Here is a 57,671-nt window from a genome sequence, read left to right on the forward strand (position 1 = left end):
TGCACGAGGGCCTCGGCGATCGCGGCGGTGAGGCCGAGGTTGCCGTCGATCTGGAACGGCGGATGCGCCGCGAACAGGTTGTCGTAGACCCCGCCGCGATGCGCGCCCGCGTCGTCGGCGGCGGGACGCAGCGTGAGCCCGACCAGCTGTTCGACCCGCGCGCCGTCGCGGAGCCGCGCCCACATCGCGGCGCGCCAGGCGAGCGCCCAGCCGCTGGATTCGAGGCCGCGCCCGCGGATCGAGGTCGCGGCGGCGTCGGCGAGGTCGGGGGTGGCGTCGGGCGTCACCTGCGCGAAGGGGAACAGGCCGACCAGGTGCGACAGGTGTCGGTGCTCCGGCTCCGCCTCGACGCGGGGCCGGTCCCATTCCAGGACGGCGCCGTCCGAGCCCACCTGCGGATCGGGCAGCAGCGCGGCGAGTCGGTCGAGGTCCGTCTGCCAGGGGGCGTCGACCCCGAGTGTCGCCGCCGCCTCCGTGCACACCCGCGCGAGCTCGCGCACGAGCGCGACGTCCATGGTCGCGGACTGCGCGACGGCGCGCGGGACGCCGGCCGCGTCGAGGTAGTGGTTCTCGGGCGACGTCGACGGAGCGGTGCGCGCGACGTCGTCGCCGACCTCCGCCCACGACAGCACGAACCGCGCGGCGCCCTCCAGCGCCGGCCACGCCGCGCGCAGCTCGGCGAGGTCGCCGCGGAACGCGAACGCGTCGGCGTGGTGCAGCACGAGCCAGACGCCGCCCCACGGCCAGAACGCCCACGCCGGGTCGCCGTGGCCGTCGCCGACCGGCGCGGCGAAGCCCCACGCGTCGGAGTTGTGGTGCATCGCCCACCCCGAGACCCCGTGCAGCTCCTGCGCGACGCGCGGACCGCTGGTCTCCGCCACTCGACGCACGAAACGCAGCAGCGGCTCGTGGCACTCGCCGAGACCGGTGACCTCGGCCGGCCAGTACGCCATCTGCAGGTTGATGTTCGTCGTGTACGCGCTCGACCACGGGCCCGGCAGCTCGGCGTTCCAGATTCCCTGCAGATTCAGCGGCACCCCGCCCGGCTGCGACGAGGCCATCAGCAGGTAGCGGCCGTAGTGGAACGCGAGCGCGGCCAGCGACGGCGGCGGGGCCCCGTGTGCGCGCGCGATCCGATCGGCGGTGTCGTGGGTCCCGTCGGAATCGGCGTGCGGGACCTCGAGTGCGCACCGCCGGTACTGCGCGCGGTGCGCGGCGAGGTGGGCGTCGAGGTCGACCGGCGCAGCCGCAACCTCGCGCGCCCGGATGACGGCATCCGACCCGTCGCCCGGCAGTCCCGGCAGCGACGGAGACGTCGCCGTGCCGATCGTGAGCACGTGCACGGATGCGGGTGCCGTCACGAGTTCGCCGTCGTCCACCGTGTGGGCGCCGGCGGTGGCGACGACGACGGCGCCGATGCGTCCGCGCTGCGCGTCGTACCGCACCGGTTCGGCGGGGCTCTCGTGGCCGGGAGCGACGTCGACGGGCAGCATCCAGCGGCCGACGAGCGGGGCGGATGCCGCCTCCGCCGGCGTGGGCTCAGCCGCAGGCGCATCCGCCGTCGCGGGGGCGAGCAGGCTCCCGAGACGCACGCGCAGCGTGACGGGGCGGTCGGCGGTCACGCGGTGCACGAGCGCCCCGGTGACCCGGTCGGCCCAGGTCTCGTGCCGCACGACCGCGCCGTCGTCGCCGTAGCGGTGGGCGGCGACGCCGGTGTCGAGGTCGAGCGTGCGCACGTGCGCGCCCCCGGCGCCCGCGCCGTCGACCTCCAGTTCGAGCCAGGCGAGGGGCAGGTAGGCCTGCGCCCACGGCGCCTGCTGCCGTCGGATGCGCTCCTCGGCGCCCGCGACGTCGCCCGCGTCGAGGGCGGCGCGGATCGCGGCCAGCGCCGCGGGTCCCTTCTCATCGATGCCCGCGAGGGGGTCGGTCTCCGCCGTGCCCGACCAGGCGGTGGCGTCGTTGAGCCAGAGTCGCTCGCCGCCGCGACGCCCCTCGCACATTGCGGCGCGCACGCCGTTGCCGACCGGCAGCGCGTCGGTCCAGCGCTGCGCCGCGCGCGTCGAGCGCAGCGTGTGGAGGGCGGCGTGGGCCGCGGCTGACGTCATCGTCACTCCTTCTCCGCGGATGCAGGACGCGGGGTCGTGTGGCTAGTATATGGTGAAATTGTTGAAGCGCTTCGACAGTTCGCCGACGGCGGCGACTGCGAGCAGACGGACACGAGCGAAGAAGCGTCCCATGCACGAGAACCCCCCTCCCGCCGGAGCGGAGCGCTTCGCCGCGCTCACCGCCGACCGCGGCATCCTTTTCGGCGGCGACTACAACCCCGAGCAGTGGCCGCGGGAGACCTGGCGCGACGACGTCGCGCTCATGCAGCGCGCGGGCGTGAACCTCGTCACCGTCGGCGTCTTCAGCTGGGCGATGCTCGAGCCGACGCCCGGGGCGCGCGACTTCGGCTGGTTCGACGAGGTCCTGGACCTCCTGCACGAGGGCGGAATCGCCGTCGATCTCGCCACCCCGACGGCGTCGCCGCCGCCGTGGCTCGGCATCCGGCATCCCGAGACCCTCCCCGTCGACCGCGACGGCGTGCGGCTGGTCGCCGGCTCCCGCAACCAGTTCGCCCCGGCGTCGCGCGTCTACCGCGCCGCAGCGCTCGCGATCACCCGCGACCTCGCCGAGCGCTACCGCGACCATCCGGCGGTGCGGATGTGGCACGTCGGCAACGAGTTCGGCCAGCTCGACCACGGTAATGAGGCCGCGCGCTCCTTCCGCGACTGGCTCCGCGCCCGCTACGGCACGATCGACGCGCTCAACGCGGCGTGGGGCACGGCCTTCTGGTCGCAGCGCTACGCCGACTTCGACGAGATCCTGCCCCCGCGACGCGCGCCCTACCTCATCAACCCGACGCAGTCGCTCGACTTCCGGCGGTACACCTCCGACGAGCTGCGTGCCTGCTACCGCGAGCTGCGCGACGCGATCCGCGCGACCGGCGCGGCACAGCCGATCACGACGAACTTCATGGGCCCGTTCCACCACGCCGACTACTGGACGTGGGCGGACGACGTCGATGTCGTCAGCGACGACCAGTACCCCGACCCCGCCGACCCCGACGCCCCGGCCGACATCGCCTTCGCGCAGGACCTCGTGCGTGGACTCGGCGGCGGCGCCCCGTGGGTGCTGATGGAGCAGGCGATCAGCGCCGTGCAGTGGCGGCCGCACAACCTGCCGAAGACCCCCGCCCGGGCGCGGCTCGACTCGCTGCAGGCGGTCGCCCGCGGCGCCGACGGCATCTGCTTCTTCCAATGGCGGCAGTCCACCGCCGGGTCGGAGGCGTTCCACTCCGCGATGCTGCCGCACGCCGGCGCCGACACCGACGTCTTCGCCGGAGTGTGCCGGCAGGGCGCCGACCTGCAGCGACTGCGCCCCGTCGTCGGCGGCCGGATCGCGGCGCGCACGGCGCTGCTGTGGGACTGGCCGTCGTGGTGGGCTGCCGACGAACCCGCGCGCCCGACCACCCGCCTCGACTCGCTCGCCGAGACCCAGCGCTGGTACCGGGCGCTGTGGCGCCGGGACGTCGCGGTCGACGTGGTGCGCCACGGTGCCGATCTGAGCGCCTACGACGTCGTCATCGTGCCGCACGCCTACCTGCTCGAACCGAATGCGGCGAGCGCGCTGGCCGATGCCGCCGCGCGCGGCGCGCAGGTCGTGATCGGGGCCTTCAGCGGGGTCGCCGACCGCAACGCCCACGTGCTCGCCGGCCGTTCGCCCGCTCTCCTGCGCGAGATGCTCGGCGCGAGCGGCGAGGAGTGGGCGGGACTTCCCGACGGCGGCGTGCCCGTCGCGCTCGCCGCTCCCGCGCTCGCCGCCGCCGGCGGCTCGGATGCCGCTCCCTTCGCCGGTGCCGCGACCGCCGGCATCCTGGCCGACAAGCTGCGCAGCGACGGCGCCGAGGTGCGCGCGACCTTCGCGTCCGGCGACCTCGCCGGGCGCCCGGTGATCACCCGCCACGGCGGCGCCTGGCACGTGGCCGCCGTGCTCGGCGATGACCTGCTCGACCACGTGATCGGCGAGGTGCTCGCCGCCGCGCGGGTCGCCGGCGCCGTCGACGGCCTGCCGCCGCACGCCGAGGCCGTGCGCCGCGGCGACGCGCTGTTCCTGCTCAACCGCGGCGACGCTCCGGTCGTCGCCCGCGTTCCCGGCACCCACACCGACCTCCTCACCGACGAGACCATGCACGACCTCGTGACGATCGCCCCCTGGGACGCACGAGTCCTCATCGAAAGGCACACCCCGTGAAGTTCACCGACGGCTACTGGCTCACCCGGCCCGGCATCACGCCCCTCTACGCGGTCGAGGTCGACGACATCCGGGTCGACGCCGCGGCCGGCACCCTGACGGTGTACGCGCCGACGACGACCATCCGCCACCGCGGCGACACCCTCAACCGGCCGATGATGACGACGACGTTCTCGTCGCCCGCCCCGGGGGTCGTGAAGGTGCGCGTGCAGCGGCACGCCGGCGCCGCGCACCGCGGCCCCGACTTCGCGGTGACCGGCGTGGACGGCTTCGTCCCCGACGTGCGGGCCGACGAGCAGGAAGGCGTGCTGGATGCCGGCGACCTGCGCGTGCGCGTCACCCGCGGGGGCGCGTGGCACGTCGCGTTCGAACAGGGCGACCGTGTGCTGACGACCTCGCTGCCGCGCTCGATCGGGCACATGACGGGGGAGGGCGCGCCGGGCGTGGCCCCCACGTGGGTGCACCAGCAGCTGTCGATCGAGCCGGGAGAGCGCGTCTACGGCTTCGGCGAGCGCTTCGGCGCCTTCACCAAGAACGGCCAGGTCGTCGACACGTGGAACGCCGACGGCGGCACCTCGAGCGAGCAGGCCTACAAGTCGGTGCCGTTCTATCTCACGAGCCGCGGCTACGGCGTGTTCGTCGACAGCCCGGATGCGGTCTCGTTCGAGGTCGGCTCCGAGGTGAACTCCCGCGTGCAGTTCTCGGTGCCGGGGGAGACGCTGGACTACTACGTCATCGCCGGGCCCGAGCCCAAAGACGTGCTGCGCCGCTACACCGCCCTCACCGGTCGCCCCGCCCGCGTGCCGGCCTGGTCGTTCGGGCTGTGGCTGACGACCTCGTTCACGGCCGCGTACGACGAGCAGTCGGTGACCGAGTTCGTCGACGGGATGGCGCAGCGCGACCTGCCGCTGTCGGTGTTCCACTTCGACTGCTTCTGGATGCGCGAGTACCAGTGGACCGACTTCGAATGGGACTCCCGCACCTTCCCCGACCCCGACGGTCAGCTCGCGCGTCTGCACGAGAAGGGCCTGAAGGTCTCGGCCTGGATCAACCCCTACATCGCGCAGCGCTCCGCCCTGTTCGCCGAGGCCGCGGAGAAGGGCTACCTGCTGAAGACCGCCGACGGCGGTGTGTGGCAGTGGGACCTGTGGCAGGCCGGCATGGGAATTGTCGACTTCACGAACCCCGATGCGGCCGAGTGGTACGCCGGGCACCTGCGCCGCCTCGCGCGGCAGGGCGTCGACAGCTTCAAGACGGACTTCGGCGAGCGCATCCCCACCGAGGGCGTCGTGTGGCACGACGGGTCCGACCCGCAGCGCATGCACAACTACTACCCGCAGCTGTACAACGAGGTCGTCTTCCGCGTGCTCGAGCAGGAGCGCGGCGCCGGCGAGGCGGTGCTCTACGCGCGGTCGGCGACCGCGGGCGGCCAGCAGTTCCCGGTGCACTGGGGCGGCGACAACGACTCCACGCTGCTGTCGATGGCCGAGACCCTGCGCGGCGGACTGTCGCTCGCGATGAGCGGATTCGGCTACTGGAGCCACGACATCGGCGGCTTCGAGGGCACCCCGGATGCCGGTGTGTTCAAGCGCTGGCTCGCCTTCGGGCTGCTCTCCTCCCACTCGCGGCTGCACGGCTCGAGCACCGTCCGCGTGCCGTGGGCGTTCGACGACGAGGCCGTCGAGGTGACGCGTCGCTTCACGACGCTGAAGCTCCGTCTCATGCCGTATCTCGCGCGGGTCGCCGAGGAGGCCCACACCGACGGCGTCCCGATGATGCGGCCGCTCGTGCTCGAGTTCCCCGGCGACCGCGCCACCCACGACGCCGACGTGCAGTACCTGCTCGGCGACCGGCTGCTGGTGGCCCCCGTCTTCACGGCGTCGGGTGACGTCGAGTACTACCTGCCCGAGGGGCGGTGGACGTCGCTGCTGCACGGTGATGTGGCCCAGGGCGGCCGCTGGGTGGGCGAGAACCACGGGTACGACTCGGTGCCGCTGCGCGTGCGCCCCGGCACCGTGCTCCCGTGGGGTGCGCGCGAAGACCGGCCCGACTACGACTGGGCCGACGGCGTGACGCTGCGCTGCTTCGCCCTCCCCGACGGCTATGACGCCGAGACCGTCGTCCCCGGCCACGCCGGCGCTCCCGCGACGACGTTCCGCGTGCGTCGGGAGGGCACCCGCATCACGGCGACGTCCGCCGACGCGCGGGCGGGCTGGAGCCTGCAGCTCGGCGAGGAGTCCGTCACCGCCGACGGTGCCGGTGAGCTGCAGATCGAGGTGCCGGCATGAGCGGCGAGGCGTTCCGGCGCACCGACGTGCCCGTCGCGGACCGCGCCCGCGATCTGCTCGGGCGGCTCACCCGCGAAGAGCGCATCGCGATGCTGCACCAGGCGATGCCCGCGATCGACCGGCTCGGCATCCGCGCGGCCCACACCGGCTGCGAGGCCCTCCACGGCCTCGCCTGGGTGGGCACCGCGACGGTGTTCCCGCAGCCGGTGGGCCTGGCGGCCACGTGGGATCCGGCCTTCGTCACCCGGGTCGCCGAGGTCGTCTCGACCGAGGTGCGCGCCAAGCGCGCTTCGGGCGTCGACGTGGGACTGAACGTCTGGGCGCCCGTGGTCAACACGCTCCGGCATCCGCTGTGGGGGCGCAACGAGGAGGGCTACTCCGAGGACCCGCATTACACGGGCCAGCTCGGCGCCGCCTACAGCCGCGGCCTGCGCGGCGACCACGAGCGCGTCTGGAAGACCGTGCCCTCGCTCAAGCACTTCCTGGGCTACAGCAACGAGACCGACCGCTCCGCGACGTCGTCGGAGATGTCGCTGCGCACCCTCCACGAGGAGGAGCTGCCCGCCTTCCGCGACGCGATCGAGCGGCAGGCTGCCGGCAGCATGATGCTCGCCTACAACCGGGTCAACGGCACCCCCGCGCACACGCAGCCCGAGCTCGTCGCCGAGGCGCGCCGCTGGAGCGACGAGTCGATCGCGATCGTCTCGGATGCCGGTGCTCCCACGTTCCTCGTCACCATCCAGGGAGCCCAGCCCGACCAGGTGCACGGCGCGGCGGCGCTGATCACCGGCGGCATGGACTCGTTCACCGACAACGACCAGAACGCGCAGCCCACGATCGGTTACGTGACGCAGGCGCTCGACGACGGGCTGCTCACGGATTCCGACGTCGACCGGGCGGTGCGGCGGCTGCTCGAGATGCGCGTGCGCACCGGCGAGTTCGACGGCGACGCCGACCCGTACGCGGGGATCACCGCCGACGACCTCGACACCTCCGCCGCGCGCGAGCTCGCCCGCGACGCCGTCGCCCGCCAGGTCGTCGTGCTGCGCAACGACCGCGGCGTGCTGCCGCTGGCGGATCCGGCATCCGTCGCCGTCGTCGGACCGCTCGCCGACCTCGTGCTGACCGACTGGTACTCGGGGACGCCCCCGTACGCGATCGGGATCGCCGAGGGTGTGCGGGGCCGGTACCCGGCGGCGCGCGTCGAGACGGTCACCGGCGCCGACACCGTCGCGCTGCGCGCACCCTCCGGCTACGTCGCGGCCTCGGCCGACGGCGCCGTCGTCGACGCGGTCGCCGCCGAGCGGTCTGCGGCGACGCTGTTCGACGTCACCGACTGGGGTGACGGCATCCTGACCCTCCGCTCGCACGCGAGCGGACTGCTGCTGACCGGCGGAGCCTGGCCGATGCGCGCCGACGCATCCCGGGTGGGCGGCTGGGTCGTGCAGGAGAGCTTCCGCCGGCACGTGCACCCCGACGGCACGTGGTCGCTGCTGCACCTCGGCTCGGGCCGCTGGGTGCGCGTCGTCCGCGAGGTCGGACTGCTCGTCGCCGAGGCCGTCACCCTCGACGACGCGACCCGCTTCGCACCGGAGACCGTCGCCGTGGGCCTCGACGAGGTCGCGCGCGCCGCCGAGGCGGCCGACGTCGTGATCGTCGCCGTCGGCAACGACCCGCACCTGTCGGGACGTGAGACCGCCGACCGGCCGCACCTGCTGCTGCCCGCGGCGCTCACCGACATCTGGCGCGCCGCGCGCACCGCCAACCCGCGCAGCATCCTCACGGTCGTCTCGAGCTTCCCCTACGTGCTGGCCGGTGCCGCGGATGCCGAGACCGTCGTCTGGTCGAGCCACGCCGGCCAGGAGCTCGGTCGCGGACTGCTCGACGTGCTCTCCGGCGACCGGGAGCCCGTCGGGCGCCTCGCCCAGTCGTGGCCCGCCGACCCCGCGCAGGCCGGTGACCTGTTCGACTACGACACCCGGCGGCAGCAGGCGACGTACCGGCACCAGCCGGAGCCCTACGCGTTCGCGCTCGGTCACGGGCTCGGCTACGGCAGCGTCGCGTACGCCTCGGTGGCGCTGGATGCCGCGTCGGTGCCCGCGCCGGCGCCCACCCACCGGCATCCGCTGCTGGATCCTCGCGCGGACGAACGCGTCGTCACCGCGACGGTGACGGTGCGCGGCGACGCCGACCGGGCCGTCGAGGAGCTCGTGCAGGTGTACGCCCTCGCGCCCGGGCTTCCGATCGCCGCGCCGCGCCGACTGCTGCTCGGCTACGCGCGCGTGCGGGTGGAGCCGGGGGAGGAGCGCACCGTCTCGGTGTCGTTCGCCGTCGCGCGCCTCGCGGTGTGGGACGACGCGCTGCGCCTGCCGGATGCGCCGGCCGACTGGCTGCACGAGGGCGCGCTGCGCGTGCAGCCCGGCACGTACCGGATCGCCGCCGGCGGCTCCGCCGACGCCCTGCCCGTGTCGACGGAGCTCGTCGTCACGCACTGACCCCGGGCGCGCGCGTGCCCGCGGATGCCCGCGGGGCGCGTGTGCGTGCCTGTGCGGGTGGTGGGGCGGGCCGGTGCCGGTCAGGCGGCGGGGAGCAGCACCCACACCCGGGCGCCGCCGGCGGGGGCGTCGTCGATGCCGATGCCGCCGCCGTGCGCGCTCACGATGTGCCGGCACGTCGACAGTCCGATGCCGAGGCCCGGTGCCTCGGTGTCGGAGCCGCGGGCGAGCAGCTCGAAGACGCTCTCGCGCTCGTCGGCCGGCACGCCGGGGCCGTTGTCGTCCACGGTCACGAGCACGCCGAGCGACGTGTCCTGCGCCGTCACCTCGATGAACGGGGCCGCGCCGGCCTGCGGCGCGAACTTCAGCGCGTTGGCGACGAGATTCTGGAAGACGACGCGCAGCAGCGTCGGGTCGCCGAGCACGGCGAGGTCGGCATCCACGTCGACGACGACGGTCGCCCCCGACGAGCGGATGGCGGCGTCGAGGTCTTCGAGTGCGCCGCCGAGCACGGTGGTGAGCTCGACGCGGTCGCGTTTGGGCTGCGCGCCGCCGACGCGCGCGTAGTCGAGCAGGTCGGTGACCATCGCCGTCATCCGGCCGGCGGCGTTCTCGGCCTGCGCGATCGCCCGCGCGGAGTGCGGCGCCTGCGCCATCTCGGGGCTGTCGGCGGCGATCTCGAGGTAGCCCACGAGTGCCGTCAGGGGGTTGCGCAGATCGTGGCTCACGCGGCCCGCGAACGAGGCGAGCTGCTCGTTGGAGCGGCCGAGCTCGCGCGTGAGGCGGCGCAGCTCGAGCACGTCGACGACCTGCCCGGCGAGCAGCGCGAGCGCTTCGCTCTGCGACTGCTTCAGCTCGCCGGACTCGTCGTCGAAGACGCACAGCGTGCCGATGATGATGCCGTCGGGGGTGCGCAGGGGGCTCGACGCGTAGAAGCGGACGAGCGCGATCTCGCCCGTGACGAACGGGTTCGCCGCGAAGCGGTCGTCGAAGCGCGCGTCGGGCACCTCGATCTGCCGCTTCTCGACGAGCACGGCGGTGCACATGGAGTCCTTGCGCGAGCACACGCCCGGCGCGAAGCCGACCGACGCGACCTGGTGCTGGTGGCGGTCGTCGATGATGTTGATGACGGCCTTCGGCACGCCGCACACGCTCGCGGCGAGCTGCACGAGCCCGTCGAGGTCGTCGGGCGCCGGCCCGTCGAGCAGCTCGTACTGCGCGATCTTGTCGACCCGCGCGCGGTCCTCGAGTGTCGTCGTCACACCGGTCTCCCCATCGACGTGTTCAGCCAGCTCAGCCTATCCGCGCCGCACGCCCCCGGGCGCGCGGGCGGCGCCCCGCCGCTCACCAGGCGCTTGTGGTGGGGTGTTGGGCGCCCGCGTCGCCCAAGCTGACCGGTGAGCACACGGATGCTGCGCGCCCGCCCCGCTCACCAGGCGCTTGTGGTGGGGTTTGCGGCCGCCGGGTCACCGAAACTGCCTGGTGAGCGAGAGTGTTGCGGTGGCACCGCTCACCAGGCGCTTGTGGCGGGGTTTGCGACCGCCTGCCCACCGAAGCTGACTGGTGAGTCGGCGTGTTGAGGTGGCACCGCTCGCCAGACGCTTGTGGCGAGGTTTCCGGCGCCCGGGCCGCCGAATCCGACTGGCGAGCGCGGATGCCGGCGCCTCCCGCCCCGCCTCACCAGGCGCTTGTGGCGGGAGTTCCGGCATCCGGGGCGCCGAAAGTGACCGGTGAGCGCGCGCCGCGGAGTCCGGACCTCAGCCGACGGCGGTGCGCACGGTCGCGCGGGCGAGGCGCTCGTCGGACGCCGTCACGGGGTGAACCGCGCCGACGATCTCGAGGGACGTCTCGGTCTCGCGGTCGACGCACGAGCCGCCGACCCACAGCTCGACGGTGCCGGGTTCGACGATGCGCGCGCCACCGCGTCCCGTGAACGCGAGACGCGTGGTCGGCACGACGAAGTCGACCACCGCCGACTCGCCCGGCGCGAGCGTGACACGCTGGTACGCGAGCAGCTGCGCGACCGGCCGCGCGACGCTGCCGACCACATCCCGCCCGTACAGCTGCACGACGTCGTCCGCGGTGCGCGTGCCGGTGTTGGCGACCGTCACGGATGCCGTGAACGACGCACCGGCATCGACCACCGCATCCGCCCGCAACCCGCTGCGCACGAACGTCGTGTACGACAGGCCGTACCCGAACGGAAGGGTCGGGGTGCTGTCGGCGCTCGTGATCTCCGATGCGCCGCCGAGCCGCGGATGCAGATAGGAGTACGGCTGGGCGCCCGCCGACCGCGGCAGCGACACCGGCAGCCGCCCCGACGGGACGACCCGGCCGGAGAGCACTCCGGCGATCGCGGCGCCGCCCTCCTCGCCGGGGAAGAACGCCTGCACGACCGCGGCGGGACGCAGCGGTCCGTCGACGGCCCAGTCCAGCGCGTACGGACGACCCGACAGCACGACCATGACCACCGGGGTGCCGGTGGTCACGAGCGCCTCGACGAGCTCGCGCTGCACACCGGGCAGGTCGAGGCTCTCGACGTCGTTGCCCTCGCCGACCGTGCCGCGGCCGAATAGCCCCGCGCGGTCGCCGACCACGACGACCACCGCATCCGCCGATCCCGCCGCCCGCACGGCGTCGGGGAACCCGCAGCGGTCGTCGCCCGTCGCATCGCACCCGGCGCGCACGGTGATCCCGGCGCGCGGCATCTCGTCGCGCAGCGCCGCCAGGACGCTCGGGATCTCGAAGCCGAGCGCGTGCCCGGGATGGTGGGCGAGCACGTGGTTCGCGAACGAGTAGCAGCCCATGAGCGCTTCGGCGGCATCCGCGTTCGGACCGACGACGGCGATCCGCATGCCGTCCTCGTCGCCGAGCGGCAGCGCGCCGTGGTTCGTGAGCAGCACGACCGACTCCTCGGCGAGCCGGCGCGCGATGTCGCGATGGGCCGGGGTGTCGAGGTCGATGCTCGTCGGGGCCGTCTCGAACGTCTCGTCGAGCAGCCCCAGCTCCTCTTTCTGCGTGAGCACGCGGCGCACCGCGGTGTCGACGAGCGCGATGTCGACGCGGCCGTCGCGCACGGCGGCGGCCAGCGGAGCGGTGAACGCGTCGCCCGTGGGCAGCTCGACGTCGAGCCCCGCCGCGAGCGCGAGGGCCGCCGCCTCGCCGAGGTCGCCGGCCACCCCGTGCATGGTCTGCAGGAACGCGACCGAGAAGTAGTCCGACACTACGACGCCGTCGAACCCCCACGTCTCGCGCAGCAGCCCGGTGAGCAGCTCGCGGGACGACGCGACGGGGATGCCGTCGAGGTCCGTGTAGGAGTTCATGACGCTGCGGGCCCCGCCGTCGCGGACGGCCATCTCGAACGGTGGAAGGAACACGTCAGCGATCTCGCGCGGCCCCGCGTGCACGGGAGCGTGGTTGCGCCCCGCCTGAGAGGCCGAGTAGCCGACGAAGTGCTTGAGCGTCGCGTGCACGCCGGCATCCTGGAGTCCGCGCACATAGGCGGTGCCGATCGTGCCGACGACATAGGGGTCTTCGGCGATGCACTCGTCGACGCGGCCCCAGCGCGGGTCGCGGATGACGTCGAGCACCGGAGCGAGTCCCTGGTGGATGCCGAGCTGCCGCATCGAGGCGCCGATCGCCCGCCCCATCTCGGCGACGAGGTCGGGGTCGAAGGCAGCCCCCCACGCGAGCGGCGTCGGGAAGGTGGCCGCCTTCCACGCGGCCAGGCCCGTGAGGCACTCCTCGTGCACGATGGCGGGGATGCCGGGGCGGGTCTGCGTGCGCAGCCGCCGCTGTTCGTTCCACAGCCACGCGGCGCGCTCGACCGGGTCGACCGGCCGGGTGCCGTAGACGCGGGTGAGATGCCCGATGCCGTGGGTGGTGGCATCCTCGTACCGCGTCGAGGCGACCATCTCGCCGGCCATCGGCGCGACGACCTCGCCGCCCTGGTCCACCCAGTAGCCCACCAGCTGCGCGAGCTTCTCGTCGAGGGTGAGGTCGGCGAGGATCGCCTCCACGCGTGCCGAGGCCGTCATCCCTTCACCGCACCGGTGAGGCCGCCGACGATCCGGCGCTCGAAGACGCTGAAGAACACGAGCGCCGGGATCATCGACAGCGATGTGAAGGCGAGCACCTTCGCGGTGTCGACGGAGTACTGCGACGAGAACGCCTGCACGCCCAGCGGCAGGGTGAATGTCGACTGGTCGTTGAGGATGTAGAGGGGCAGCAGGTAGCTGTTCCAGCTGCCGATGAAGGCCAGGATGCCGACTGTGATGACGCCCGGCAGTGCCAGCGGCAGCACCATCCGCCAGAAGAAGCCGAGTCGGCTGCATCCGTCGATGAAGGCGGCCTCCTGGATCTCTTCGGGGATCGACCGCAGGAACGGTACCAGGATGATGATCGTCGTCGGCAGTGCGAACGCGATCTGCGGCAGGATGACGCCGGTCAGCGAGTTCATGAGCCCGAGCGAGCGCACCACGATGTACAGCGGTGTGATCGCGACGGTGAGCGGGAACATGAGGCCGGCGGCGAAGAGCGCGTACAGGGCCCCGCGCCCCCGGAACCGGTAGCGCGCGAGCGGGTAGGCGGCCATCAGCCCCAGCGTGACGACGCCGATCGTGGTCGCGACGGCGGCGATGGTCGAATTGAGCACCTCGCGCCAGAAGACAGGGCCGCCGAGCACGTCGAGGTAGTTCTGCACGACCCACGGCGACGGCCAGCCGGACGGATCGACGGTGATCTGCGCGTTCGTGCGGAACCCGCCGATGATGATGTACAGGATCGGCGCGAGCATCAGCGCGATCACGAGCAGTGCGATGAAGTAGACGACGGGGCTCGTCCAGCCGAGGGGGCGGCGCGGGGCGCCGGCGCGGCGGTCCGGTCGACCGCCCGCGGGGGACGGCGCAGGGCGGGCGGACGCGGCGAGCGCGGTCATCGGGCGGGCCTCTCGGTGAGGGCGCCGTCGGTGTCGCGGCGCAGGACGTAGCGCTGATAGATCAGGGCGACCACGAGCGAGATGAGGAACAGCACGACGGCGACCGCGTTGCCGTATCCGAAGGCGCCCGCGTTGCGGCCGTTGGCGACCATGTAGGTGACCATCGTGGAGGTGCCGGCCGTCGAGGCGATGTACTGGCCCCAGATGATGTAGACGAGGTCGAACAGCTGCAGTGCGCCGATGATCGACAGGAACGCCCAGATCCGCAGCGTCGGCGCGAGCAGCGGCAGGGCGATGCGGCGCTGGATCTGCCAGAACGAGGCCCCGTCGAGGGCGGCCGCCTCGTAGAGCTCTTCGGGGATGCCCTGGAGCCCGGCGAGGAACAGGATGACGGCGAAGCCGATGTACTTCCAGGTGAGGATCGCCATGAGCGTCCAGATGGCGATGTCGGGATCGGCCAGCCAATCCTGCGCGAGGGCGCCGAGCCCGATGCCGGTGAGGAAGTCGTTGAGCGCGCCCTGCGTCTGCAGCATGAGGCTGAGGCCGGTGCCGACGACGACCTCGGAGATGACGTACGGCACGAAGATGAGCACGCGGATGAGCGACTGCCCCCGCATCCGGCGGTTCAGCAGCAGCGCCAGCAGGATCGCCGCCGGCCCCTGCAGCACGAGCGAGGCGACGACGATGAACGCGTTGTGCCCGAGGGCTTCCTGGAACTGCGGATCGGTGAGGATCACGACGTAGTTCTGCAGGCCGACGAAGTCGGTGGCCGGCCCGTATCCGCTCCACCGGAAGAAGCCGTAGTAGGCGGCCATCACGACGGGGAAGATGACGAATCCGAGGAAGAAGATCGTCGCGGGGCCCACCAGCAGGGCGATCTCGAGGCGGGCGGACCAGCCGGCGGAGCGGTGCGGACGTCGGCGCGGCGGGGACGGGGGCGGCACCGGGCCACCCCCGTCCTGCGGCGCGACACCCGCCGACGGCGGCGCCGTCAGTGTGTGCGCGCGTGCGGTCATGTGCGTACTCAGCCCTTCTTGCCGGCCTGGTTGGCGGCGTCGACGAGCTGTTCGGGCGTGCTCTGGCCGGCGAGCAGGTCGACGACGGCGACGTTGAGCGCGTTGCCCACGTTCTGGCCGAGGATCGTGTCGAGCCACTGCGAGACGAACGGCGCCTTGTTGTAGGCCTCGAGGATCTGCTGCAGGTAGGGCTCGGTGACCGACTTCTGGGCCTCGGTGTTCACCGGCGGCGAGGAGAACGCCTTGTAGTAGGCGACCTGCTGCGCGTCGGAGCCGATGAAGTTGAGGAAGTCGGCGCACTCCTTCGGCGCCTGCGCCGAGCACGAGTAGCCGTCGACGCCGCCCATCATCGAGCCGGGCTCGCCCTTGCCGCCGTCCACCTCGGGGAAGGGGTACCAGGCGAGGTCGGCCAGGGGCTGCTGGTCGGGGGTGAGCGAGGCGATCACGCCCGGGTCCCACGCGCCCATCAGCTCGCCGCCGGCCTGGTGGTTGGCCACGAGTCCCGCCGAGCTGCCGGCGCCCTGTTGCGCCGACGTCGTGAGGAAGCCCTCGTTGAACGGCTCGGTCTTCGCGAACGCGTCGAGGTCCTCGGCGGCCTTCAGCCAGCAGGCGTCGCTGAAGTCCTTCGAGTCGCCGGTCTCCTCCATCGTCTTCGGCGCGCACTCGCGGATCGCGAACCAGTAGAACCAGTGCGCGGCCGGCCATGCGTCCTTCGCGCCGAGTGCGAGGGGCGCGACGCCGATGCCCTTGAGCTTGTCGTTCGCGGCGACGAGCTCGTCGACCGTCGTCGGGTTCTCGGTGACCCCGGCCTGCGTGTACAGGTCCTGGCTGTAGAAGATGCCGCCGGGCAGCACCGACAGGGGCATCGCCCAGACGCGGTCCTGGTACGTCTCGGCCTTGAACGAGCCCTCCGAGATGTTGTCCTTCGCCTCGCCGGCGATCGTGTCGGTCAGGTCCATGAGCTGGCCGGCGTTCACCATCGCGGTCATCTTGCCGCCGCCGCGCTGCAGGAAGATGTCGGGCGGGTCGCCCGCGTTCAGCGCGGTCTGCAGCTTGCCGTCCATGTCTTCGTTCTGCACGGACTGCATCTCGATCGTCACGTTCGGGTTCTCCTCCTCGAACGCGGCGATCGCATCGGTCCAGTACTGCTGACCCGGACCGGTCGTGGAGTTCTGCCACAGCGTCATGCTGACGGTGCCGTCGCCGGAGGCGTCGGATCCGCCGCCACCGGAGCAGCCGCTCAGCGCCAGGGCGCCGATCGCCAGGATCGCGGAGCCCGCGAGAAGCGTGCGCGTCTTCATGTGATTCCCCTCATCATCGAGTCGCACCTCGGCCGTCGAGGTGTCGGGCACATCTGCGCGGTGGTGCCCCGCGCGACCCCGGTGTCCCGGGTCGGCATTAGTTTGCGGAAGCAACAAACGCGGTGTCAAACGTTTTCGAAAACGGTTTCCATCCCATAGGCTCCTCGCATGCAGCGCCGCGCCACCATCCACGACGTCGCCCGCGATGCGGGTGTCTCCGTCTCGACCGTCTCCAAAGCGGTCAACGGCCGGTACGGCGTCGCGGGTGAGACCCTCGAGCGGGTGCTCGCCTCGGTGCAGAAGCTGGGGTACGCGTCGAGCCTCATCGCCAGCAGCATGCGCTCCTCGCGCACCGGGGTGATCGGCGTGCTCGTGGCCGACTTCGAGCCGTTCAGCACCGAGGTGCTCAAGGGTGTGAGCGCCGCGCTGCGCGACCGTCCGTTCGACCTGCTCGCCTACAGCGGCACGCAGGGGCCGGAGTCCGCGGGGTGGGAGCGGCGCTCGCTCAGCCGGCTCAGTGGCACGCTCATCGACGGCGCGATCATCGTCACTCCGACGGTCGTGAACGTTCCGGTGGAAGTGCCGATCGTCGCCGTCGACCCGCACACCGGTCCCGCCGACCTGCCGACGGTCGAGGCCGACAGCTTCGGCGGTGCGCTCCAGGCGGTGCGCTCGCTCATCGACCTGGGGCACACGCGCATCGCGTTCGTCGCCGGCCGTGGCGACCTGCGCTCGTCGATCGCCCGCGACGCCGGCTACCGCCGGGCGCTGGCGGATGCCGGCATCCCGTTCCGGCCCGATCTGATCGCGATCGGCAGCTACGAGACGGAGGCGGGGCGCGAGGCCGCGCGCTCGCTGCTGACCCGCGCCGGCCGGCCGACCGCGATCTTCGCCGCCAACGACCTGTCGGCGCTCGCCGTCATCGACGTCGCCCGGGAGCTCGGCCTCGACGTGCCGCGGGACCTCTCGGTCATCGGCTTCGACGACGTGCCCGAGGCCTCGCAGGCCACTCCGGCCCTGTCGACCGTCCGTCAGCCGATGAAGCGGATCGGGGCGGCGGCCGCATCCATGCTGCTGACGATGCTCGACGGCGGCGAGGTGCCGCAGACGCACCTGCGGCTGCCCACACGGCTCGTCGACCGCGGCACGACCGCGCCCCCGCCGACGGCCCTGGCCTGAGCGCGGCGAGGCCGGGCTCACCCGGCGCTTGTGGTGGGTGTTTCGGTGTCCCGGGCGCCGAAAGTGACGGGCGAGGGCGCGGATGCCGCCCCGCCCCGCGCCCGCTCACCAGGCGCTTTTGGCGGGGCGCCCGGCATCCGGGCCGCCGAAAGTGACGGGTGAAGCGGATGCGGCGGGGTCAGCCGACGGGGTCGCGCAGCAGCGGGGCGAACGCGGCCTCGGCGGCGCCGATGAGCAGGCGGTCGCCGGCGAGGGCGGCGGAGAGGATGCGCAGCCCCTCGCCGTTGGCCGACATCGCCTGCGCGCGCACGGTGTCGACGAGGTCCGACCCGCTGAACTCCGCGATCATCGCGAGGAACCCGCCGAGCACGATCACCTCGGGGTTGAGCACGTTGACGGCGTTGGCGAGGGCGGTCGCGAGGATGCGGCGCTGCCGTGACAGCTCGGCCACGACGGCGGGGTCGTCGGATGCGGTGAGCGCGGCGCGCAGGCCCGCGTCGTCGGCGCCCGGCAGGCGCAGCACCGCGAGCAGGCGCGCGCGGCTGACCTCGTCCTCGAGCACGCCGTCGGCGTCGCGGCGGTCCGCGCCGTCGGCGATGCCCGGCCGGTTCTGTCCGAACTCGCCGGCGTAGCCGCGCGCGCCCGTGACGGGGATGCCGTGCACGATGACGCCGCCGCCGATGCCGGACGCGCCGCCGTTGAGGTAGACGACGTCCTCGATTCCGTGGGCGGCGCCGAACAGGTGCTCGGCGAGGGCGCCGAGCGACGCGTCGTTATCGATCGCGACGGGCAGGTGCACGGCATCCGACACGAGGTCGCGCAGCGGCGCGTCGGTCCAGTCGAGGTGCGGGGCGCGGCGCACCAGCCCGTCGGCGGCGCGTACGAGGCCGGGCACGGCGAGGCCGACGCCGACGATGCGGGCGTCCGCGAGCACGTCCTGCCGCCACGCCGCGACCCGGTCGGCGATCAGCCGCGCCGTCGCTTCGGGTGAGATGAGGCCGGACTGCTCGTGCCGCTCGCGCACGACGATGCGGCGGTCCAGGCCCACGGCGGCGATCTCGACGGCATCCACCTCGGGGTTGGCGGCGATCGCGACAACACCCGGATGGGCCGACACGATCGGGGAGGGGCGGCCGACGCGGCGTTCGGAGTTCGCGGAGGTCGGTGCCTCTTCGCGCACGATGCCGGTGTCGACGAGTTCGGTCACCAGGTCGGCGATCGTCGAGCGGTTGAGGCCGGTCTCCTCGGTGAGCGCCGAACGCGATCGGGGGCCGCCGAGGTGCACGCTGCGCACGAGCCGGGCCAGGTTGCGCTGACGGACGCTGTCTTCCACGCCTCCATCGTAGTATGTTGGAGCAAGCAACAATTGGGTCACCACGCGCAAAGGAGCAACATGCCCACCCCCACGCCCGCCGACAAGTTCACCTTCGGTCTCTGGACGATCGGCTACAACGGCACCGACCCGTTCGGCGGCCCGACGCGCAAGCCGCTCGACGTCGTCCACGCGGTCGAGAAGCTCGCCGAGCTCGGCGCGCACGGACTCACCTTCCACGACGACGACCTGTTCGCGTTCGGGTCGAGCGACGCCGAGCGCCAGACCCAGATCGACCGCCTCAAGGGCGCGCTGGTCGACACCGGACTGGTCGTGCCGATGGTGACGACCAACCTGTTCTCCGCGCCCGTCTTCAAGGACGGCGGGTTCACCTCGAACGACCGCGACGTGCGTCGCTACGCGATCCGCAAGGTGCTGCGCCAGCTCGACCTCGGCGCCGAGCTCGGCGCCGAGACCTTCGTCATGTGGGGTGGCCGCGAGGGCGCCGAGTACGACTCTGCGAAGGACATCCGCCAGGCGCTGGAGCGCTACCGCGAGGCCGTGAACTTCCTCGGCGACTACGTCACGGAGAAGGGGTACGGCATCCGCTTCGCGATCGAGCCGAAGCCGAACGAGCCGCGCGGCGACATCCTGCTGCCGACGGTCGGCCACGCCCTCGCGTTCATCGAGTCGCTCGAGCGCCCCGAACTCGTCGGCCTCAACCCCGAGGTCGGTCACGAGCAGATGGCGGGCCTGAACTTCGCCGCCGGCATCGCGCAGGCGCTCTACCACGGCAAGCTCTTCCACATCGACCTCAACGGTCAGCGCGGCATCAAGTACGACCAGGACCTCGTCTTCGGCCACGGCGACCTGCACAACGCGTTCGCGCTCGTCGACCTGCTCGAGAACGGCGGCCCCGGCGGCACGCCCGCGTACACCGGCCCGCGCCACTTCGACTACAAGCCCTCGCGCACCGAGGACGAGACGGGCGTGTGGGAGTCGGCATCCGCCAACATGCGCACGTATCTGCTGCTGAAGGAGCGGGCGGCCGCGTTCCGCGCCGATCCCGAGGTGCAGGAGGCGCTGCAGGCCGCGAAGGTCGCCGAGCTCGCGCAGCCGACTTTCGGCGAGGGCGAGAGCTACGACGACTTCGTCGCCGACCGCTCCGCCTACGAGGACTTCGACGCCGACGCCTACCTCGGCGGCAAGGGCTTCGGTTTCGTCCGTCTGCAACAGCTGGCCACCGAGCACCTGCTCGGCGCCCGCTGACCGCACACGCCGGCGCCCGCAGACCGCGAGACCTCAACGGCGTGACGAGACCGGGGGCCGACCCCGCGGTCTCGTCCGCCCGTTGAGGTCTCGCGGGAGGGTGGGGCCGTGAACGAGAGGATGCCGGCATGGCGCTGGTGATGGGGGTCGACTCGTCGACCCAGTCGTGCAAGGTCGTGATCGTGGACATCGACACCGGGTCGGTCGTGCGGGAGGGGCGCGCGAGCCACCCCGACGGCACGTCGGTCGACCCCGAGGCGTGGTGGACGGCGCTGCAGCAGGCGATCGCGGATGCCGGCGGCATCGACGACGTCGCCGCCTGGGCGATCGGCGGCCAGCAGCACGGCATGGTGGCCCTCGACGCCGACGGGCGGGTCGTCCGGGACGCGCTGCTGTGGAACGACACCCGCTCCGCTCAGGCCGCCGCCGACCTCGTCGCCGAGTTCGGCGCCGAGAGCCTCGCCGAGCGCAGCGGGCTCGTGCCGGTCGCCTCGTTCACGATCACCAAACTCCGCTGGCTGCGGGATGCCGAACCCGACAACGCGGCCCGTGTCGCCGCCGTCGCGCTGCCGCACGACTGGCTCACCTGGCGTCTGCGCGGCTTCGGTCCCGCCGGTCCCGGCAGCCCGGGCGGAGCCGATCTCGGCGAGCTCGTCACCGACCGCTCCGACGCGTCGGGCACCGGCTACTGGAACCCGGCGACCGGCGAGTACGACCGCGACCTGCTCGTCGCCGCGCTCGGACACGACGTCGTGCTCCCGCGCGTGCTCGATCCCGACGTGTACGTGACCGACGCCGAAGGCCGCCCGGTAGGCGCCGGCGCGGGCGACAACGCCGCGGCCGCCCTCGGGGTCGGCGCCGCGCTCGGCGACGTCGTGGTCTCGATCGGCACGAGCGGCACCGTGTTCGCGGTGAGCGCGCAGCGCACCGTCGACCCGACCGGCATCGTCGCGGGCTTCGCGTCGGCCGACGGGCACTTCCTCCCGCTCGTGTGCACGCTCAATGCGTCACGGGTGCTCGACGCGATCCGCGGCATCCTGGGCGTCGATCACGTCGAGCTCAGCGCGCTCGCGCTCGCCGCCGAGCCCGGGGCCGGCGGCCTCGCGCTCGTGCCCTACTTCGAGGGCGAACGCACGCCGAACCTGCCGGATGCCACCGCCTCGCTGTCGGGTATGACGCTCGCCTCGACGACCCGCGAGAACCTCGCGCGCGCCGCGGTCGAGGGGATGCTGTCGGGACTCGCAGCCGGGCTCGACGCCGTGCGCGGTCTCGGGGTTCCGCTCGAGCGCGCGCTGCTCATCGGCGGCGGCGCCCAGTCCGAGGCGGTGCGCCGCATCGCGCCGCAGGTGCTCGGCATCCCGGTCGAGGTCCCCGCCCCCGCCGAATACGTCGCCCTCGGCGCCGCCCGCCAGGCCGCCGCCCTCCTGCGCTGACCCGCACCGCCGACGTAGCGCGGGCGACCCGCGGCCGACCCGCCCGGCATTCGTGGCGTCGGTGGTGCCGCCCGTTGACGCTGAGAGACGCGGACGCGAGAGAACAGTGCGGCGCCGAAGGCGTGGGGGCCACCCGTTCCTTCGGCGGCCCGGCGTTCCCTCAGCGATCGGTGGTCTCGGCACGGCGGCGAGACCTCAACTGCGGGACGAGACCGTGGGTGCTCCCCGCGGTCTGGGCGGCCCGTTGAGGTCTCGCGGTCGTGCACGGCGGGGCGCCCGATGCGGGGCGCCGGATGCGGGGCACGGGGACGCCCGGGCGCGGGGGCGGTCAGATCGCGGTGAGGCGCGGGGGCGTGGGGGGAGTGGGAGCCGCCGGGGGCGTGGCGGGGCGCAGGGGGAAGGTGGGGGCGACGGAGCCGTGCAGCTCCTCGTGCAGCCGCTCCATGCGGGCATCGAGCAGGGCCGCGGAGTCGGCGGCATCCTTGAGTTCGCCGATCAGCCCGTCGGGGACCGCACCGTCGTACTTGTAGTAGATCTTGTGCTCGAGGCTCGCCCAGAAGTCCATCGCGATCGTGCGCAGCTGCACCTCGACGGCGACGTCGACGCGTCCGGTCGACAGGAACACCGGCACCTCGACGATCGCGTGCAGGCTCTTGTAGCCGTTGGGCTTGGGGTCGGCGATGTAGTCCTTCACCTCGAGCACGGTGATGTCGTCCTGCGCGGCGAGCAGGTCGAACAGGCGGTACGCGTCCTTCACGAAGCTGCACGTGACCCGCACCCCGGCGATGTCGGTGATGTTCGCGCGCACCGAGGCGAAGTCGCCGGCGATGCCCTTGCGCAGCACCTTGTCGACGAGGCTGTCGGCGCTCTTGACCCGGCTCGAGACGTGCTCGATCGGGTTGTAGTCGTGCATGAGTTGGAACTCGTCGCGCAGGATGCCGAGCTTCGTCTCGATCTCGCGCAGCCCGAACTGGTACTGCAGCACGAACTGCTGGAACTCGTCGCGCATCGCGCGCAGCTGCTCCGGCGTGAACGTCGCCAGCCCCTGCTCGGTCAGAACGGACAACGAGGTGGAGGCCGGGTGGGGATCCATGCTCCGACGCTAACCGGGCAGGCTACGCGGATGCTGTGAGACCACACCGAGTCGCACTCGAGCCCACCCCACCGAACCCCCGCCTACCCGAACCCCCGCCTCACCCGATGACCCCGCCTCACCCGATGACGGAGTGCGCCCCGAGACGGTGCCACGTGCGGTTGTGGTAGACCAGCGCGTCGCCGGCGTCGCCCGGCTCGACGTCGCGTGAGACCTGCGACTGCAGCGCATGCGCGGCGATGACCGTGGAGGTGCCGGCATCCATGCGCCCGATCACGGCGCAGCGCGCCCACGCGCGCACGTCGTGGTAGACCGGCTCGCCCGTCGTCAAGCGCGACCAGCGGTGGGTCTCGGCGAACCGGTCGACGCCGCTGGTGGCTCCCAGCCGGGCGACGTCGAGGTCGTGCGCGTCGAGCAGGTGCACGACGACGGTCTCGGCGCGCTCGAGCACGGCCGAGGCCGACGACAGCGCTGAGATCGAGAAGATGAGCAGCGGCGGTTCGGCGCTGACGCTCGACACCGACGTGGCCGTGAGGGCGGCCGGGCCGTCGCCGGCGTCGGCGGTGATGACCGCGACTCCGCCGGGGTGGCCGCGGAAGAGGGCCTTGAACGCGTCGGCCGACAGCGACGACGCGAAACGGCGCGCAGCGGCGGGGTGGTCTGCGGAGACGACGGAGGAGGACATGGCCCGACGGTAGGCGGCGGAAGCACGGCCGCGCACCGAGTGTGTGGCCGCATGACCGTGCATGACCGAATGTGACGTCACCGTGACCGCGTGTTTCGCGAGGGGAGGCGCGGGTCGTGGGGGCGCCGACACCATGTCGGCATGTCTCCCGTCGTCCCCGTCGAGGCCCTCGTGGCCGAGCTGTCGGCCGGCGCCCGCGTGCGTCTGCTCGACGTGCGCTGGCGCCTGGACCGCCCCGAAGGCCGCCCGGAGTATCTGTCCGGGCATCTTCCCGGCGCCGTCTACGTCGACCTCGAGCGCGAGCTCGCCCGTCCCGGCCGGCCCGAGGAGGGGCGGCATCCGCTGCCCGACGTCGCCGACCTCGAGGCCGCCGCACGACGGTGGGGGCTGGAGGAGGGCGACCGGGTCGTCGTCTACGACGACAACGACGGCGTGCCGGCGGCGCGGGCGTGGTGGCTGCTGCGCCGGCACGGTGTCGACGTGCGCGTGCTCGACGGCGGGTTCCGGGCCTGGGTGCGCGCGGGTCTGCGGCTGGAGCACAGCGACCGGGCGCCACGCCGCGGCCGCATCAGCCTTCCGGATGCCGTGCTCGACGAGTCGGCGACGATCGACGATGCGGCGATCGCGCCCCGCGTCGGCGTGCTCGTCGACGCGCGCGCCCCACAGCACTACCGCGGTCAGAACGGCGGACTCGACCCGGTCGCGGGCCACATCCCGGGCGCGGTGAACATCCCGACGATCAGCCACATCGGCGCCGACGGACGCCTGCGCGACCCCGCCGACATCCGCGCGACGTTGGAGGGACACGGGATCGGGCCGCACACCCCGGTGGTGCTGTACTGCAGCTCCGGCATCCCGTCGACGCACTCGGCGCTCGCGTTCGCGGTCGCCGGCATCCGCACCCGCGTGTTCGTGGGGTCGTGGAGCCAGTGGGCGCGCAGCCTCGGCCGTCCCGTCGCGGTCGGGGCGGGGGCGGCCGAGATCATCGGCGCCGTCTGAGCAGGGCGCGCCGGATGCCGTCATACGGCGACACGGACGTACACACGACGCAACCGCCCGCCACCCCGCAGCGCCCGTCCCGGCACGATCGGACACCTACCCGCTTCGACCACGTACGACAGGAGATCCGCATGAGCCGTCACATCGCGTTCGGTGTCATCCTCACCGGCACCGGAGGCCCCGGTGAGCACAACCGCTGGCTCGACCCGGAGATCCCGGGCGACGCCTCGGTCGACATCGACTGGTACATCGAGCAGGCCCAGCTCGCCGAGGCGGCGGCGCTGGATCTGGTCTTCATCGTCGACAGCCAGTTCATCACCCCCGACTCGCCGCCCCACTACCTCAACCGGCTCGAGCCGCTCACGCTGCTGTCGGCGCTGGCCGCGCGCACCAGTCGGATCGGGCTGGTCGGCACCGCGACGACGTCGTACAACTCGCCGTTCAACCTCGCGCGCCGCTTCGCGTCGCTCGATCTCATCAGCCGTGGTCGTGCGGGCTGGAACGTCGTCACGAGCGGCGACGGAGGCACCGCCGGCAACTACGGACGCGACGAGCACTACGACTACGCGACCCGCTACGCCCGCGCCGCGGAGCACATCGAGGTCTCGCAGGCGCTGTGGGACTCGTACGAGGACGACGCCTTCCCGCGCGACCGCGCGTCGGGGCGCTTCCTCGACCCGGAGAAGCTGCACGCGACCGGCCACCGCGGCGAGCACTTCGCCGTCGCCGGCCCGCTCAACATCGAGCGCTCGCGGCAGGGACAGCCGGTCATCTTCCAGGCGGGCGACTCCGAACCGGGCCGCGACCTCGGCGCCCGCTACGCCGACGGGATCTTCACGCACGCAGCGAGCGTCGAGGCGAACCGCGCGTTCGCCGCCGACATCCGCCGGCGCGCCGCCGAGGCGGGCCGCGACCCCGAGGGCCTCCGCATCCTGCCCGGCGCGAAGATCGTCGTCGCCGACACGGATGCCGAGGCCCGCGATCTCGAGCTCGCCCAGCACCGGCTCTCGAACACCTTCGAGCAGGCACTCGCCGAGCTCGGGCGGCCGTTCGGGTGGCACGACTTCCGCCAGTACGACCTCGACGCGCCGTTCCCGGCGGAGGCCCTCGTGCACGCCGAGCGCAGCTTCAAGACGCAGGCGACCCAGATCACCGAGAACGCGGTGCGGCAGGGCCTGACGCTGCGGGAGGTCGTCGAGCGCGCGGCGGCACCGCATCGCTCCCCGTTCGTCGGCTCGGCGCAGACCGTGGCCGACACGCTCGAGGAGTGGTTCCGCGCCGGCGCCGCCGACGGGTTCAACATCTACGTGTCGACGCCCTCCCAACTGCGCCGGTTCATCGACGAGGTGCTGCCGATCCTGCGCGCGCGGGGCCTGGCGCGCACCGCCTACGAGGGCACGACACTGCGCGAGCACCTCGCCCTCCCCGCCCCCGAGAACCGGCACACCCGTGCGCGCCGCGAGGCTCAGGTCGGCGCCCTCGCCGGCGCGGTCTGAGCCGCGCGAGGAGCATCCATGACCGCCCCCGCATCCACCGCCCCCGCATCCGCCGTCCCCCTCGGCTCAGGTCGGGCGCCGCGTCGGGCGCCGCGCTGGATCCTGGGCGTCGCGCGCCCCGTCGCGGTGTTCGTCCCGGTCTTCCTGCTCGCGACCTTCGTGACCTACCTGCTGCGCGACATCAGCGGCCTGAGCCCCGCCCACATCCAGCTCGGAGAGAACGCGACGCCGGAGCTCGTCGCGCAGGTCGAGCACGACTGGGGCGTGGACCGGCCGTTCTGGCAGCAGTACCTCGACTGGATGACAGGGCTTCTGCACGGCGACCTCGGCAAGAGCTGGTGGAACGGCACCGACATCGCGACGATCCTGTTCGACAAGGCGCTCGTGAGCCTCTCGGTCGCCGGGTTCGCGCTGCTCATCGGCGTCGTGGTCGGCAGCCTGCTCGGGATCGTGGCCGCCCTCACGGCGACGAGCCCGCTCGATCGGATCATCACCGGGTTCACGACCGCGATGTCGGTCATGCCGCCCTTCGTCGTCGGCGTCGCCCTCGTCGCCGTCTTCGCGGTCGGCCTCGGATGGTTCCCCTCGGCCGGCTACTCCGCTCCCGCCGAGGGCGGCGTGGCCCTGTGGCTCTGGTACATCACGCTGCCCGCCGTCGCACTGAGCTTCGACACGATCGCCGACGTCGCCCGGCAGCTGCGCACCGGCCTCACCGCCGCCTCCCGCGAGAACTACGTCGTCGGCGCCCGGGTGCGCGGGTTCAGCCCGCAGCGGGTGTTCACCCACCACGTGCTGCGAAATGGCATCGGCCCCGCCGTGACCGTGCTCGGGATGAAGTTCCCCGCGCTGCTGGGCGGCGCCGTCGTGACCGAGGCGATCTTCGGGCTCTCCGGCTACGGTCAGTTCGCCGCCGACTCCGCGCTGCGCGGCGACGTGCCCGCCGTCCAGGGTGCCCTCGTCGTCTCGATCGTGCTCGTGGTCGTCTTCAACCTGCTCGTCAACATCGTGCTGGGGCGGCTCTCGCCCGCGGCGCAGAGAGGCGTGTGATGCGCGACATCCTGCGACTGCGCACGGGCCGGGTGGCCGTCGTGCTGCTGCTGTCCATCGTGCTGCTGGCCGTCCTGGGGCCCGTGCTCGCGCCGTACGATCCGCTGCAGGGCAGCGACGACATCCTCGCCGGCCCGTCGGCGGCGCACTGGCTCGGCACCGACAACCTCGGCCGGGACGTGCTCAGCCGGCTGCTGCACGGCGCCCCCCTGAGCGTGTTCGGCACCGCGCTGCTCGGCGCGATCGCCCTCGTGGTCGGCGCCGTCCCCGGCATCCTGTCGGTGTTCCTCGGCCGCTCGTTCGAGTGGGTGTCGCTGCGGGTGGTCGACACCCTCATCTCCCTGCCGTTCCTCGTGTTCGCCGTCGCGATCACGGCGCTGCTCGGCAACGGGCTGCTGCAGGCCCTCGTCGCCGTCGGCGTGCTGATCTCGCCCCTCTTCTTCCGGGTGGCGCGCGCCGCGACCCTGCAGGTCGCCGGATCGCAGTACGTCGAGGCGGCGCTGCTGTCGGGGGCGACCGTGCCGTTCGTCGTGCGCCGCCACGTCACCGGCAAGGTGCTCCCCGTCATCGGCGTCGCCCTCGCGAACACCCTCGGCGCCGGGCTCGTCGTCGTGGCGAGCCTCAGCTTCCTCGGCATCGGGGTGCAGCCGCCGACGCCCACCTGGGGCGGCGACCTCGCCGCCGACCTGCGGTACCTGCCGCTCAAGCCGTTCGCCCCGGTCTTCCCGGCCGCGCTCATCATGATCACCGTGCTGGGGCTCAACCTGCTCGCCGACGCCCTGCGCGACGTCACGGGCGAGGCCGGACGCGCGCTGCTGGCCCGCACCGGCGCACGGCGCCGCTCCGGCACCGATCGCCCCGGCTCCGGCGGCCCCGCATCCGACCGACCCGCAACCGACCGTCCCGCGCCCGCGCGCACCGCACCCGAGGGGGTATCCGCATGACCGCACGTTCCGACGACGCGATCGTCACCGTCGACGCGCTCACCATCGCCGCCCGCGCCGACGGCGCCGTGCTCGTCGACGACGTCAGCCTCGCGCTGCGCCGCGGCGGCGTGACCGGCATCGTCGGCGAATCCGGCAGCGGCAAGACCCTCACCTGCCGCTCCCTGCTCGGCGTGCTGCCGGATGCCGTCGAGATCCGCTCCGGCCGCATCGTCGTCGACGGACGCGAGGTCACCGGGCTCGGCGAACGGCAGTGGTCCGGCATCCGGGGCACCGTCGTGTCGGCCGTGTTCCAGGACCCCGGCTCGTACCTCAACCCGTCGGTGACGATCGGACGCCAGCTCGTCGAGGTGCTCCGCGTCAAGCGGCGGTACCGTCGCCGCGCCGCCCACCGTGAGGCGGCCCTGCTGCTGGGCCTCGTGCGGCTGCGCGACCCTGAGGCCGTGCTGCGCGCCTACCCCCACGAACTGTCGGGCGGGATGCTGCAACGCGTGCTGCTCGCGATCGCCGTCGCCCTCGAGCCCCGCGTGCTGATCGCCGACGAGGCGACGACGGCGCTGGACGTGACGGTGCAGGCCGAGATCCTCGACCTGCTGATCGATCTGCAGGAGCGCATCGGACTGACGCTGCTCGTCGTGTCGCACGACCTCGCGGTGATCGCGCAGATCTGCGACGAGGTCGTCGTGCTCAAGGACGGCCGCGTCGTCGAGGCCGGGCCGACGCGGCAGGTGATCCACCATCCGCGCCACCCCTACACGCGACTGCTCGTCGCCGAGCACGAGCGCTACGGCCTGGACCGGTTCACGGCCGAGGAGCGCGCGCATGTCGCCTGAGCCGGTGCTGCCGGAGCCGGTGCTGCAGGTCTCGGGGCTGGAGGTCGTGCTCGGCCGCGGCGCCCGCCGTCGCCGTGTGCTCGACGACGTCGCGCTGCACGTGTCGGCGGGGGAGATCGTCGGACTCGTCGGCGAGACCGGGTCGGGTAAGTCGACCCTCGCGCGCGCGGTGCTCGGCCTCGTGCCCGTCGCCCGCGGCGTCGTCCGCGTCGCCGGACGCGAGACGCAGGCGCTGCGCGGCGCCGCCCGGCGCGCGCATCGGCGCGAGGGTCACGTGCAGTACGTCTTCCAGGATCCGCTGCGCAGCTTCGACCCCGATCGCACCGTCGGAGACTCCGTCGGTGAGCCGCTCGCCGTGCGCGGCGGCGGGCTCGCCCGCCGGGAGATCGCGGATGCCGTCGCGCGCCGCTTCGCCGACGTGCAGCTCGACCCGGCCCTCGCCTCGCGGCTGCCGGGCGAGCTCTCCGGCGGCCAGCGGCAGCGCGCCGCCGTCGCCCGGGCGTTGATCACCGACCCGCGGGTCGTCATCCTCGACGAGCCGGTGAGCGCCCTCGACGCCGCCAACCGGGTGCGCGTGCTCGAGCTGCTGACCGTGCTGCGCGGCGCCGGCGTCGCGCTGCTCTACATCTCCCACGACCTCGGCTCCGTCGCCGGCATCACCGACCGCACCGCCGTGCTCTACGACGGGCGCATCGTCGAGACCGCCCCGAGCCACCGCCTGATCCGCGAGCCACAGCATCCGTACAGCCGCCTGCTCGTCGGCTCCGCACCGACCCTCACCGGCGCCGGCCTCGACCGCGCCGAGCGGGCGCGGCTGCGCGCCGAACTCGCCGACACCGCGCGCTGAGGCACCGCGCCGGCGGTGGCGCCGCAACGACACGATGAAGGGGCGGGACCGAAGCGGTCCCGCCCCTTCATCGCTGCCCCGGGACTACGGCGTGATCGTGACGCCCTTCCAGCCGAGGCGCCCCTCGATGCTCTCCGTGCTGTCGGAGATCGACGGATCCTTCGCCCAGATCGTCGAGGCCGTCGTCAAGGCGACCGTGGAGCCGTTGCGGTAGCCGGCGGCGGCCGCCTCCGACAGGCGTGCCGGGTAGTCCGGCGAGTCGGTCGGCGTCGCGCGCACCGACTGCAGCGCGGCCGCGAACTCGGGGGAGGTGTACGGCGAGCTGAGGTTCAGCACCCCGCCCTCGGCGAAGTGCTCCGTGAGGGCCTGCACGTAGGAGTCGCGGCCGACATAGCCGTAGAGGGCGAGCGCGTAGTCCTTGCCGAAGTAGCCCTTGGCCCAGTTCGGATCGACCGAGATGTCGACGGTGATGCCGACGGCGGCCAGCTGCGACTGCACGATCTCGGCCGCGGCGTCGCCGCTGGAGAACGGGTACAGCGTGAGCGAGAGGTCGCCGTCGCCGTAGCCCGCCTCCGCGAGCAGCTCGCGCGCCCGCTCCGGGTCGTACGGGTCGTCGGATTCGAGGGACTCGTCCCAGCCGAGGTGACCGTCCGGGAAGACCTGGTGCACGGGCTCGGCGTAGCCGAGGTAGGCCTTCTTGACGATCTCGTCGCGGTCGACGGCCAGACGCACCGCCTCCACCACCCGCGGGTCGTCGAACGGCGCCTTGTTGAGGTTGAGGCTCAAGAAGCTGATGACCCAGTTCGTCTTCGGGTCGTTGATGACGTCGAACCCGGCCGTCTCGGCCTGCTGCACGAGGGCGGGCGAGATCGTCGCGAAATTGTAGACGCCGGTCTGCAGCGACGACACGAGCGTCGACGCGTCGTTGCCGCCGTGGATCTCGATGCGGTCGATGTGGATCTGCTCGGCATCCCAGTAATCGGGGTTCTTCTCGAGGATGATCTCGTCCTCCGGCACGAGCTTGACGACCTTGAACGGTCCCGCACCCACCGGCAGGCTCGTGTTGAGCGCCTGCGGGTCCTTCTCTGCGGCGACCTTGCTCGTGATCAGGCCGGCGCGGTTGCTGAGCAGGTACGGCAGCTGGTAGTCGACCTCCTTCAGCGTCACGACGAAGGTGAGCGGATCGACCACCTCGACGGCGTCGATGTTGCTGTACGAGCCCGCCAGCGCCGAGTTCGTCTGCGTCTTGGCGCGCTCGATGAAGTACTTCACCGCCTCGGCGTCGACGGGCGACCCGTCGTGGAAGGTGAGGCCCTCGCGCAGGGTGAAGGTCACCGCATCGCCGGTGTCGTTGTACTCCCACGACTCGGCGAGCGCCGGATGCAGCTGCCCGTCCTCGCCGCGCGTGATGAGCGACTCGTAGATCGGCGTCATCGTGAGGGTGGCTCCGGTGGCGCCCGTGACGATCGGGTCCCAATTGGGGTTGAGGGCCGTCACCCCCCACTTCACGACGGCGGGTGCGCTGCCGTCGCCGCTTCCGGCGGCGGCGGGCGCGCCGCAGGCGGTCAGCGCGAGGGCTGCCGCGGCGAGGGCCGCGAGGGCGGCGAGTCTGGGCTTGTTCATGGCAGAGATCACTCCTGGTGTGCGGAACGGGTGGGCCAGTCCAGCACGGGCCGCCACCCCGCCACGGGGGAGTGTGACGTCCCGCGTCGCCCCGTGTCGGCGTCTTTCGGCGGCCCGGGCGCGCGCCCCGTCGACCGGCCCACACTGGCCGGGTCGCCCGCACCCGTCGGTCGTCGAAAGGAGTCCGCGATGTCGTCATCCGCCCCCGCCCGCCGGGTCGGGATCTTCGTCATCCCCCCGATCGCGGCGGATGCCGGTCACCTGTATCGGCGCACGATCGAGGCCGGGCGGGCCGTCGAGTCCGCCGGGCTCGACGCGTTCTGGCTCGCCGAAGGACACTTCACCCACATCGGCGTCTCGAGCTCGCTCACCGTGCTCGCCGCCCTCGCGCAGGCGACCTCGCGCATCGACCTCGGCACGGCCGTGATCCCGATCGCCTTCGACCAGCCGCTGCGGCTGGCCGAAGTCGCCGCGACGGTCCATGCGCTCAGCGGCGGACGCCTGCAACTGGGGGTCGGCAAGGGAAACGGGCACGGCTTCTCCGCCGCCGGCTACGAGGCGTTCGGACTCACCGAGGACGACCGCGAGGGCCTGTACACCGTCGCGCTCGCCGAGCTGCGGGCCGTTCTCACCGACGGCGGCATCGTCGACGGGCGGCGCGCCCCCGTCTTCCCCCCGCCCGGCGACCTGCCGCGGCGGCTCTGGCAGGCGACCTCGACGACGACCACGGCGGTCGCCGCCGCCCGCGCCGGGGACGGGCTGCAGCTGCACCGGGTGGCCTTCGGCGCCGACACCGGCATCGCCCAGCACGCCCTCGTCGCCGCGTACCTCAGCGAGTTCCGCGGCGGCCCCGGACAGGAGCCGCGCATCGCCGCCTCGCGCGGCGTGTTCGCCGCGTCGTCGCGCGCCGACGCCCTCGAGCGGATCGACGCGATCCTCGCCGCCGACCCCGACCTGCTGCCGCTCGCCCAGCCCGGACAGAGCGCCGAGGACTACGTGGCGGCGTCGAACACGCACGTCGGGTCGCCCGCCGACATCGCCGCCTCGCTACACGCCGACCCCGCCGCCCGCGCCGCGACCGACGTGCTGCTGGCGCCCGTGCTGCCGGTGATCCACCCCGACTTCCGCGGGCAGCTGCGCGCGCTCGCCGGCGGGGTCGCCCCGCGGCTGCGCGCCGAGGCGCCGGCCGCGCTGGCCACCCGCTGACGGCCGCAACATCCCGCAACAACACTGCGCGCACGCCGCGCGCCCGATGGAATGGACCGCATGACCACCGCCGCCCTCGCCCCCGCCCGCTGGGAGCCGCCCTCCGCGGTGCGCGCGCGCGGCACGCTCGCCGTCATCGCCGGCGCCGGGGAAGGCGTGCGCGTCTACGAGCGCTTCGGTCGGCGCCTCGCCGTCGACGGGTACACGGTCGGCGTGTTCGAGACGTCGGATGCCGCCGGCGCCGCCGCCTGGCTCGCCGAAGCCGAGACCGCACCGCGCGTGCTCGTCGGCGCCGATGCCGGTGCCGCCGCCGCCCTCGCGCTCGCCGTCGCGGCCGCCGATGCCGCCGCCGCCACCGACGCCACCGTCGACGGGGTCGTCGTCGCGGGCCTCGCGTCCCCCGGAACCCCCGCGGCCCCGGCCGACCAGCGCACCGCCTGCCCCGTCCACCTCGGGGTGCTCGCGGAGAGCGACGCCGCCGCGACCCGCGCGGTCGACCCTTCGGCCGCCGCCGACCTGCCCGGCCCCGACGCGCTCGCGGGTCTCGCGGTGCCGGTGCTCGCGATCCACGGCGCCGCCGATGCCGTCACCGCCCCCGCCGCGGCGCGCCGCACCCTGAGCCCGATCCCGACGCTCGAGCTCGTCGAGACCGTCGACGGACTGCACGACGCGCTCAACGACGTCAGCCACCGCTCGGTGGCGGCGACGATCGTCCTGTGGCTGGAACGACTGCGCGGCGCCGGCGTGCAGCATCCGATCGTGCGACCCGCATCCCCGGCACAGACTCTTCAGGAAGGCGCCACGCGATGAGCGACGGATTCGCATCACTCCAGGTGCAGCACGGCTACGTGCCCGGCACGCCGCAGAACGCGGTCGCGACCCCCATCTACCAGACGACGGCGTACGAGTTCGCGTCGCTGCAGGACGCCGCCGACCTGTTCGCCCTGCGCAAGTCCGGCAACCTCTACAGCCGCAACGCGAACCCGACCCAGCTCGTCTTCGAGGAGCGCGTCGCCGCCCTCGAGGGCGGTCGGGCCGCGGTCGCCGTCGCGTCCGGCCAGGCCGCCGTCGCGATCGCCCTGCTCGCGCTCGCCAAGCACGGCGAGCACATCGTCGCGGCGCGGCAGCTGTACGGCGGCACCGTCGACCTGTTCCAGGAGACGTTCGCCGACTGGGGCATCGAGGTGACCTTCGTCGACCAGGACGACCTCGACGCGTGGCGGGATGCCGCCCGCCCCACGACCCGCGCCTTCTTCGCCGAGTCGGTCACCAACCCGACCGCGCAGGTGCTCGACGTGCGCGCCGTCGCCGACATCGCCCACGCCGCCGGTGTGCCGCTCGTGATCGACAACACCGTCGCCACGCCCTACCTGCAGCGCCCCGGGGAGTTCGGCGCCGACATCGTCGTGCACTCGGCGACGAAGTACATCGGCGGGCACGGCACCTCGATGGGCGGCGTCGTCGTCGACATCGGCTCGTTCGACTTCGGCGCGCAGCCCGAGCGCTGGCCGCAGCTGACCCGCCCCTACGCCCGCATCAAGGACGTCGTGCTGTGGGAGCGGTTCGGGCCGAGCGGGCAGGCGTTCGCCGTGCTGCTGAAGACCAAATACGTGCACGACCTCGGTCCGTCACTGTCGCCGTTCAACGCCTTCCAACTGCTGCAGGGCATCGAGACGCTCGACCTGCGCATCGCGAAGCACTCCGCATCCGCGCTGACCGTCGCGACCTTCCTCGCCGGACACCCCGAGGTCGCCGCGGTGCACCACCCCGGCGCGCCCGGCAACCCCGGCGCCGCGGCGGCGCGCACCTACCTTCCGAAGGGCGCACCCGCGGTCTTCTCGTTCGACCTCGCCACGACCGGCGACCCGGATGCCGACCGCGACCGCGTGCACCGGTTCGTCGAGGCGCTGCGCCTGGTCAAACTCGTCGCCAACATCGGCGACGCCCGCACGCTGGTCGCCCACCCGGCCTCGATGACCCACAGTCACCTCACCGACCGGCAGTTCGCCGAGGCCGGTATCTCCCGCACCACCATCCGTCTGTCGATCGGACTGGAAGACCCCGCCGACATCATCGCCGACATCGCGCAGGCGCTCGTGGCCGCCGCCCCCGTCACCGACCCCGACATCGTCGAGGTGGTCTCGTGACCATCGACCTCGGATACTGGACCCCCGTCTACGGCGGATTCCTGCGCAACGTCGGCGACGAGGAGGGGATGGCGGCGACCTGGGAGTCGATCCGCGACGTGTCGGTCACCGCCGACCGGCTCGGCTTCCACACGACGCTCGTGCCCGAGCTGTACCTCAACGACCGCAAGGGTCTGGAGGCGCCGAGCCTCGAAGCATGGGCGCTGACGGCCGCGATCCTCGCGACCACGTCGCAGCTGCGCGTCATGACGGCGGTGCGACCGGGTTTCCACCTGCCCGCCGTGCTCGCGAAGACCCTCGGCACGCTCGACTCGATCGCGCCCGGACGCGTCGCCCTCAACGTCGTGGCGGCGTGGTGGGCCGAGGAGGCCCGGCAGTTCGGCGGACGCTTCACGACCCACGACGCCCGCTACGTGCAGGCGGAGGAGTTCGTGCAGGTGCTGCGCGGGCTGTGGGACCGCACGCCGTTCGATTTCGCCGGCGACTACTACGAGCTGTCGGGCACGATCGTCGAACCGAAGCCGCAGAGCCCGCCCGTCGTATTCGCGGGCGGGGAGAGCGCCGCCGGCAAGGAGGCGATCGCACGGTTCGCCGACGCCTACGTCATGCACGGCGGCACGCTCGACGAGGTGCGCGAGAACGTCGCCGACATCACCGAGCGGTCCCTGCGCATCCACGGGCGGCCGCTGCGCGAGATCGGCATGCCGGCCTACGTCATCGTGCGCGATACCGAGGCCGAGGCGCAGCGCGAGCTCGAGCGCATCACCGCCGTCGACCCCGCCTCGCCCGGCTACGCGTCGTTCGAGCAGTTCCGGCAGAACTCGAACCTGTCGCTCGAGCTCACCAAGCGCGAGTACTCCGTCGGCACGCGCGGGCTGCGCCCGAACCTCGTCGGCACGCCGGAACAGGTCGCCGACCGCATCCGCGCGTATGGGGAGGCGGGCATCACGCTGCTGCTCATCCAGTCCTCACCGCTGAAAGACGAACTGGAGCGCATCGCCGAGCAGGTCTTCCCGCTCGTGCCGCAGTCGCGCCTCGCCGCATCCGTCTGACGTGTTCTGTTACGCCCGCTTTCGTCACACAGGGACGGATGCGGGAGGCGCGGGGTACGGTGGCGGGGTGTTCCTGACCTGTCGCTGTTGTCGCTGAGTGCTCCGGCACTCCTTCGACGACCCGACAGATCCGCCGTGCCTCTGCGCGCACGGCCACACCCTCAGGACCCCTCATGCGCTACGCGTCGCACATCGCCGACCTCGTCGGCAACACCCCGCTCGTCCGTCTGAACGCCGTCACGGACGGCATCCGCGCCACCGTGCTCGCCAAGGTCGAGTACTTCAACCCGGGCGGCTCCGCCAAGGACCGCATCGCCCGGGGCATCATCGACGCCGCCGAGCGTGACGGCCTGCTGAAGCCGGGCGGCACGATCGTCGAGCCGACCAGCGGCAACACCGGCGTCGGTCTCGCGCTGGTCGCCCTGCAGCGCGGCTACCGCATGGTCTTCGTCGTGCCCGACAAGTTCGCCGGCGAGAAGATGGCCGTGCTGCGCGCGTACGGGGCTGAGGTCGTCGTCACGCCCACGAGCGTGCCGCCCGAGCACCCCGACTCGTACTACAGCGTCTCCGACCGTCTCGCGCGCGAGATCCCGGGCGCGTTCAAGCCGAACCAGTTCGCGAACCTCAACGGCCCGCGTGGCCACTACGAGACGACCGGGCCCGAGGTATGGCGCGACACCGACGGGCGTGTCACGCACCTCGTCGCCGGGATCGGCACGGGCGGCACGATCAGCGGCACCGGGCGCTTCCTCAAGGAGGCGTCCGCGGGCGAGGTCGTCGTCGTCGGGGCCGACCCGGAAGGGTCCATCTACTCCGGCGGGCCGCTGCACGGCTACCTCGTCGAGGGCGTCGGCGAGGACTTCTACCCCGACACGTTCGATCCCGCCGTCGTCGACCGCTACGAACGGGTGTCTGACGCCGAGAGCTTCGCCATGACGCGCCGACTCGCCCGCGAGGAGGGACTGCTCGTCGGCGGATCCAGCGGCATGGCGGTCGTCGCGGCGCTGCGTACCGCCCGCACCCTTCCCGACGACGCCGTCGTCGTGGTCGTCCTCCCCGACCACGGCCGCGGCTACCTCTCCAAGCTCTACGACGACACGTGGCTCACCGCCCACGGCATCCCCCTCACCCCCTCGACAGGAGTCTCCGCATGACCGTCCCCGCCACCCGCTTCGCGAGCCTCGCCGTCCACGCCGGTCAGGATTTCGACCCGACGACCGGTGCCGTCATCCCGCCCGTGCACTTCTCCACGACGTATGCCCAGGACGGCATCGGCGGGCTGCGGGGCGGCTACGAGTACGGGCGCAGCGGCAACCCGACCCGCACGGCGCTGCAGACCCAGCTCGCCGCGATCGAGGGCGGAGCCCACGCGTTCTCGTTCGCGTCGGGCCTGGCCGCCGAGGACACGCTGCTGCGTGCCGTGCTCGCACCGGGCGACGAGGTTCTGCTCGGCAACGACGTCTATGGCGGCACCCACCGCCTGCTCGCGCGGGTGCTGGGCCCGTGGGGCGTCTCGCTGCGGGTCGTCGACATGAGCGATCCGGATGCCGTCCGCGCCGCCGTCGCCGAGCGCGCGCCCCGCATCCTCTGGGTCGAGACGCCGTCCAACCCGCTGCTGCGCATCACCGACATCGCCGGGCTCGCCGCAATCGGGCACGCCGCGGGCGCGCTCGTCGTCGTCGACAACACGTTCGCGACCCCGGCCCTGCAGCAGCCGCTCGCCCTCGGCGCCGACGTCGTCGTGCACTCCACGACCAAATACCTCGGCGGGCACTCCGACGTCGTGGGCGGCGCGCTCGTGCTCAACGAGAACGCCCTCGCCGAGAAGATCGGGTTCCTGCAGTACGCCGTCGGCGCGGTGTCGGGTCCGCTCGACGCGTGGCTCACGACCCGCGGCATCAAGACGCTCGCGGTGCGCATGCAGCGGCACAGTGAGAATGCGGCATCCGTCGCGGCATTCCTCGAGGGGCATGAGCGAGTCGCCCGCGTGTACTACCCGGGGCTCGCCTCGCATCCCGGGCACGAGCTGGCGGCGCGGCAGATGTCGGCGTTCGGCGGCATCGTGGCGGTCGCGCTCGAATCGGGGGAGGCCGCGCGGCGCTTCGCCGAGGCGACGCGGGTCTTCCAGCTGGCGGAGTCGCTGGGCGGCGTCGAGTCGCTCGTGAACTATCCCGACGCCATGACCCACGCCTCGGTGCGCGGCACCGAGGCGGCCGTGCCGGTCGAGATCGTGCGGCTGTCGGTCGGCATCGAAGACGCCGCGGACCTGCTCGAGGACCTCGAGCAGGCATTGCGCGTCTGAGCCGCGCGCGCCGTGCGCTCGGGCCCGTGCGCCCGGGAGGAGATCTGCGTTCGGGAGGGCCGCTGCGCCGCGGGAGACCTCCTGAGTGCACATCTCCTCCCGGATGCACGGCAGCGGCGGCGCCCCGCGGCGGCGACGGCGGGCCGGATACGGTGGAGGCATGACTGATCTGGCCCGATGGGCGGTTCTGGGTCCCGGCGGCATCTCGGGCGATTTCGTCGCCGCCCTCCCGAATGCGACGCGCGGCGTGCTGCACGCCGTCGGCAGCCGCGACGCCGCGCGGGCGCGGGCGTTCGCCGACGCGCACGGCGCCCCCGTCGCGGGCACCTACGACGAGATCCTCGCGCGCGACGACGTCGACGCCGTCTACATCGGCACCGTGCACACCAGCCATGCCGAGCTCGCCCACGCGGCCCTGGATGCGGGCAAGGCGGTGCTGTGCGAGAAGCCGCTGACCACGACCCCTGCCGACACGGATGCCGTGCTGGCGCACGCGGCGCGCGTCGGGCTTCCCGTCGTCGAGGCCTTCAAATACCGCTTCGGCCCGTTCCCGGACCTGCTCCGCGAACTCGTCGCCGGCGGCGCACTCGGCGAGATCCTCGAGATCGAGGCGAGCCTCGGCTTCGCCGCAGGCGAGCGCACCGGCCGGCTGTTCGACCCCGAGACGGCCGGAGGCGCGATCCTCGACGTCGGCTGCTACCCGGTCTCGCTCGCCGTCGGCATCGCGGCCGCTGCGGGGCGTGACGGTGCCCGGATCGTCTCGGCCCAGGGTGTCGTCGACGCCGTCGACGAGCAGGCCGACGCCGAACTCGACCTCGGCGGCATCACCGCCCGCATCCGCTGCGCCATCACCGCCGAGACGCCGCGGCGCGCGGTCATCCGCGGCACGGCGGGGATCCTCGACATCCCGAACGTGTGGGGGAGCCGCGTGGACTCCACGGCCGAGGCCACCCTCATCCGCCCCGACGGGTCCCGCGAAGAGCTGCGCACCACCACGGTGAGCCCGATGGCGGCCGAGGCGGATGCCACGATCGCGGCCCTCCGCGACGGCCGCACCGAAGCCCCCGAGATGCCGTGGGCGCAGACCCGCACGATCGCCCGCCTCCTCGAGGACTGGCGCGCCGCCCTCTGACCCCGCCGTTGCCGCGCGTTTCGTCGGAGATCTGCAGTTCTTCGGACGGATCCGCGTCGCAGCATCCGAAGCACTGCAGATCTCCGAAGCTGTGCGTGCGCCGCGGATGCTGCGCCCCGGGCGTCAGCGCGGCGCGGCGGCGGGCTCGGGGCGGTGCACGCCGCGGGGCCGGTAGCCCAGCGCGTCGGCGCAGCCCAGCAGGTCGGCGAGGTACCAGATGATCGCGAGCCACATCTCGGTGCCCTGCAGTCCGGGCTCACCCGCGACCTGGAACGCGAATCCGGCGCCGGGGTGCCATCGGCCGAGCGCGCCGTCGAGGAAGGTCCTGGCGAGCGCCCGCACCTCCTCGGTGCGGTGGCCCGTGTCGCGCGTGAGCCACAGCGGATGGGCGACGTCGAGCACGTTGCACGCGTCGAGACGGTCGGAGGTGAACCAGCGGGGGTCGCGGGCATGCGCGAGCACCGTGTCGACGACGCGCTGCGGATACGCGACCGGGATGCCGAACTGCGCGACCGTGCCGCGGCTCGCGCGGTAGAACCCGTTGACCAGCTGCAGGTCGCCCGCCCCGGGGGCCGACCGGCCCCACATCCCGGTGCGCGGATCGGCGCGTGTCGCGAGCCACCCGAACAGGGTCTCGGCCCACCCGGCGGGCACGTCGTCGCCGCGTTCCCGCGTCCACCGCAGGGCGGTGCCGAGCGCGTCGGTCCAGTGGCCCGCGTGCCAGGCCTCGCCGTCCCACGGCAGGGCGTCGAGCCGCGCGACCAGCTCGGCGGGGGACCCGTCGGTGACGAGGCGGAGCGGATGCGGGAAGCCCGCGCCGAGCAGGTCGAGCGCGTAGCCGACGCACAGCACGTGGTACGCGGCATCCGGGTCGTCCGCGGCGAGCGGGACGACGTCGCCGGCGGCGTCCAACGCGCCGACGCGACCGGTGCGAGGATCCTGCCACGACGCGAGCAGGCGCGTCGCATCGGGCAGACGGGCGGGCTCGCCGCCCTGCAGCAGGTCGGCGAGTTCGACCGCATCGCACTGCGCCCGCACCGTCGGCGCCGCACCGGGCCGGTCGGCGAACAGTCCCACCGCCGCACTCCAGGCGCGCTCGAGCACCGCGTCGGCGTCACCGCGCACCACGTCGCCGAACGCCGCGAGCCGCGCGCGCAGCGACCCGACGGGCGCCGGCGCGGGCACCCGCCACTTCAGGATGCGGGCCGGGTTGCCGCCGACGACGGCGCCGGGCGGCACGTCCTTCGTGACGACGGCGCCGGCGGCGAGAACGGCGCGGGAGCCCACCGTGACGCCGTCGAGCACGACGACGTGCGAGCCGATCCATACGTCGTCGCCGATGCGGATGCCGCGCGAGACGAGCGGCTGGCTGCGCACCTCGAGGTCGGGGTCGCTCATCGTGTGGTTGAAGCCGAGGATCGACGTGTGCGCGCCGATGCGCGTCGCGTCGCCGATGACGACGTCGCCGCGCACGACCGTGTACGGGTTGACGCTCACGTCGCGCCCGATCGCGACCTCGCCGGTGACGTAGGCGCCGGCGGCGACGTAACTCCGGTCGCCGAGGACGAGGGCGTCGGCATCCACCGAGGCGAGGTCCGAGACGAAGCAGTCCGCGCCGAAGCGCCACTGCGGATGCTGCGCGAGCAGCTCCTGCTGCGCGGCGCGCTGCCTCCCGCGGGCAGCGTCGTCGGCGCGCGACCAGAAGTCCCACGGCGAGTGCTGGAACGGGTCGACGGTCATGTCGCGCGCGGCGCGGCCGTCGATTCGCGGATGACGAGCCGCGGGCTCAGGTGCACCCGCCGTGCGGCACGGTCGGGGTGGGCGATGCGCCCCGCGAGCAGTTCGACGGCGGCGTGACCGACGGTCTTGCGCGGCGGGCTGATCGCGGTGAGGGCGGGCGTGAACAGCTGCGCCACCTCGTCGTCGTACGCGATGATCGACAGGTCGCGCGGCACCGAGATGCCCCGGTTGAGCGCGAGGTCGACGACCGCCATCGCCTCGGGGTCGGAGTGCACCAGCAGCGCGGTGATGCCGGCGTCGAGCACGGAGTCGAGGGCCGCGTCGACGGATGCCGAGAAGTCCGGGCTCGACCGGTCGGGCAGCGCGTGCTCGAGATGACGTGCGGGGCTCAGCCCGAGGTCGGTGCACGCGGCGTGCCAGCCGGCGGCGATCTTGCGCGACGTGGGGGAGTTGCGCGAGAGCACGAGTCCGACGCGGCGATGGCCGAGGTGCGCGAGATGACGGGCGGCCAGCGCGCCGCCGAGGGCGTGGTCGGTCGTGACCGATTCGACCGGTTCGGCGGAGGGCAGGATCACGGCGTCGCGCTCGACGAGCACGAACGGCACGCGCGATCCCGCGAGCCACTGGATGACGTCCTGCGCGTGCGGGGTGTCGGTGTTGGGCGCGACGATCAGGCCGCCGAGCTTCTCGCTGGCGACGAGACGCTCGAGCACGGGACGCTCGTCCTGCAGCTCGTACGAGGCGCCGCGCAGCAGGATCTTGAAGCCGCGCGCGTTCGCCTCGGCCTCCATACCGCGGATGACGCCCGGCCAGTAGTAGTTCAGCGACGGGACGAGCACCGCGATCGCGCCCTCACCGGCGGCGGGGGCGCCGGCATCCGCGGGGGACGCGCCGCCCTCGGGCGGCACCGCCCCGCCGTGCACGCGCTGCAGCAGCCCCTCCTTCTCCATCTGGGCGAGGTCGCGGCGCAGCGTCACGGGGGCGACATCCAGGTCGTCGACGAGCTGGGCGATGCGCACGACGCCGTCGCGCGCGAGCGCGGCCAGCACGTGGGCGCGGCGTTCCGCGCCCAGCAGGGCGGGCGGGTTCTGGTCGGTCATGCGTGGTCCTCGGCGATCACTTCGTCTCTTTCTACCGTCAGGTCGAAGGCGTCGCCGGCAGCGACGTCGATCTCGATGCGGGCGAGTCGCGCGCCCCACACCGAGGTGAGCATGGGGTCGTCCAGCTCGCGGTGCTCGACGCGGGCGGTCAGCCCGGGGCTCCAGCGCAGCCGCAGCGGCGTCGCGCCGCCCAGCGGCACGATCCGCGCGCCGTCGCCGTCCAGGTGCACGTCGCCCGCGACGACGAACCGCTCGACGAGCGGTCGATCCGCGCGGTCGGTGAGCTGCACGCGTCCCGCCGCACGGTCCAGCCGCACCGCGCGGGTGAGCGTCGCGTGCTCGCCGCCCTCGTACGCCGCCGCGAAGTCGAGCGAGAGCTCCCCCGCATCCGGGTCGACGCGCACGTCGCGCGCCGAGAACACGGCGCCGGCGGACTGGGGGCGGCCGTCCCACAGCGGCACGCTGTGCCAGTGGCTCTGCATCGTCCAGATGTCGTAGCGGTGCGGCCCGAACGTCTGCTTCGTGTACGTGGGCCGGCCGGGGTCGACGATCACCGGCACGCCGTCGCTCGCGACGACGATCGATCCGACGTCGTTGTGGTTGTGGTGCTCGCCGTTGTGACCGCCCTTGACGGCGACGGTGAGGCCGGCGGCCGTATCCGCGTGCTCGCGGACCAGCAGCACCTGCACCGACGGCAGCCACACGCTGCCGGGCAGGGGGACGGATGCCGGCTCGGCGGCGAGCCACTCCGGGTCCAGCCACTGGGGGTCGCTCATCGCCCGCAGCAGACGTCCGGCGCCGGCGTGCTCGGTCGCGAGCGGCGCACCGGAGAGCCGCTGTGCGACGGCGTGGGCGCGGGCGTCATCGTCGTCGGCGATGACCGCCGCCCGGTACAGGGCGTGCCAGTTCTTCGGCTCGACCGGGTGCGCCTGCCCATCGGCGAGGTTGAGGTACCAGCCGCCGCCGAGGTGCATCCGGTGCGGGAAGGCCACGGTGGCCCGCAGCGCCGGCACCTTCGCGACCGGCGAGACGCGCCCGCCCGTCGCGAAGGTCAGCACCTCGATGGCCTCGAGTGCCCGGCACGCGCCGTTCCACCAGTACTCGTAGCCCTCGTCGATCGCCCCGTCGGACGGCAGGGCGGCGACGTAGCGGTCCAGCCCCTCCACGGCGAGCGCGGCGATGTGCGCACGCTCATCGCGCTCGGTCGGGGCGTCGAGCAGGCGCAGCGCCGCGACCAGCACGTTGCCGTGGATCCACGGGTTCCAGTTGTGCACGTCGCCGTCCAGGCCGATCCAGTGCCAGTCGCGGCGTGCGGTGAACGGCGTGAACACCCGCCGGCGGGCCTCGACGCGGATGCGGGTGCGCAGGCCGGGGTAGCGGTCGTCGAGAGCGGCGCCGAGGAGCTGGTCGATCCAGGCGAGCTGGGCCACCGCCTCGCCGGCGCCCAGGTCGAGGTAGGGGTCGGTGACGGTCGCGAGCACCGCACCGTGGCGTTCGAACGTGTCGTCGTGCGCGGGCCAGCACCACGAGGACTGCTCACACACGAGCACGATCCCGTCGGCGACCGCGTCGATCCATTCCGCCGCGCCGGTCGTGGCGGCCATGACCGCCGCGCGGGTGATGCGCTGATGGCGCGCGAAGGCGGGATCCTCCCAGGCGACGCGGTCGCCGTCGCGGTGCACGCGCGCGGCCTGGCTCGCCAGCGGCTGCGGCCACGGGGTGCGCTGCTCCGCCAGAGCGGTGGCGGTGATCGCCCGCCGCACGCCGGCGTCGACGTGGTCCCAGACGTCGCGGTTGGTCGCCGGCGACAGGGGGAGTGACGCGTCGGGTGCCGCGAGCAGGTCGGTCCAGTCATCGGGGAGCACTGCTGCCAGCGGCCCGCGGAACGTCGACGGCGCCGACGACGGTTGCGGTTCACGCGACCCGGTCTCGCCGTCCATGGCGGTCCTCTCCTCGTCTTCGAGAGATGATCGAGAGACGACCACCCTTCTGCAAGCGATCATAAACGATCACAATAATTCAAACAAGCACTTGTCGTGAACGATTTGGATTGCTAATCTCCCAAAGTGTTCGGGAACGTACCCGGACGACAGCACTTCAAGGGAGAAGCCGTGGCCGACCAGATGTCCGCAGCGGCGCCGAGCGAGACGCTCGTGCGCGACTGGACACGCGACCAGTGGCTGGCGCACGCGGATCGACTGCTCGCCGGCGCACGCGTCTGGGCCTCCGACGACTTCGCCCGCATCACCCCTCCCGGTGCGTCCGGCGGCTACGGCCGCGACGTGGACGGCCTCGAGGGTTTCGCCCGTACGTTCCTGCTCGCCGGGTTCCGCATCGCCGGAGCCCGCGGCGAGGGCGTCGACGGGCTCATCTCCGACTACTCGCGCGGCATCGCCGCCGGCGTCGACCCCGAGAACTCGAACCGCTGGGTGCGGATGGACGAGCACGCGCAGGCGAAGGTCGAGGCGGCCTCGCTCGCGCTCATCCTCGACATGACCCGCCCGTGGATCTGGGACCGCCTCGACGCGCTCACGCAGCAGCGCGTCATCGACTACTTCGCCCCCGTCGTCGGCGACGAGACCTACCCGCAGACGAACTGGGTCTGGTTCCGCATCGTCGTGCAGACCTTCCTGCGCTCGGTCGGGGGTCCCTGGTCGGCGCAGGACATCGCCGCCGACCTCGCCCGGCACGACTCGTTCGCCCGCGGCGACGGCTGGCTCTCCGACGGCGACGAGCGCTCGTTCGACCACTACGTCGGCTGGGCGCTGCACCTGTACCCCGTGCTGTGGTCGCGGATGCAGGGCGCCGACGACCTCGCCGGTGGCCGCACCGCCGCCGACATCGCCGGACTCGACCGCTTCCTGCAGGACGCGATCACCCTCGTCGGGGCCGACGGCTCCCCCCTCATCCAGGGCCGCAGCCTCGTCTACCGCTTCGCCGCCGCCGCCCCGTTCTGGGTGGGCGCGATCGCGGGCGTCCCGTCGGTGCCGCTCGGGCAGCTGCGGGTCGCCGCCTCGGCGATCGTCGACCACTTCGCCTCGCACGGCGCCCCCGACGACGACGACGACCTGCTCACCCTCGGCTGGCACGGTCCGTGGCGCCGCCTCGCCCAGAACTACTCCGGCACCGGCTCCCCCTACTGGGCCGTGAAGGGGATGCTGGGCATCGCGCTGCCGGCAGACCACCCGGTGTGGACCGCACCCGCCGTCCCCCTTCCCGCGCAGCGGGCCGACGACCTGCGCGTCGTCGCGCCCGCCGGCTGGGTCGTCTCGGGCACCGCCGGCGACGGGATCGTGCGCGTCTACAACCACGGCACCGACCACGCCGCCGAGGGCACCCTCGTCGGCGACTCGCCCCTCTACGCGCGCATCGGCTACGCGACCGCCGCGGCGCCGCTGCTGAACGGGGACGGCTGGGCCGAGCCGCTCGAGCAGTCCGTCGCGCTCGTCCACGCCGACGGCCGCGGCACCCACCGCGCCGCGATGACGCTCCGGAGCGTCCGCGTCGAGGGTGACGGCGACGCCGCGATCGGCGTCGCCTCCTCCACCGCCCGCGCGCACTGGATCACTCCCGCCGCCGTGCAGGTGCGTCACGGCTCCGGCATCACCGGCGAGGTCACCGTCGCCGGCGAGGTCACGACGCATTCGCTCGTGCGCGGCGCGTGGGAAGTGCGCATCGCGACCGTCGACGCACTCGAACCCGGCGCCGCCCCCGTCGCGCTGCGCATCGGCGGCTGGGCCGTCAGCGGCGACGAGGTCGCCGGCGACCTGCGGGCGGATGCCGCGACCGCCGCCTCGGGTGCGGTCACCGCGGTGTTGCACGCGCTCACCCCCGGCGGAACCGTCGCGCTCGCCGAGCGCTCCGACGCCAGCCCGCTCGGCGCGGCCTCCCTCGTGCCGATCGCGACCTTCCCCGTCGCCGTCGGCACCCCCGTCGTCACCGCGCTCGCCCTCACCGGCGACGCCCCCGTCGCGCCGCCGACCGTCGCGCTCGAGGGCGATGCGGCGACCATCACCTGGCCGGACGGCATCCGCACCGTCACGAGCCTCACCGACCCCCGGACCGCCATGGGGGCGGGCCGGTAGCCGAGGACCCACTGCAGGGACCGACAGCACACGCAAAGGAGCACCCGATCACATGAACCGCAAGTTCGCAGCCGCCGGCGGCCTCGCCGTCGTGGCATCCCTCGCCCTCGCCGCCTGCAGCGGCGGCGGCGCGTCCGAGCCCGCCGCCTCGTCGGGCCCGGTCACCCTCTCCCTCTCGGGCTGGAGCCTGTCCACGACGCCCGAGTTCCAGGTGCTCGCCGACGCGTTCCACGAGCAGAACCCCGACGTCACCGTCGAGCTCAAGGAGTACGACGCCGCCGAGTACAACACGCTGCTCACCGCCGACCTCGCCGCCGGCGTCGGCCCCGACATCATCACGCAGAAGGAAGTGAAGTTCGTCACGACCTTCCAGGAGGGCGGCCAGCTCATGGACGTCTCCGACGTCGAGCTGCCCGAGGGCATCGGCGGCGCCTCCTCGTACGAGGTCGACGGCACCGCCTACGGCGTACCGTACCGCCAGGACCGCTGGGTGCTCTTCTACAACAAGGCCCTGTTCGACTCCGCCGGCGTCGACTACCCCGACGGCACCTGGACGTGGGACGACTACGACGAGGCCGCCGTCGCGCTGAGCGCCGCCGGCACCGCCAAGGGCGCCTACCAGCACCGCTGGCAGTCGACCGTGCAGGGCTTCGCCAACGCGCAGGAGGATGCCGACATCCTCGAGGGCGACTACGGCTACCTCAAGGGCTACTACGACCGCGTCCTGAAGCTGCAGGACGAGGGCGCGCAGATCGACTACAACACCTCCGCCGCCAACCAGCTCACCTATCAGGGCGAGTTCGGCAAGCAGTCCGCCGCGATGATGCCGATGGGCACGTGGTACGTCGCCACGCTCATCTCGCAGCAGGCTTCGGGCGAGGCCGACGACTTCGAGTGGGGCATCGCGCCGATCCCGCAGCTCGACGCGTCGACCACCGGCACCGACAACACCCCGGTGACCTTCGGCGACCCGACCGGTCTGTCGATCAACGCCGGCATCGACGAGGCCAAGGTGCAGGCCGCGAAGGACTTCCTCGCGTTCGCCGCCTCCGCCGACGCCGCCGCCGCGCTGGCCGCCATCGGCATCACCCCGGCCTACTCCGACGAGGACACCACTGACGCGTACTTCGCCGTCGAGGGTGCCCCGTCCGACGACCTGTCGAAGTTCGCCTGGTCGACCGCCGAGGTGCACCCGGAGAACCCGACCTCGAACAAGACCGCGACCGTCCAGGGCATCCTCAACGACCTGCACACCGCGATCATGTCCGGCTCGACCCCGGTCGACACCGCGATCAAGGACGCCGAGGCCCGCTTCGCGAGCGAGGTCGGCTGACCCACCGTCGGCTGACGTCGACACCTGCGGCCGGCGCGGCGCGCCCGCGCCGGCCGCACCCCTCTCCACGCCCGTCCCCTGGGAGACCCCATGACCACCGCCACCGCGTCGCGGCCCGCCCCGACCGAGAAGCGCCGACGCTCGAAGCTCACGCTGCGCAACACGCTGCTGGGGTGGAGCTTCATCCTGCCGAACTTCGTCGGCTTCGCCGTGCTGACCCTCGTTCCCGTCGTGACGCTGTTCTACATGTCGCTGACGAACTGGAACGTCTTCGGCAAGGCCGACTTCATCGGCATCACGAACTTCCAGCGCCTGCTCGCCGACGGCAGCTTCCAGGTCTCGTTCTGGAACACGATCTACTACGCGGCCCTGCACATCCCGCTGACGATCGTCGCCTCGCTCGGCCTCGCGCTGCTGCTGAACAACAAGCTGCGCGGCGTCGCGTTCTTCCGCACCGCCGCCTTCTTCCCCTACATCACCTCGATCGTCGCGATCGCCGTCGTCTGGAACCTGCTGTTCAGCCCCGACTACGGTCCGATCAACCAGATCCTGCGCGCCATCGGCATCGCGAACCCGCCCGGCTGGCTCACCTCGAACGAGTGGGCGATGCCCGCCGTCGTCATCGTCTCGACGTGGCGCGACATGGGCTACTACATGATCCTGTTCCTCGCCGGCCTGCAGACCGTGCCCCGCGAGCTCTACGAGGCGGCCCGCGTCGACGGCGCCGACGCCTGGCAGCGGTTCCGCAACGTCACCATCCCGTGCCTGCGCCCGACGATGTTCTTCGTCACCGTGATGCTGACGATCAACTCGTTCAAGATCTTCGACCTCATCCTCGTGATGACCGACGGCGGGCCTGGCCAGTCGACCCTCGTCATCTCGCAGTTCATCTACCGCAAGGGCTTCGAGGAGAGCCAGTTCGGCTACGCGTCGGCCGCCGCCGTCGCCCTCTTCTTCCTGTGCATCGTCGTGACCATCATCCAGTTCTTCTGGAACAAGCGGAGGAGTGTCTGATGACCGAGCTTCTCGTCCCCGCCGACGACCGCCGCGCCCTGCGCGAGATGGCCGTCCAGCCCACCGGACGGCCGGAGAAGCCGGTGCGCACCCCCGCGCAGCGCATCGGCCGCATCGTGCTCTACGTCGTGCTCATCGTCGCCGCCGCGGCGCTGCTGCTGCCGTTCTTCTGGATGGTGATGAGCTCGCTGAAGTCCTCGAACGAGGTCTTCTCGGTGCCGATCAGCTGGTTCCCCGAGGTCTTCGTCTGGCAGAACTACGTCGACATCTGGACCGAGTCGAACATGCTCGTCTGGATCCGCAACACGCTGTTCCTCGCGGTCGTCGTCACATTCCTGCAGGTGCTCACGGGCTCGTTCGCGGCCTACGGCTTCGCCCGCATCCGCTTCCCCGGCCGCGACATCCTGTTCCTCGCCTACATCGGCACGATCGCCGTGCCGTGGCAGTCGTACATGATCCCGCAGTTCATCCTGCTCTCCAACGCGAAGGTCTCCAACACCCTCTGGGCGATCATCCTCATCCAGGCCTTCGGTGCGTTCGGCGTGTTCCTCATGAAGCAGTACTACGAGACCATCCCCGAGGAGCTGTCCGAGGCGGCGCGCCTGGACGGGCTCAGCGAGTACGGCATCTGGCGCCGGATCATGATCCCGCTGTCGATCCCCGCGATCGCGAGCCTCACGCTGCTGACCTTCGTCAGCACCTGGAACGACTACCTGGGACCGCTCATCTACCTGCGCAACCCCGACCTGTGGACGATCCAGCTGGGTCTGAAGTCGTTCGTCAGCAACCTCTACGACACGAACTACGCGCTGCTGTTCGCGGGCCTGACGATCTCGGTCGTCCCCATCGCGATCATCTTCCTGCTGGGGCAGAAGTACTTCGTCGAGGGCATCGCGACGAGCGGGATGAAGGGCTGACGATGAAGCGCGTCACCCACTCCACCTGGGCGTCGATCCTCGGCGTGCTCTACCTCGGGCTCATGACGAACCTGCTCGCCGTCGTCGTGAACCTGCCCCTCGTGGTGCTGCTGATCACGACCGACCCGACCACGTCGTGGCCGTTCCTCGCGCTGTCCGCGCCGCTGGCCGGTCCCGCGCTGGCCGCCGCGTTCGCGACCTTCCGCGCCCACGTCGAGGGGGAGATGTCGGTCGTGCGCACGTACTTCGCCGCATGGCGACGGATGCTGCGCCCGGCGCTCGCGATCGGCGCGATCGGGACGGCGCTGCTGGTCGTGCTGCTCGTCGACGTGCGGATGCTCGCCGACACCGCCCTGTCGGTCGCCGTCGTGCCCGTGCTGCTCCTGCTCACGGTGCTCACGGTCGCCGCGGCTCTCGTCGCCCTCGTCGCGCTCGCCGAGGTGCCGGATGCGCGCCTGCGCGACATCCTGCGGGCGAGCCTGTACCTGTCGGTGCGGCGCTGGCACTTCTCGCTGGTCTCCCTGGCGGTCGTCGCGATGCAGATCGCGCTGTTCACCCAGTCGCCCGCGTTCGCGCTGGGCCTCACCGCCGCGCCCGCGCTGTACGTCGCGTGGGCCAACTCCCGCTACCTCCTGCGCCCGGTGCTCGGCATCCCCGACGCCGTCGCCGCCTGAAACCCTCCGTTAGGACCTCCCCGCCATGACCTCGACCCAGCCCTCCGGGGCGACGACCGAGACCGACCTCGAGGGTGCGATCACGCCGGCGATCACCGCCGCCCTCGCGATCCTGCGTCGCAACATCGACCGCTTCGGTTCGACCACCTTCCCCGACGACACGACGCACTCCGACCGCTACCCGCTCCGCCCCGCGGCGGGCGCCTTCGCGGCGGGCGCGAACCGCGGCTGGACGACGAGCTTCTGGGCGGGCATGACATGGATCGCGTGGGAGATCACCGGCGACGAGTACTTCCGTGACGCCGGCCTCGCATACGCCGCCGACTTCGCGCGCCGGGTGCGCGCCGAGGAGGACCTCGACACGCACGACCTCGGGTTCCTCTACACGCTCGCCTCCGTCGCGCCCGCGCGCCTGCTCGGCGACGACGACGCCCGGGCCGCCGCTCTGGAGGCCGCCGACCACCTCATGCGCCGCTTCCTCGAGCCGGCCGGCATCGTGCAGGCCTGGGGCGACCTGGCAGACCCCGAGCAGCGCGGGCGCACCATCATCGACAGCCTCATGAACATGCCGCTGCTGACGTGGGCGGGGGAGCAGACCGGCGACCCGCGCTTCGCCGACGCGGTGCGCCGCCACACGACCCAGCTGCGCGAGAACATCCTCCGCGCCGACGACACCACCTTCCACACCTTCTTCTGGGACGCCGTCACCGGCGAGCCGCTGCGGGGGTCGACCGCCCAGGGTGCGGCCGACGACTCGTGCTGGGCCCGCGGCCAGGCCTGGGGGATCTACGGGTTCGCGCTCAACCACAGGGCGACCGGCGACCCGCAGCTGCTCGAGGCGTCGCGGCGCTGCGCCGTGCGCTTCCTGTCGCTGCTGCCCGAAGACAAGGTGCCCTATTGGGACATGGTCTACGGCGACGGCAGCGGCGAGCCGCGCGACAGCTCGTCGGGGGCGATCGCGGTGTGCGGTCTGCTCGAGCTCGCCGAGGTCGAGACGGATGCCGACCGTGCCGCCGCCTGGCGTGCCGCGGCCCACGAGATCCTCGCCTCGCTCGTCGCGCACTACACGCCGGTCTCGCCGGAGGCGGCGGATGCCGTCATCCTGCACTCCGTCTACGACTACCCGAAGTCGATCGGCGTCGACGAGGGCACGCTCTGGGGCGACTACTTCTACCTCGAGGCCCTCATGCGCGTCGCCCACTCGGACTGGAAGCGGTACTGGTGAGACTCGTCACGGTCCGCACGGACGCGGGGCCCCGGCCCGGTGTCGTCGGCGAGGTCGACGGCGTGCTGCGCGTCGGGTTCCCGGAAGCCGCGGCCTCCGTCGTCGACATCCTCACCGGCGAGGCTGCCCGCGCCGCGGCGGACGCCGTCACGGTGTCGGCGGCCGACTCGGCGCTCGACGACCTCGATCTCGACGCGCCGGTACGCCCCGGCAAGCTGCTGTGCCTCGGCTACAACTACCGGGGGCACGTGCCGGACGGGGTGGACCCCACCGCCGACGACCCGGACTCGCCCGACGTGTTCGTGAAGACGCCCAACACCATCGGGGGGCCGCACGACCCCGTCGTCATCCCGGCCGCCGCGTCCGACGTCGACTACGAGGGGGAGCTCGCCGTCGTCATCGGCCGGCGCGCCCACGCGGTGCCGATCGATCGGGCGCTCGAGCACGTTGCCGGGTACACGATCCTCAACGACGTCTCCGACCGCGCCTGGCAGCGCCGGCAGAGCCAGTGGGCGCTGGGCAAGTGCTCCGACGGGTTCGCGCCGCTCGGCCCGTGGATCGTCACGGCCGACGAGGCCCCCGACCCGCAGGACGTGCTCGTCGAGGTCGTGCGCGACGGCGTCGTCACCGCCTCGCAGTCGACCGCGACGACGATCTTCCCGGTCGCCTTCGTCATCCACCACCTCAGCCAGGTGATGACCCTCGAACCGGGCGACATCGTCTCGACCGGCACGCCGCAGAAGCTCCCCGCCGCGCAGGAGTCGCATCGGCCGCTCGCCCCCGGCGACGCCGTCACGGTGCGCATCTCCGGCATCGGCGAGCTCACCACCACCTTCACCGCCCCCGACCCGACGGAGCCCTCCGCATGATCCTCGACTCCTTCCGCCTCGACGGCCGCGTCGCCGTCGTCACCGGCTCCAGCCGCGGCCTCGGCCGGGGCGCGGCGCTCGCGCTCGCCGAAGCCGGCGCCGACATCGTGCTCATCGACCGCGGCGACGCCTCCGAGACCGCCCGGCTCGTCCGCGACACCGGGCGGCGCGTGCACACCCTCACCCGCGACTTCGCCGAGGCCGACCACCTCGCCCTGTCGGGCGCGATCGACGAGGCCGTCGCCACCTTCGGGCGCATCGACATCCTCGTCAACAACGCCGGCACCATCCGCCGCGCCCCCGCCGCCGAGCACCCGGTCGCCGACTGGGAGGAGGTGCTCGCCGTCAACCTCGACTCGGTCTTCCACCTCTCGCAGGCCGCCGGGCGCCACATGCTCGCGCAGGGGTCGGGGCGCATCATCAACGTCGCCTCGATGCTGTCGTTCCAGGGCGGCATCCTCGTGCCCGGCTACACCGCCTCCAAGCACGCCGTCGCGGGCCTGACGAAGGCGTTCGCGAACGAGTGGGCGTCCTCCGGCGTGACCGTCAACGCCGTCGCCCCCGGCTACATGGCCACCGACAACACCGCGCCGCTGCGCGCCGACGAGGACCGCGCCGCGTCGATCCTCTCGCGCATCCCCGCGGGGCGCTGGGGCACCCCCGGCGACCTGCAGGGAGCGTTCGTCTTCCTCGCCTCGGATGCCGCCGCCTACGTCACCGGCACGATCCTGCCCGTCGACGGCGGCTGGCTCATCCGCTGACTCCGACCGCGCGGCGCCCGTCGTCGCGCCCGCATCCGATCCCGCACGACCTCTCCCGATCCCCACGAAGGAGCTCCCGATGACCGAGAACCACATCCCGCAGCGCTACGCGACCAACCCCGCGCAGATCCCCGGCATGACCACCGCCGAACTGCGCGACACCTACCTCATCGACGACGTCTTCGTCCCGGGCGAGATCCGGCTGACCTACACGCACCACGACCGCGTCGTGCTCGGCGGCGCCGTGCCGGCGGGCGAGATCCTGCACCTCGGCGGGTACCCCGAGATCCGCAGCGAGTACTTCCTCGAGCACCGTGAGCTCGGCGTCGTCAACGTCGGCGACACCGGGATCGTGGCCGCCGACGGCGAGAGCTTCGAGCTCGAGAAGGGCGCGTGCCTCTACCTGGGTCGCGGCGTCGAGGCCATCTCGTTCGCCGACGCACAGGGCTCGGCGGGTGCGCAGTTCTACCTGTTCTCGGCCCCCGCCCACACCTCCTACCCGACGGTGCTCGTGCGCCCCGGCGAGGGCACGGTGCGCGAGCTCGGCGACCAGCTCACGAGCAACCGCCGCACCCTCAACCAGTACATCCACGAGAACGGCGTGAAGAGCTGCCAGATCGTGATGGGTGTCACCCAGCTGCACCCCGGGTCGATGTGGAACACCATGCCTGCCCACACCCATGACCGCCGCACCGAGTGCTACCTGTACTTCGATGTGCCCGAGGACGCGCGCGTCGTGCACCTCATGGGCGAGCGCGAAGAGACCCGCCACCTGATCGTGGCCGACCGTCAGGCGATCATCTCGCCGAGCTGGTCGCTGCACTCGGGCGTCGGCACTGCGGCATACTCGTTCGTGTGGGCGATGGCGGGCGAGAACCAGACCTTCGATGACATGGACGCGGCCCCCATCACGAACCTGAAGTGAGCGGCATCCTCCTCGCCGCCGGCGAGACCATGGCGATGGTCGCCCCGCTGACGGCGGAGGCGGTCCCGGATGCCGCCGCGTTCCGCGTCGACGCGGGCGGTGCCGAATCGAACGTCGCCGGGCACGTCGCGGCGCTCGGGCACCCCGCGCGCTGGGTGAGTCGGCTCGGCGACGATCCGCTCGGCCACCGCGTCGCCGCACAGCTCGCCGCACGCGGCATCGACCTGTCGGCCGTCGTCTTCGACCCGCAGCATCGCACCGGCCTCTACGTCAAGAACCCGGGCCGCGGTGTGCACTACTACCGCGACGGCTCGGCCGCCGCGCACCTCGACGCCGCCGACGCGGATGCCGTCGATCTCGACGGGGTCGCGATCGTCCACGTCTCCGGCATCACGGCGGCCCTCGGCGACACCGCCCCCGCCTTCCTCGACCGCCTCGTCGATCGCGCACGCGAGGCCGGGATCCCGGTGAGCTTCGACGTCAACCACCGCGCGGCGCTGTGGCCCGCCGAGGCCGCCGCCCCCGTGCTGCAGGGCCTCGCGCGCCGCGCCGACATCGTGTTCGTCGGCCGCGACGAGGCCGAGACGCTGTGGGGCACGGCGACCGCCGCCGACGTGCGGGCGCTGCTTCCGGAGGTGGCCGAACTCGTCGTCAAGGACGGCGAGATCGGCGCGACGGTGTTCGAAGCGGGCACCGAGACCTTCGTCGCGTCGGTCGTCGTCGACGTCGTCGAACCGGTCGGCGCCGGCGACGCCTTCGCGGGCGGCTACCTCGCCGCCCGCCTCTCCGGCGCCCCCGCCGACGCCCGCCTCGCGGCCGGCCACGCGCGCGCCGCCCTCACCCTGCAGACCACCGGCGACGTGCCCGACGCCGACATCCCGCACCCCCTCCCCGAAAGCGAGCCCCTCCCGTGACAGACACCGCGCCGTTCTTCGAGCAGACCTTCGCGGGCGCCCCGCTCATGGCGATCCTGCGCAGCGCCGGCGTCGAGCGCGCCGTGCGCGTGGCGAGCACCGCGTGGGAGCTCGGACTCGACTCCGTCGAGGTCACGATCCAGTCGGATGCCGACGTCGACGCCCTGCGCGAGGTCGCCCGGCTCGGTCGCGAGCGCGGCGCCGTCGTCGGGGCCGGCACGATCATCGCCCCCGAGCAGGTCGCCGTCGCCGTCGACGCCGGCGCCGGCTATCTGGTCTCCCCGGGCCTCGACCCCGAGGTCGTGCGCGCGGCGCAGGCCGCCGGCATCCCGATCCTCCCCGGCGTCGCGACGCCGTCGGAGGTGCAGCAGGCGGTCTCCCTCGGCCTCACGTGGCTGAAGGCCTTCCCGGCGCAGTGGCTCGGCGCGGACTGGTTCCGCCACATCCGCGGCCCGTTCCCGCAGGTCCGCTTCATCGCGACCGGCGGGATGGATGCCGGCAACGCCGGCGCCTTCCTCGATGCCGGCGTGCGGGTCGTCGCCGTGGGCTCCGCCCTCGAGGACGAGACCCAGCTCTCGCAGCTCGCCGACCTGCTCGCCGCCCGCCGCGCCTGATGGGCTCGTTCGAGATCGGCGAGGCCGACTTCCTTCTCGACGGCCGCCCGCACCGCATCCTCTCGGGGGCGCTGCACTACTTCCGCGTGCACCCCGGGCAGTGGGCCGACCGCATCCGCAAGGCGCGGCTCATGGGACTCAACACGATCGAGACGTACGTCGCCTGGAACGCGCACGAGCCGGTGCGGGGGGAGTGGGACGCCACCGGCGGCAACGATCTCGGCGCCTTCCTCGACCTCGTCGCGGCCGAGGGGATGCACGCCATCGTGCGCCCCGGGCCCTACATCTGCGCGGAGTGGACGAACGGCGGACTGCCCGCCTGGCTCACCGCGCTGCCCGGCATCGGGCTGCGCCGCTCCGAACCGGTCTACCTCGCCGAGCTGACGACCTACCTGCGGCGCGTGTACGAGATCGTCGCGCCCCGCCAGATCGACCACGGCGGCAACGTCGTGCTCGTGCAGATCGAGAACGAGTACGGCGCGTACGGCTCCGACAAGGAGTACCTCGCCGAGCTCGTGCGCGTCACCCGCGCCGCCGGCATCACGGTGCCGCTGACCACGATCGACCAGCCCACGCCGCAGATGCTGCGGGACGGATCGCTGCCCGGCCTGCACCTGACCGGCTCGTTCGGATCCCGCGCCGACGAGCGCCTCGCGACCCTGCGCGAACACCAGCCCACGGGGCCGCTCATGTGCGCGGAGTTCTGGGACGGCTGGTTCGACTGGTGGGGCGGCGTGCACCACACGACCCCCGCCGCCGACTCGGCGCGCGAGCTCGAGGCGCTGCTGGCAGCCGGGGCGTCGGTCAACTTCTACATGGTGCACGGCGGCACGAACTTCGGGCTCACGAGCGGGGCGAACCACAAGGGCCGCTACCTGCCGATCACGACGTCGTACGACTACGGCGCCCCGCTCGATGAGGCGGGCAACCCGACCGACAAGTTCTGGGCGTTCCGCGACGTGATCTCCCGCTATGCCGACGTGCCCGACGAGGTGCCGGATGCCGCCGCGCCCGCGCCCGCGTTCGACGTGCCGCTCGAGGGCGTCGGCGACTGGATCGATGCGGTCGGGGTCGCTGCGTCGGGCTGCGCCGTGCCGTCGGGCTTCGCCGTGCCGTCGGGCTTCGCTGTGCCGTCGGGCTTCGCTGTGCCGCCGAGCTTCGCTGTGCCGTCGGGCTTCGCTGTGCCGCCGAGCTTCGACGACCTCGGGCACGTGAGCGCCCTGGTCCGCTACGAGACCTCCCTCCCGTCGTCGGAAGCGAGGCGTCACCGGCTGCAGGTCGGGGAGGTGCGCGACCGCGCGTGGATCGAGGTCGACGGGGTGGCCGTCGGGGCGCTGTCGCGCACCCACGGCGAGCGGTCGCTGCCGATCCCGGGCGGTTCCCGCCTGTCGCTGCTGGTCGAGGAGCGTGGCCGCGTCAACTACGACCACCGGCTCGGCGAGCCCAAGGGCCTGATCGGGCCGGTGCTGCTCGACGGCGTGGAGCTCGCCGACTGGACCGTCACGCCGATCGACGTCGAGCACGTCGCCGCGTGGGCGCTCGCCGCCCCCGCGTCGGGCGCCGTCGGGCGCGCGGCGCTGCGCGGGACGTTCGCGCTGGATGCGGCATCCGACCTGTTCCTCGACACGTCGGACTGGGGGTCGGGGTTCGCGTTCGTGAACGGCTTCTTCCTCGGCCGCTACGACCGCACCGGACCGCAGCGCACGCTCTACGTGCCCGCGCCCGTCACGCGTGTCGCTGAGAACTCCGTGGTCGTCGTCGAACTCGCCGATGCCGCCACCCCCGTCGCCCGCTTCGTCTCCGCCCCCGCCCTCGGCCCCACCGAGGAGTGACCCGGCTCAGCCCCGCCGCCACCACCGACGCCGCACCGCACTGCCCGCCGCAGCATCCGCATCCGCCGCGGCGCGCGCCGCAGCCGCATCCCGCCGCTCGCGCCACGCCGCGACCTCGACCTCCGCATCGCGCGTCGGCGTGACCACGGGGGGCCCGCCCAGCAGCTGCCGCCGCGCCTCGATCACGCGGTGGTTGAAGTCGTCGACGTACTCGCGCACGGCGGTTTCGGACACCAGGGCGTCGACGCGCTCGGCGAACTCCGCGTGCTCGGTGCGCAGCATCAGGGCGGGAGGTCCGAGCCCCGTGAGCTGTTCGGTCTGGATCTTGCGGCGGATCCACCAGTCGGGGTCGTGATGGGTGCCGAGTCCCTCGATCGGCTTGCCCGATCCGGGGAGGTCGTCGAACTCGCCGCGACGGATCGCCTGCTGAATCGCGGTCTCGACGTACAGCGCGCGTTCGTGTGCGGTGGGCGTCGCCGACTGCCGCAGTTCGGGCTCCTCGTCCTCGGCGGCGGGCTCGCCCGCATCCCGGGCCGCGCGCACGGCCCGGTACCGCAGCGCATCGAGCCGCGCGTCGCGCGCCGCGGCATCCCGGTCGTCGGCCATTCCTCCACGATACGTCGCGCCGCGGAACTGGATACTTTCCCGGTATGCATATACTCGAAATACACATACGCGGTATGCATCTCGCGCCGCGGGGAGGAGCCCGGATGTCGGTGCGACAGAGCCTGCTGGCGATC

46 protein-coding genes (2 of these 46 running past the window's edge) are annotated in these 57,671 nt (G+C 72.8%); 32 read left to right on the forward strand and 14 right to left on the reverse strand.

Going from position 1 to position 57,671, the window contains the following annotated elements:
- A protein-coding gene (locus C7474_RS03080) for a glycosyl hydrolase family 95 catalytic domain-containing protein (protein WP_121057469.1) crosses the window boundary here: on the reverse strand, positions 1-2,105 show its 5' portion. The gene continues 247 nt to the left of window position 1, outside the view; the window shows 2,105 of its 2,352 coding nt (coding positions 1-2,105); its start codon is at positions 2,103-2,105; the stop codon falls past the left edge of the window.
- 130 nt (positions 2,106-2,235) lie between these two features.
- Between C7474_RS03080 and C7474_RS03085 the strand changes: the two genes are divergently transcribed.
- The 3 genes from C7474_RS03085 to C7474_RS03095 are packed head-to-tail and all read left to right on the forward strand — an operon-like array spanning position 2,236 to position 9,076.
- Positions 2,236-4,293 (forward strand): beta-galactosidase, encoded by a 2,058-nt coding sequence (locus C7474_RS03085; RefSeq protein WP_121057470.1) that lies wholly within the window; start codon positions 2,236-2,238, stop codon positions 4,291-4,293.
- Positions 4,290-6,581, forward strand: coding sequence for an alpha-xylosidase (yicI, locus tag C7474_RS03090; RefSeq protein ID WP_121057471.1), 2,292 nt, complete (start codon positions 4,290-4,292; stop codon positions 6,579-6,581). The genes C7474_RS03085 and yicI overlap by 4 nt, the downstream gene beginning before the upstream one ends.
- The gene (locus tag C7474_RS03095) at positions 6,578-9,076 is read left to right on the forward strand and encodes a glycoside hydrolase family 3 C-terminal domain-containing protein (protein ID WP_121057472.1); all 2,499 of its coding nucleotides are present in this window, start codon (positions 6,578-6,580) and stop codon (positions 9,074-9,076) included. Before yicI ends, C7474_RS03095 begins: the two co-directional genes overlap by 4 nt.
- A gap of 80 nt (positions 9,077-9,156) precedes the next feature.
- Here the strand turns inward: C7474_RS03095 and C7474_RS03100 are convergent, their stop codons facing one another.
- The 5 genes from C7474_RS03100 to C7474_RS03120 form a co-directional block, all read right to left on the reverse strand.
- Entirely contained in the window at positions 9,157-10,338 is a 1,182-nt protein-coding gene (locus tag C7474_RS03100; RefSeq protein ID WP_121057473.1) for a GAF domain-containing sensor histidine kinase, read from the reverse strand.
- 495 nt (positions 10,339-10,833) lie between these two features.
- Entirely contained in the window at positions 10,834-13,113 is a 2,280-nt protein-coding gene (locus tag C7474_RS03105; RefSeq protein ID WP_121057474.1) for a beta-xylosidase/alpha-l-arabinosidase, read from the reverse strand.
- On the reverse strand, positions 13,110-14,012 hold the full coding sequence (locus tag C7474_RS03110; protein WP_121057475.1) for a carbohydrate ABC transporter permease: 903 nt from the start codon (positions 14,010-14,012) through the stop codon (positions 13,110-13,112). The genes C7474_RS03105 and C7474_RS03110 overlap by 4 nt, the downstream gene beginning before the upstream one ends.
- On the reverse strand, positions 14,009-15,028 hold the full coding sequence (locus C7474_RS03115) for a carbohydrate ABC transporter permease (RefSeq protein ID WP_121057476.1): 1,020 nt from the start codon (positions 15,026-15,028) through the stop codon (positions 14,009-14,011). The genes C7474_RS03110 and C7474_RS03115 overlap by 4 nt, the downstream gene beginning before the upstream one ends.
- An 8-nt stretch (positions 15,029-15,036) precedes the next feature.
- Positions 15,037-16,329 (reverse strand): ABC transporter substrate-binding protein, encoded by a 1,293-nt coding sequence (locus C7474_RS03120; protein ID WP_121057477.1) that lies wholly within the window; start codon positions 16,327-16,329, stop codon positions 15,037-15,039.
- Between the two features lie 168 nt (positions 16,330-16,497).
- Between C7474_RS03120 and C7474_RS03125 the strand changes: the two genes are divergently transcribed.
- A complete protein-coding gene (locus tag C7474_RS03125) occupies positions 16,498-17,508 on the forward strand; it encodes a LacI family DNA-binding transcriptional regulator (protein ID WP_121057478.1) in 1,011 nt (336 codons plus the stop codon).
- A gap of 178 nt (positions 17,509-17,686) precedes the next feature.
- Here C7474_RS03125 and C7474_RS03130 read toward each other — a convergent pair whose 3' ends face one another.
- Positions 17,687-18,841 carry an ROK family protein gene (locus tag C7474_RS03130; RefSeq protein WP_121057479.1) on the reverse strand — a complete coding sequence of 385 codons (1,155 nt, stop codon included), beginning with the start codon at positions 18,839-18,841 and terminating at the stop codon, positions 17,687-17,689.
- Positions 18,842-18,901: 60 nt separating this feature from the next.
- Here C7474_RS03130 and xylA point away from each other — a divergent pair, with 60 nt between their 5' ends.
- Together xylA and xylB are read left to right on the forward strand one after the other, a co-directional pair.
- Positions 18,902-20,089, forward strand: coding sequence for a xylose isomerase (xylA, locus tag C7474_RS03135; RefSeq protein ID WP_121057480.1), 1,188 nt, complete (start codon positions 18,902-18,904; stop codon positions 20,087-20,089).
- A gap of 128 nt (positions 20,090-20,217) precedes the next feature.
- The gene (gene xylB / locus C7474_RS03140; protein WP_199692351.1) at positions 20,218-21,522 is read left to right on the forward strand and encodes a xylulokinase; all 1,305 of its coding nucleotides are present in this window, start codon (positions 20,218-20,220) and stop codon (positions 21,520-21,522) included.
- A 328-nt stretch (positions 21,523-21,850) separates the two neighbouring features.
- On the opposite strand, the gene C7474_RS03145 is transcribed toward xylB, so the two are convergent.
- Together C7474_RS03145 and C7474_RS03150 are read right to left on the reverse strand one after the other, a co-directional pair.
- Entirely contained in the window at positions 21,851-22,615 is a 765-nt protein-coding gene (locus tag C7474_RS03145) for a GTP pyrophosphokinase (RefSeq protein ID WP_121057481.1), read from the reverse strand.
- Positions 22,616-22,733: 118 nt separating this feature from the next.
- Complete coding sequence (locus tag C7474_RS03150; protein ID WP_121057482.1) at positions 22,734-23,300, reverse strand: flavin reductase family protein; 567 nt, start codon at positions 23,298-23,300, stop codon at positions 22,734-22,736.
- A 141-nt stretch (positions 23,301-23,441) separates the two neighbouring features.
- Here C7474_RS03150 and C7474_RS03155 point away from each other — a divergent pair, with 141 nt between their 5' ends.
- The 6 genes from C7474_RS03155 to C7474_RS03180 all read left to right on the forward strand — a co-directional run bounded on the left by C7474_RS03155 (position 23,442) and on the right by C7474_RS03180 (position 29,466).
- A complete protein-coding gene (locus tag C7474_RS03155; protein ID WP_121057483.1) occupies positions 23,442-24,299 on the forward strand; it encodes a sulfurtransferase in 858 nt (285 codons plus the stop codon).
- Positions 24,300-24,430: 131 nt separating this feature from the next.
- Positions 24,431-25,795: an NtaA/DmoA family FMN-dependent monooxygenase gene (locus C7474_RS03160; protein ID WP_121057484.1), complete on the forward strand. Its 1,365-nt coding sequence runs from the start codon at positions 24,431-24,433 to the stop codon at positions 25,793-25,795.
- 18 nt (positions 25,796-25,813) lie between these two features.
- Complete coding sequence (locus C7474_RS03165) at positions 25,814-26,842, forward strand: ABC transporter permease (protein WP_121057485.1); 1,029 nt, start codon at positions 25,814-25,816, stop codon at positions 26,840-26,842.
- Complete coding sequence (locus C7474_RS03170; protein ID WP_241965074.1) at positions 26,842-27,786, forward strand: ABC transporter permease; 945 nt, start codon at positions 26,842-26,844, stop codon at positions 27,784-27,786. Before C7474_RS03165 ends, C7474_RS03170 begins: the two co-directional genes overlap by 1 nt.
- The gene (locus C7474_RS03175; protein WP_121057487.1) at positions 27,783-28,619 is read left to right on the forward strand and encodes an ABC transporter ATP-binding protein; all 837 of its coding nucleotides are present in this window, start codon (positions 27,783-27,785) and stop codon (positions 28,617-28,619) included. The genes C7474_RS03170 and C7474_RS03175 overlap by 4 nt, the downstream gene beginning before the upstream one ends.
- Positions 28,609-29,466 carry an ABC transporter ATP-binding protein gene (locus tag C7474_RS03180; RefSeq protein ID WP_121057488.1) on the forward strand — a complete coding sequence of 286 codons (858 nt, stop codon included), beginning with the start codon at positions 28,609-28,611 and terminating at the stop codon, positions 29,464-29,466. The genes C7474_RS03175 and C7474_RS03180 overlap by 11 nt, the downstream gene beginning before the upstream one ends.
- 84 nt (positions 29,467-29,550) lie before the next feature.
- Here C7474_RS03180 and C7474_RS03185 read toward each other — a convergent pair whose 3' ends face one another.
- Positions 29,551-31,089 (reverse strand): ABC transporter substrate-binding protein, encoded by a 1,539-nt coding sequence (locus C7474_RS03185; protein WP_121057489.1) that lies wholly within the window; start codon positions 31,087-31,089, stop codon positions 29,551-29,553.
- A gap of 189 nt (positions 31,090-31,278) precedes the next feature.
- Between C7474_RS03185 and C7474_RS03190 the strand changes: the two genes are divergently transcribed.
- The 7 genes from C7474_RS03190 to C7474_RS03220 all read left to right on the forward strand — a co-directional run bounded on the left by C7474_RS03190 (position 31,279) and on the right by C7474_RS03220 (position 38,928).
- Positions 31,279-32,295 carry an LLM class flavin-dependent oxidoreductase gene (locus C7474_RS03190; RefSeq protein WP_121057490.1) on the forward strand — a complete coding sequence of 339 codons (1,017 nt, stop codon included), beginning with the start codon at positions 31,279-31,281 and terminating at the stop codon, positions 32,293-32,295.
- Positions 32,296-32,355: 60 nt separating this feature from the next.
- Complete coding sequence (locus tag C7474_RS03195; protein WP_121057880.1) at positions 32,356-33,105, forward strand: hypothetical protein; 750 nt, start codon at positions 32,356-32,358, stop codon at positions 33,103-33,105.
- Entirely contained in the window at positions 33,102-34,442 is a 1,341-nt protein-coding gene (locus C7474_RS03200) for an O-acetylhomoserine aminocarboxypropyltransferase/cysteine synthase family protein (RefSeq protein WP_121057491.1), read from the forward strand. Before C7474_RS03195 ends, C7474_RS03200 begins: the two co-directional genes overlap by 4 nt.
- Positions 34,439-35,494: an LLM class flavin-dependent oxidoreductase gene (locus C7474_RS03205; RefSeq protein ID WP_241965075.1), complete on the forward strand. Its 1,056-nt coding sequence runs from the start codon at positions 34,439-34,441 to the stop codon at positions 35,492-35,494. The genes C7474_RS03200 and C7474_RS03205 overlap by 4 nt, the downstream gene beginning before the upstream one ends.
- 173 nt (positions 35,495-35,667) lie before the next feature.
- Positions 35,668-36,648, forward strand: a complete 981-nt coding sequence (locus tag C7474_RS03210; protein WP_121057492.1) for a PLP-dependent cysteine synthase family protein — start codon at positions 35,668-35,670, stop codon at positions 36,646-36,648.
- Positions 36,645-37,796, forward strand: coding sequence for a cystathionine gamma-synthase (locus tag C7474_RS03215; RefSeq protein WP_121057493.1), 1,152 nt, complete (start codon positions 36,645-36,647; stop codon positions 37,794-37,796). Before C7474_RS03210 ends, C7474_RS03215 begins: the two co-directional genes overlap by 4 nt.
- 160 nt (positions 37,797-37,956) lie before the next feature.
- The gene (locus tag C7474_RS03220; RefSeq protein ID WP_121057494.1) at positions 37,957-38,928 is read left to right on the forward strand and encodes a Gfo/Idh/MocA family protein; all 972 of its coding nucleotides are present in this window, start codon (positions 37,957-37,959) and stop codon (positions 38,926-38,928) included.
- Between the two features lie 123 nt (positions 38,929-39,051).
- Here the strand turns inward: C7474_RS03220 and C7474_RS03225 are convergent, their stop codons facing one another.
- The 3 genes from C7474_RS03225 to C7474_RS03235 are packed head-to-tail and all read right to left on the reverse strand — an operon-like array spanning position 39,052 to position 43,708.
- Positions 39,052-40,668, reverse strand: a complete 1,617-nt coding sequence (locus C7474_RS03225) for an acyltransferase (protein ID WP_121057495.1) — start codon at positions 40,666-40,668, stop codon at positions 39,052-39,054.
- The gene (locus C7474_RS03230; protein ID WP_121057496.1) at positions 40,665-41,768 is read right to left on the reverse strand and encodes a substrate-binding domain-containing protein; all 1,104 of its coding nucleotides are present in this window, start codon (positions 41,766-41,768) and stop codon (positions 40,665-40,667) included. The genes C7474_RS03225 and C7474_RS03230 overlap by 4 nt, the downstream gene beginning before the upstream one ends.
- Positions 41,765-43,708: a heparinase II/III domain-containing protein gene (locus C7474_RS03235; protein ID WP_121057497.1), complete on the reverse strand. Its 1,944-nt coding sequence runs from the start codon at positions 43,706-43,708 to the stop codon at positions 41,765-41,767. The genes C7474_RS03230 and C7474_RS03235 overlap by 4 nt, the downstream gene beginning before the upstream one ends.
- A 171-nt stretch (positions 43,709-43,879) precedes the next feature.
- Between C7474_RS03235 and C7474_RS03240 the strand changes: the two genes are divergently transcribed.
- From C7474_RS03240 to C7474_RS03295, 12 genes are all read left to right on the forward strand, one after another.
- Entirely contained in the window at positions 43,880-45,853 is a 1,974-nt protein-coding gene (locus C7474_RS03240) for a DUF2264 domain-containing protein (RefSeq protein WP_241965076.1), read from the forward strand.
- Positions 45,854-45,905: 52 nt separating this feature from the next.
- Entirely contained in the window at positions 45,906-47,186 is a 1,281-nt protein-coding gene (locus C7474_RS03245; protein WP_121057498.1) for an ABC transporter substrate-binding protein, read from the forward strand.
- 90 nt (positions 47,187-47,276) lie between these two features.
- A complete protein-coding gene (locus tag C7474_RS03250; RefSeq protein WP_121057499.1) occupies positions 47,277-48,200 on the forward strand; it encodes a carbohydrate ABC transporter permease in 924 nt (307 codons plus the stop codon).
- Positions 48,200-49,117 (forward strand): carbohydrate ABC transporter permease, encoded by a 918-nt coding sequence (locus C7474_RS03255; RefSeq protein ID WP_158597295.1) that lies wholly within the window; start codon positions 48,200-48,202, stop codon positions 49,115-49,117. The genes C7474_RS03250 and C7474_RS03255 overlap by 1 nt, the downstream gene beginning before the upstream one ends.
- Positions 49,118-49,119: 2 nt before the next feature.
- Positions 49,120-49,791 (forward strand): DUF624 domain-containing protein, encoded by a 672-nt coding sequence (locus C7474_RS03260; RefSeq protein ID WP_121057500.1) that lies wholly within the window; start codon positions 49,120-49,122, stop codon positions 49,789-49,791.
- 25 nt (positions 49,792-49,816) lie between these two features.
- Entirely contained in the window at positions 49,817-51,016 is a 1,200-nt protein-coding gene (locus tag C7474_RS03265; RefSeq protein ID WP_121057501.1) for a glycoside hydrolase family 88 protein, read from the forward strand.
- Positions 51,013-51,885: a fumarylacetoacetate hydrolase family protein gene (locus C7474_RS03270; RefSeq protein ID WP_121057502.1), complete on the forward strand. Its 873-nt coding sequence runs from the start codon at positions 51,013-51,015 to the stop codon at positions 51,883-51,885. Before C7474_RS03265 ends, C7474_RS03270 begins: the two co-directional genes overlap by 4 nt.
- Positions 51,882-52,646 carry a 2-dehydro-3-deoxy-D-gluconate 5-dehydrogenase KduD gene (gene kduD / locus C7474_RS03275; protein WP_121057503.1) on the forward strand — a complete coding sequence of 255 codons (765 nt, stop codon included), beginning with the start codon at positions 51,882-51,884 and terminating at the stop codon, positions 52,644-52,646. Before C7474_RS03270 ends, kduD begins: the two co-directional genes overlap by 4 nt.
- Before the next feature lie 79 nt (positions 52,647-52,725).
- Positions 52,726-53,571, forward strand: coding sequence for a 5-dehydro-4-deoxy-D-glucuronate isomerase (kduI, locus tag C7474_RS03280; protein WP_121057504.1), 846 nt, complete (start codon positions 52,726-52,728; stop codon positions 53,569-53,571).
- Positions 53,568-54,485 carry a sugar kinase gene (locus tag C7474_RS03285; protein ID WP_241965077.1) on the forward strand — a complete coding sequence of 306 codons (918 nt, stop codon included), beginning with the start codon at positions 53,568-53,570 and terminating at the stop codon, positions 54,483-54,485. Before kduI ends, C7474_RS03285 begins: the two co-directional genes overlap by 4 nt.
- Positions 54,482-55,099: a bifunctional 4-hydroxy-2-oxoglutarate aldolase/2-dehydro-3-deoxy-phosphogluconate aldolase gene (locus tag C7474_RS03290; protein ID WP_241965078.1), complete on the forward strand. Its 618-nt coding sequence runs from the start codon at positions 54,482-54,484 to the stop codon at positions 55,097-55,099. Before C7474_RS03285 ends, C7474_RS03290 begins: the two co-directional genes overlap by 4 nt.
- Positions 55,099-56,931 (forward strand): glycoside hydrolase family 35 protein, encoded by a 1,833-nt coding sequence (locus tag C7474_RS03295; RefSeq protein WP_121057505.1) that lies wholly within the window; start codon positions 55,099-55,101, stop codon positions 56,929-56,931. The genes C7474_RS03290 and C7474_RS03295 overlap by 1 nt, the downstream gene beginning before the upstream one ends.
- Before the next feature lie 6 nt (positions 56,932-56,937).
- Here the strand turns inward: C7474_RS03295 and C7474_RS03300 are convergent, their stop codons facing one another.
- Positions 56,938-57,537 (reverse strand): DnaJ family domain-containing protein, encoded by a 600-nt coding sequence (locus tag C7474_RS03300; RefSeq protein ID WP_121057506.1) that lies wholly within the window; start codon positions 57,535-57,537, stop codon positions 56,938-56,940.
- Between the two features lie 104 nt (positions 57,538-57,641).
- On the opposite strand from C7474_RS03300, the gene C7474_RS03305 reads away from it, so the two are divergent.
- On the forward strand, positions 57,642-57,671 hold the beginning of the coding sequence (locus C7474_RS03305; protein ID WP_121057507.1) for a PadR family transcriptional regulator. It continues 570 nt past the right edge of the window; only the first 30 of its 600 coding nucleotides appear in the window; its start codon is at positions 57,642-57,644; the stop codon falls past the right edge of the window.

This window comes from Microbacterium telephonicum (assembly GCF_003651225.1).
GTDB classification, from domain to species: domain Bacteria; phylum Actinomycetota; class Actinomycetes; order Actinomycetales; family Microbacteriaceae; genus Microbacterium; species Microbacterium telephonicum.

Coding starts and splice junctions, on each gene's coding strand:
- C7474_RS03170 (WP_241965074.1), top strand. CDS start 26,842: ATGCGCGACATCCTGCGACTGCGCACGGGCCGGGTGGCCGTCGTGCTG.
- C7474_RS03190 (WP_121057490.1), top strand. CDS start 31,279: ATGTCGTCATCCGCCCCCGCCCGCCGGGTCGGGATCTTCGTCATCCCC.
- C7474_RS03175 (WP_121057487.1), top strand. CDS start 27,783: ATGACCGCACGTTCCGACGACGCGATCGTCACCGTCGACGCGCTCACC.
- C7474_RS03210 (WP_121057492.1), top strand. CDS start 35,668: ATGCGCTACGCGTCGCACATCGCCGACCTCGTCGGCAACACCCCGCTC.
- C7474_RS03295 (WP_121057505.1), top strand. CDS start 55,099: ATGGGCTCGTTCGAGATCGGCGAGGCCGACTTCCTTCTCGACGGCCGC.
- C7474_RS03245 (WP_121057498.1), top strand. CDS start 45,906: ATGAACCGCAAGTTCGCAGCCGCCGGCGGCCTCGCCGTCGTGGCATCC.
- C7474_RS03095 (WP_121057472.1), top strand. CDS start 6,578: ATGAGCGGCGAGGCGTTCCGGCGCACCGACGTGCCCGTCGCGGACCGC.
- C7474_RS03150 (WP_121057482.1), bottom strand. CDS start 23,300: ATGTCCTCCTCCGTCGTCTCCGCAGACCACCCCGCCGCTGCGCGCCGT.
- kduD (WP_121057503.1), top strand. CDS start 51,882: ATGATCCTCGACTCCTTCCGCCTCGACGGCCGCGTCGCCGTCGTCACC.
- C7474_RS03155 (WP_121057483.1), top strand. CDS start 23,442: ATGTCTCCCGTCGTCCCCGTCGAGGCCCTCGTGGCCGAGCTGTCGGCC.
- C7474_RS03160 (WP_121057484.1), top strand. CDS start 24,431: ATGAGCCGTCACATCGCGTTCGGTGTCATCCTCACCGGCACCGGAGGC.
- C7474_RS03115 (WP_121057476.1), bottom strand. CDS start 15,028: ATGACCGCACGCGCGCACACACTGACGGCGCCGCCGTCGGCGGGTGTC.
- C7474_RS03215 (WP_121057493.1), top strand. CDS start 36,645: ATGACCGTCCCCGCCACCCGCTTCGCGAGCCTCGCCGTCCACGCCGGT.
- C7474_RS03265 (WP_121057501.1), top strand. CDS start 49,817: ATGACCTCGACCCAGCCCTCCGGGGCGACGACCGAGACCGACCTCGAG.
- C7474_RS03220 (WP_121057494.1), top strand. CDS start 37,957: ATGACTGATCTGGCCCGATGGGCGGTTCTGGGTCCCGGCGGCATCTCG.
- C7474_RS03195 (WP_121057880.1), top strand. CDS start 32,356: ATGACCACCGCCGCCCTCGCCCCCGCCCGCTGGGAGCCGCCCTCCGCG.
- C7474_RS03165 (WP_121057485.1), top strand. CDS start 25,814: ATGACCGCCCCCGCATCCACCGCCCCCGCATCCGCCGTCCCCCTCGGC.
- xylB (WP_199692351.1), top strand. CDS start 20,218: ATGGCGCTGGTGATGGGGGTCGACTCGTCGACCCAGTCGTGCAAGGTC.
- C7474_RS03230 (WP_121057496.1), bottom strand. CDS start 41,768: ATGACCGACCAGAACCCGCCCGCCCTGCTGGGCGCGGAACGCCGCGCC.
- C7474_RS03260 (WP_121057500.1), top strand. CDS start 49,120: ATGAAGCGCGTCACCCACTCCACCTGGGCGTCGATCCTCGGCGTGCTC.
- C7474_RS03145 (WP_121057481.1), bottom strand. CDS start 22,615: ATGGATCCCCACCCGGCCTCCACCTCGTTGTCCGTTCTGACCGAGCAG.
- C7474_RS03300 (WP_121057506.1), bottom strand. CDS start 57,537: ATGGCCGACGACCGGGATGCCGCGGCGCGCGACGCGCGGCTCGATGCG.
- C7474_RS03120 (WP_121057477.1), bottom strand. CDS start 16,329: ATGAAGACGCGCACGCTTCTCGCGGGCTCCGCGATCCTGGCGATCGGC.
- C7474_RS03105 (WP_121057474.1), bottom strand. CDS start 13,113: ATGACGGCCTCGGCACGCGTGGAGGCGATCCTCGCCGACCTCACCCTC.
- kduI (WP_121057504.1), top strand. CDS start 52,726: ATGACCGAGAACCACATCCCGCAGCGCTACGCGACCAACCCCGCGCAG.
- C7474_RS03250 (WP_121057499.1), top strand. CDS start 47,277: ATGACCACCGCCACCGCGTCGCGGCCCGCCCCGACCGAGAAGCGCCGA.
- C7474_RS03180 (WP_121057488.1), top strand. CDS start 28,609: ATGTCGCCTGAGCCGGTGCTGCCGGAGCCGGTGCTGCAGGTCTCGGGG.
- C7474_RS03255 (WP_158597295.1), top strand. CDS start 48,200: ATGACCGAGCTTCTCGTCCCCGCCGACGACCGCCGCGCCCTGCGCGAG.
- C7474_RS03200 (WP_121057491.1), top strand. CDS start 33,102: ATGAGCGACGGATTCGCATCACTCCAGGTGCAGCACGGCTACGTGCCC.
- xylA (WP_121057480.1), top strand. CDS start 18,902: ATGCCCACCCCCACGCCCGCCGACAAGTTCACCTTCGGTCTCTGGACG.
- C7474_RS03235 (WP_121057497.1), bottom strand. CDS start 43,708: ATGGACGGCGAGACCGGGTCGCGTGAACCGCAACCGTCGTCGGCGCCG.
- C7474_RS03085 (WP_121057470.1), top strand. CDS start 2,236: ATGCACGAGAACCCCCCTCCCGCCGGAGCGGAGCGCTTCGCCGCGCTC.
- C7474_RS03125 (WP_121057478.1), top strand. CDS start 16,498: ATGCAGCGCCGCGCCACCATCCACGACGTCGCCCGCGATGCGGGTGTC.
- C7474_RS03110 (WP_121057475.1), bottom strand. CDS start 14,012: ATGACCGCGCTCGCCGCGTCCGCCCGCCCTGCGCCGTCCCCCGCGGGC.
- C7474_RS03225 (WP_121057495.1), bottom strand. CDS start 40,668: ATGACCGTCGACCCGTTCCAGCACTCGCCGTGGGACTTCTGGTCGCGC.
- C7474_RS03185 (WP_121057489.1), bottom strand. CDS start 31,089: ATGAACAAGCCCAGACTCGCCGCCCTCGCGGCCCTCGCCGCGGCAGCC.